At 60.1% G+C, this 57,078-nt stretch carries 51 protein-coding genes and 2 pseudogenes (2 of these 53 running past the window's edge); 24 read left to right on the top strand and 29 right to left on the bottom strand.

Going from position 1 to position 57,078, the window contains the following annotated elements; all coding sequences use genetic code 11:
* The 3 genes from choV to I8E17_RS10950 all read right to left on the bottom strand — a co-directional run.
* Nucleotides 1-189, bottom strand: partial view of a choline ABC transporter ATP-binding protein gene (gene choV, locus I8E17_RS10960; RefSeq protein WP_069612715.1) — the 5' end (the start) only. The gene continues 861 nt to the left of window position 1, outside the view; the window shows 189 of its 1,050 coding nt (coding positions 1-189); the start codon lies at nt 187-189; its stop codon lies beyond the left edge, outside the window.
* The gene (gene choW, locus I8E17_RS10955; protein ID WP_069612714.1) at nt 186-1,043 is read right to left on the bottom strand and encodes a choline ABC transporter permease subunit; all 858 of its coding nucleotides are present in this window, start codon (nt 1,041-1,043) and stop codon (nt 186-188) included. The genes choV and choW overlap by 4 nt, the downstream gene beginning before the upstream one ends.
* 170 nt (nt 1,044-1,213) lie before the next feature.
* On the bottom strand, nt 1,214-2,170 hold the full coding sequence (locus I8E17_RS10950; RefSeq protein WP_069612713.1) for a choline ABC transporter substrate-binding protein: 957 nt from the start codon (nt 2,168-2,170) through the stop codon (nt 1,214-1,216).
* 234 nt (nt 2,171-2,404) lie between these two features.
* On the opposite strand from I8E17_RS10950, the gene I8E17_RS10945 reads away from it, so the two are divergent.
* The 4 genes from I8E17_RS10945 to I8E17_RS10930 all read left to right on the top strand — a co-directional run bounded on the left by I8E17_RS10945 (nt 2,405) and on the right by I8E17_RS10930 (nt 5,888).
* Nucleotides 2,405-2,986 carry a thymidine kinase gene (locus tag I8E17_RS10945; protein ID WP_069612712.1) on the top strand — a complete coding sequence of 194 codons (582 nt, stop codon included), beginning with the start codon at nt 2,405-2,407 and terminating at the stop codon, nt 2,984-2,986.
* An 85-nt stretch (nt 2,987-3,071) separates the two neighbouring features.
* A complete protein-coding gene (locus I8E17_RS10940; protein ID WP_069612711.1) occupies nt 3,072-3,458 on the top strand; it encodes a cytochrome c family protein in 387 nt (128 codons plus the stop codon).
* Nucleotides 3,459-3,527: 69 nt separating this feature from the next.
* Nucleotides 3,528-4,550, top strand: a complete 1,023-nt coding sequence (locus I8E17_RS10935) for a hypothetical protein (protein WP_069612710.1) — start codon at nt 3,528-3,530, stop codon at nt 4,548-4,550.
* 198 nt (nt 4,551-4,748) lie between these two features.
* Nucleotides 4,749-5,888 (top strand): DUF2333 family protein, encoded by a 1,140-nt coding sequence (locus tag I8E17_RS10930; protein ID WP_069612709.1) that lies wholly within the window; start codon nt 4,749-4,751, stop codon nt 5,886-5,888.
* A gap of 99 nt (nt 5,889-5,987) precedes the next feature.
* Here I8E17_RS10930 and I8E17_RS10925 read toward each other — a convergent pair whose 3' ends face one another.
* The gene (locus I8E17_RS10925; RefSeq protein ID WP_069612708.1) at nt 5,988-6,719 is read right to left on the bottom strand and encodes a LuxR C-terminal-related transcriptional regulator; all 732 of its coding nucleotides are present in this window, start codon (nt 6,717-6,719) and stop codon (nt 5,988-5,990) included.
* Nucleotides 6,720-7,286: 567 nt separating this feature from the next.
* Between I8E17_RS10925 and I8E17_RS10920 the strand changes: the two genes are divergently transcribed.
* Entirely contained in the window at nt 7,287-8,252 is a 966-nt protein-coding gene (locus I8E17_RS10920; protein WP_113366429.1) for a hypothetical protein, read from the top strand.
* A 14-nt stretch (nt 8,253-8,266) separates the two neighbouring features.
* Here the strand turns inward: I8E17_RS10920 and I8E17_RS10915 are convergent, their stop codons facing one another.
* Nucleotides 8,267-8,776 carry a TIGR00645 family protein gene (locus I8E17_RS10915; protein ID WP_083258168.1) on the bottom strand — a complete coding sequence of 170 codons (510 nt, stop codon included), beginning with the start codon at nt 8,774-8,776 and terminating at the stop codon, nt 8,267-8,269.
* A 168-nt stretch (nt 8,777-8,944) separates the two neighbouring features.
* Between I8E17_RS10915 and I8E17_RS10910 the strand changes: the two genes are divergently transcribed.
* A complete protein-coding gene (locus I8E17_RS10910) occupies nt 8,945-10,627 on the top strand; it encodes a formate--tetrahydrofolate ligase (protein ID WP_069612706.1) in 1,683 nt (560 codons plus the stop codon).
* Between the two features lie 160 nt (nt 10,628-10,787).
* Nucleotides 10,788-11,633, top strand: a complete 846-nt coding sequence (locus tag I8E17_RS10905) for a protein-L-isoaspartate O-methyltransferase (protein WP_083258167.1) — start codon at nt 10,788-10,790, stop codon at nt 11,631-11,633.
* A 43-nt stretch (nt 11,634-11,676) separates the two neighbouring features.
* Here the strand turns inward: I8E17_RS10905 and I8E17_RS10900 are convergent, their stop codons facing one another.
* The gene (locus I8E17_RS10900; RefSeq protein ID WP_083258175.1) at nt 11,677-12,477 is read right to left on the bottom strand and encodes an extensin family protein; all 801 of its coding nucleotides are present in this window, start codon (nt 12,475-12,477) and stop codon (nt 11,677-11,679) included.
* 319 nt (nt 12,478-12,796) lie between these two features.
* Between I8E17_RS10900 and I8E17_RS10895 the strand changes: the two genes are divergently transcribed.
* The 4 genes from I8E17_RS10895 to I8E17_RS10880 all read left to right on the top strand — a co-directional run bounded on the left by I8E17_RS10895 (nt 12,797) and on the right by I8E17_RS10880 (nt 20,269).
* Nucleotides 12,797-15,052 (top strand): TonB-dependent hemoglobin/transferrin/lactoferrin family receptor, encoded by a 2,256-nt coding sequence (locus tag I8E17_RS10895; protein WP_069612704.1) that lies wholly within the window; start codon nt 12,797-12,799, stop codon nt 15,050-15,052.
* 419 nt (nt 15,053-15,471) lie between these two features.
* Nucleotides 15,472-16,995: an ABC-F family ATP-binding cassette domain-containing protein gene (locus I8E17_RS10890; RefSeq protein WP_069612703.1), complete on the top strand. Its 1,524-nt coding sequence runs from the start codon at nt 15,472-15,474 to the stop codon at nt 16,993-16,995.
* Between the two features lie 255 nt (nt 16,996-17,250).
* On the top strand, nt 17,251-19,440 hold the full coding sequence (locus I8E17_RS10885) for an anthranilate synthase (RefSeq protein ID WP_069612702.1): 2,190 nt from the start codon (nt 17,251-17,253) through the stop codon (nt 19,438-19,440).
* Nucleotides 19,441-19,573: 133 nt separating this feature from the next.
* Nucleotides 19,574-20,269, top strand: a complete 696-nt coding sequence (locus I8E17_RS10880) for a TIGR02117 family protein (RefSeq protein WP_069612859.1) — start codon at nt 19,574-19,576, stop codon at nt 20,267-20,269.
* Between the two features lie 43 nt (nt 20,270-20,312).
* On the opposite strand, the gene bluB is transcribed toward I8E17_RS10880, so the two are convergent.
* Nucleotides 20,313-21,053 (bottom strand): 5,6-dimethylbenzimidazole synthase, encoded by a 741-nt coding sequence (gene bluB, locus I8E17_RS10875; protein WP_069612701.1) that lies wholly within the window; start codon nt 21,051-21,053, stop codon nt 20,313-20,315.
* 502 nt (nt 21,054-21,555) lie between these two features.
* On the opposite strand from bluB, the gene I8E17_RS10870 reads away from it, so the two are divergent.
* Both I8E17_RS10870 and queF read left to right on the top strand, forming a co-directional pair.
* A complete protein-coding gene (locus I8E17_RS10870; RefSeq protein ID WP_069612700.1) occupies nt 21,556-22,470 on the top strand; it encodes a cation diffusion facilitator family transporter in 915 nt (304 codons plus the stop codon).
* A gap of 1 nt (nt 22,471) precedes the next feature.
* Nucleotides 22,472-22,936 carry a preQ(1) synthase gene (queF, locus tag I8E17_RS10865; protein WP_069612699.1) on the top strand — a complete coding sequence of 155 codons (465 nt, stop codon included), beginning with the start codon at nt 22,472-22,474 and terminating at the stop codon, nt 22,934-22,936.
* Nucleotides 22,937-22,997: 61 nt separating this feature from the next.
* On the opposite strand, the gene I8E17_RS10860 is transcribed toward queF, so the two are convergent.
* Entirely contained in the window at nt 22,998-23,810 is an 813-nt protein-coding gene (locus I8E17_RS10860) for a DUF2076 domain-containing protein (protein WP_069612698.1), read from the bottom strand.
* A gap of 231 nt (nt 23,811-24,041) precedes the next feature.
* On the opposite strand from I8E17_RS10860, the gene I8E17_RS10855 reads away from it, so the two are divergent.
* A complete protein-coding gene (locus tag I8E17_RS10855; RefSeq protein WP_047632158.1) occupies nt 24,042-24,629 on the top strand; it encodes an ATP-dependent Clp protease proteolytic subunit in 588 nt (195 codons plus the stop codon).
* Nucleotides 24,630-24,826: 197 nt separating this feature from the next.
* Here the strand turns inward: I8E17_RS10855 and I8E17_RS10850 are convergent, their stop codons facing one another.
* The 3 genes from I8E17_RS10850 to I8E17_RS10840 are packed head-to-tail and all read right to left on the bottom strand — an operon-like array spanning nt 24,827 to nt 27,174.
* A complete protein-coding gene (locus I8E17_RS10850; protein WP_069612696.1) occupies nt 24,827-25,210 on the bottom strand; it encodes a glyoxalase/bleomycin resistance/extradiol dioxygenase family protein in 384 nt (127 codons plus the stop codon).
* A complete protein-coding gene (locus tag I8E17_RS10845) occupies nt 25,176-26,366 on the bottom strand; it encodes an MFS transporter (RefSeq protein WP_069612858.1) in 1,191 nt (396 codons plus the stop codon). Before I8E17_RS10845 ends, I8E17_RS10850 begins: the two co-directional genes overlap by 35 nt.
* A 22-nt stretch (nt 26,367-26,388) precedes the next feature.
* Entirely contained in the window at nt 26,389-27,174 is a 786-nt protein-coding gene (locus I8E17_RS10840; RefSeq protein ID WP_113366427.1) for a DeoR/GlpR family DNA-binding transcription regulator, read from the bottom strand.
* A 198-nt stretch (nt 27,175-27,372) separates the two neighbouring features.
* On the opposite strand from I8E17_RS10840, the gene I8E17_RS10835 reads away from it, so the two are divergent.
* Both I8E17_RS10835 and leuA read left to right on the top strand, forming a co-directional pair.
* Nucleotides 27,373-28,557: a benzoate/H(+) symporter BenE family transporter gene (locus I8E17_RS10835; protein WP_069612694.1), complete on the top strand. Its 1,185-nt coding sequence runs from the start codon at nt 27,373-27,375 to the stop codon at nt 28,555-28,557.
* Between the two features lie 328 nt (nt 28,558-28,885).
* Entirely contained in the window at nt 28,886-30,592 is a 1,707-nt protein-coding gene (leuA, locus tag I8E17_RS10830; protein ID WP_069612693.1) for a 2-isopropylmalate synthase, read from the top strand.
* A 68-nt stretch (nt 30,593-30,660) separates the two neighbouring features.
* Here leuA and I8E17_RS10825 read toward each other — a convergent pair whose 3' ends face one another.
* From I8E17_RS10825 to I8E17_RS10805, 5 genes are all read right to left on the bottom strand, one after another.
* A complete protein-coding gene (locus I8E17_RS10825) occupies nt 30,661-32,505 on the bottom strand; it encodes an ABC transporter ATP-binding protein (RefSeq protein WP_069612692.1) in 1,845 nt (614 codons plus the stop codon).
* A 270-nt stretch (nt 32,506-32,775) separates the two neighbouring features.
* Entirely contained in the window at nt 32,776-32,979 is a 204-nt protein-coding gene (locus I8E17_RS10820; protein WP_069612691.1) for a hypothetical protein, read from the bottom strand.
* A gap of 100 nt (nt 32,980-33,079) precedes the next feature.
* Entirely contained in the window at nt 33,080-33,919 is an 840-nt protein-coding gene (locus I8E17_RS10815; protein WP_069612690.1) for an anti-sigma factor, read from the bottom strand.
* Between the two features lie 3 nt (nt 33,920-33,922).
* Nucleotides 33,923-34,435 (bottom strand): RNA polymerase sigma factor, encoded by a 513-nt coding sequence (locus I8E17_RS10810; protein ID WP_069612689.1) that lies wholly within the window; start codon nt 34,433-34,435, stop codon nt 33,923-33,925.
* Nucleotides 34,436-34,835: 400 nt separating this feature from the next.
* Nucleotides 34,836-35,774, bottom strand: coding sequence for a metallophosphoesterase (locus I8E17_RS10805; RefSeq protein ID WP_113366425.1), 939 nt, complete (start codon nt 35,772-35,774; stop codon nt 34,836-34,838).
* Between the two features lie 50 nt (nt 35,775-35,824).
* Here I8E17_RS10805 and I8E17_RS10800 point away from each other — a divergent pair, with 50 nt between their 5' ends.
* Entirely contained in the window at nt 35,825-36,316 is a 492-nt protein-coding gene (locus I8E17_RS10800; protein WP_069612687.1) for an NUDIX domain-containing protein, read from the top strand.
* 15 nt (nt 36,317-36,331) lie between these two features.
* Here I8E17_RS10800 and I8E17_RS10795 read toward each other — a convergent pair whose 3' ends face one another.
* Nucleotides 36,332-37,321, bottom strand: coding sequence for a glutathione S-transferase family protein (locus I8E17_RS10795; protein ID WP_069612686.1), 990 nt, complete (start codon nt 37,319-37,321; stop codon nt 36,332-36,334).
* Between the two features lie 349 nt (nt 37,322-37,670).
* Here I8E17_RS10795 and I8E17_RS10790 point away from each other — a divergent pair, with 349 nt between their 5' ends.
* Complete coding sequence (locus I8E17_RS10790; protein WP_069612685.1) at nt 37,671-38,243, top strand: N-acetyltransferase; 573 nt, start codon at nt 37,671-37,673, stop codon at nt 38,241-38,243.
* Nucleotides 38,244-38,276: 33 nt separating this feature from the next.
* Here the strand turns inward: I8E17_RS10790 and I8E17_RS10785 are convergent, their stop codons facing one another.
* From I8E17_RS10785 to I8E17_RS10765, 5 genes are read right to left on the bottom strand one after another with little or no spacing between them, the layout of a single operon-like run.
* Nucleotides 38,277-38,702, bottom strand: a complete 426-nt coding sequence (locus I8E17_RS10785) for a GNAT family N-acetyltransferase (protein ID WP_069612857.1) — start codon at nt 38,700-38,702, stop codon at nt 38,277-38,279.
* A 2-nt stretch (nt 38,703-38,704) separates the two neighbouring features.
* A complete protein-coding gene (locus tag I8E17_RS10780; protein ID WP_069612684.1) occupies nt 38,705-40,777 on the bottom strand; it encodes a hypothetical protein in 2,073 nt (690 codons plus the stop codon).
* A gap of 1 nt (nt 40,778) precedes the next feature.
* Nucleotides 40,779-43,604 (bottom strand): DUF4159 domain-containing protein, encoded by a 2,826-nt coding sequence (locus I8E17_RS10775; RefSeq protein WP_069612683.1) that lies wholly within the window; start codon nt 43,602-43,604, stop codon nt 40,779-40,781.
* The gene (locus I8E17_RS10770; RefSeq protein ID WP_069612682.1) at nt 43,601-44,521 is read right to left on the bottom strand and encodes a DUF58 domain-containing protein; all 921 of its coding nucleotides are present in this window, start codon (nt 44,519-44,521) and stop codon (nt 43,601-43,603) included. The genes I8E17_RS10775 and I8E17_RS10770 overlap by 4 nt, the downstream gene beginning before the upstream one ends.
* A gap of 26 nt (nt 44,522-44,547) precedes the next feature.
* Nucleotides 44,548-45,561, bottom strand: coding sequence for a MoxR family ATPase (locus I8E17_RS10765; protein WP_113366424.1), 1,014 nt, complete (start codon nt 45,559-45,561; stop codon nt 44,548-44,550).
* A 167-nt stretch (nt 45,562-45,728) separates the two neighbouring features.
* On the opposite strand from I8E17_RS10765, the gene I8E17_RS10760 reads away from it, so the two are divergent.
* From I8E17_RS10760 to I8E17_RS10750, 3 genes are read left to right on the top strand one after another with little or no spacing between them, the layout of a single operon-like run.
* A complete protein-coding gene (locus I8E17_RS10760) occupies nt 45,729-46,352 on the top strand; it encodes a DUF1285 domain-containing protein (RefSeq protein ID WP_069612680.1) in 624 nt (207 codons plus the stop codon).
* Nucleotides 46,349-46,984 carry a CoA pyrophosphatase gene (locus I8E17_RS10755; protein ID WP_069612679.1) on the top strand — a complete coding sequence of 212 codons (636 nt, stop codon included), beginning with the start codon at nt 46,349-46,351 and terminating at the stop codon, nt 46,982-46,984. Before I8E17_RS10760 ends, I8E17_RS10755 begins: the two co-directional genes overlap by 4 nt.
* Complete coding sequence (locus tag I8E17_RS10750; RefSeq protein ID WP_069612678.1) at nt 46,981-48,237, top strand: CCA tRNA nucleotidyltransferase; 1,257 nt, start codon at nt 46,981-46,983, stop codon at nt 48,235-48,237. The genes I8E17_RS10755 and I8E17_RS10750 overlap by 4 nt, the downstream gene beginning before the upstream one ends.
* Nucleotides 48,238-48,279: 42 nt before the next feature.
* On the opposite strand, the gene I8E17_RS10745 is transcribed toward I8E17_RS10750, so the two are convergent.
* From I8E17_RS10745 to hemF, 3 genes are all read right to left on the bottom strand, one after another.
* Entirely contained in the window at nt 48,280-48,465 is a 186-nt protein-coding gene (locus tag I8E17_RS10745) for a DUF1059 domain-containing protein (RefSeq protein WP_069612677.1), read from the bottom strand.
* A gap of 129 nt (nt 48,466-48,594) precedes the next feature.
* A complete protein-coding gene (locus tag I8E17_RS10740) occupies nt 48,595-48,873 on the bottom strand; it encodes a hypothetical protein (protein ID WP_069612676.1) in 279 nt (92 codons plus the stop codon).
* A 185-nt stretch (nt 48,874-49,058) separates the two neighbouring features.
* Nucleotides 49,059-49,970, bottom strand: a complete 912-nt coding sequence (gene hemF, locus I8E17_RS10735; RefSeq protein WP_069612675.1) for an oxygen-dependent coproporphyrinogen oxidase — start codon at nt 49,968-49,970, stop codon at nt 49,059-49,061.
* Nucleotides 49,971-50,141: 171 nt separating this feature from the next.
* Here hemF and I8E17_RS10730 point away from each other — a divergent pair, with 171 nt between their 5' ends.
* Nucleotides 50,142-50,402 (top strand): hypothetical protein, encoded by a 261-nt coding sequence (locus I8E17_RS10730; protein WP_041677939.1) that lies wholly within the window; start codon nt 50,142-50,144, stop codon nt 50,400-50,402.
* 89 nt (nt 50,403-50,491) lie between these two features.
* Here I8E17_RS10730 and I8E17_RS10725 read toward each other — a convergent pair whose 3' ends face one another.
* Together I8E17_RS10725 and I8E17_RS10720 are read right to left on the bottom strand one after the other, a co-directional pair.
* Nucleotides 50,492-51,643, bottom strand: a complete 1,152-nt coding sequence (locus tag I8E17_RS10725) for a hypothetical protein (RefSeq protein WP_069612674.1) — start codon at nt 51,641-51,643, stop codon at nt 50,492-50,494.
* A 51-nt stretch (nt 51,644-51,694) separates the two neighbouring features.
* Nucleotides 51,695-52,240 carry a tRNA (cytidine(34)-2'-O)-methyltransferase gene (locus I8E17_RS10720; RefSeq protein ID WP_083258165.1) on the bottom strand — a complete coding sequence of 182 codons (546 nt, stop codon included), beginning with the start codon at nt 52,238-52,240 and terminating at the stop codon, nt 51,695-51,697.
* Nucleotides 52,241-52,633: 393 nt separating this feature from the next.
* Here I8E17_RS10720 and I8E17_RS10715 point away from each other — a divergent pair, with 393 nt between their 5' ends.
* Complete coding sequence (locus tag I8E17_RS10715) at nt 52,634-54,487, top strand: ABC transporter ATP-binding protein (protein WP_069612673.1); 1,854 nt, start codon at nt 52,634-52,636, stop codon at nt 54,485-54,487.
* A gap of 40 nt (nt 54,488-54,527) precedes the next feature.
* Here the strand turns inward: I8E17_RS10715 and I8E17_RS10710 are convergent.
* Nucleotides 54,528-54,802 (bottom strand): annotated as a pseudogene (locus I8E17_RS10710) (type II toxin-antitoxin system RelE/ParE family toxin).
* Nucleotides 54,802-55,075, bottom strand: a pseudogene (locus I8E17_RS10705) (ribbon-helix-helix domain-containing protein). The pseudogenes I8E17_RS10710 and I8E17_RS10705 overlap by 1 nt, the downstream one beginning before the upstream one ends.
* A gap of 205 nt (nt 55,076-55,280) precedes the next feature.
* Here I8E17_RS10705 and I8E17_RS10700 point away from each other — a divergent pair.
* On the top strand, nt 55,281-57,078 hold the 5' portion of the coding sequence (locus I8E17_RS10700; protein ID WP_112720927.1) for an ABC transporter ATP-binding protein. 65 nt of this gene lie beyond the right edge of the window; only the first 1,798 of its 1,863 coding nucleotides appear in the window; the start codon lies at nt 55,281-55,283; the stop codon falls past the right edge of the window.

The following is a 57,078-nucleotide window of genomic DNA, read 5'->3' as shown; positions in this document are numbered from 1 at the left end:
GGACAGGCCCATGAGCACGAGGATTTCACCCTCTTCGATTTGCAGCGAGGCATTGGCGACACCGAGCACCATGCCCGTCGACTTGCCGATGTCGTCGCGCGACTTGCCTTCATCGACAAGTTTCAGCGCGGCATCGGGACGATCGCCGAAGATGATGCTGACATTTTTGAAATCAACGGCGACGGTCATGAGCGGTCTCCTTCGCCGGGCGCGCGGAACATACGGTCGAGAATGATCGCCAGGATGACGATGCAGGCGCCGGAATCGAAGCTCTTGGCGACGTTGACGCTATTCAGCGCGCGCAGAACCGGCACGCCGAGCCCGGGGGCGCCGACGAGGGCGGCGATCGAGACCATCGAGAGCGACAGCATGATGGTCTGCGTCAGGCCGGCCATGATCTGCGGCGTGGCAAAGGGAAGCTCGACCTTGCGCAGAACCTGGCGTGGCGTCGCGCCGAAAGATTCGGCCGCTTCCACCAGCGAAGGGGGAGTGGAAATGATGCCAAGGCGCGTCATGCGGATCGGTGCGGGAAGAGCAAAGACGACGGTGGCGACCAGACCGGGGACCATGCCGAGACCGAGCAGGATCATTGCCGGCACCAGATACACGAAGGTCGGGATGGTCTGCATCAGATCGAGGATCGGCCGCATGATGGCGTAGAGCCAGGGACGTCGGGCAGCCGCGATACCAAGGGGGACGCCGACCAGCATACAGACGAAGGTGGAGGCTAGCACCAGCGCCAGCGTCTCGGTCGTCTCTTTCCAGTAACCCTGGTTGATGGTGATCAGCAGGCCGATCAGGGTGAGAACCGTGATCGTGACGCTCCGGCGCATCCAGTAGGCGATTGCCGTGAAGACAACGACGACGATCAGCGGATGCGGTGCCTGCAAGACGAACAGCAGCCCGTTGATTCCATGCGCGACAACGAAGGAAAGGCCGTCGAAGAACCATGTGACATTGCTCGTCAGCCAGTCGACGACGGCTTTGGCCCATGGCCCGATGGGGATGCGGTAATCGGTTAACCAGTTCACGTCTTTGCCCATGATTGGGGGCGGCGTTTCCGATTGTTACGTATGAAGCCGGAGGTGCCGCCGAAGAATACGGTCTGTCACGCCAAGTGGACCATTGTCCGGGAATGGCGGGACGCGAAAGCAAGCAGTCCGTTCAAGGAAGAGAAAGGGGCGGTTTGGCCGCCCCTCCATCCGTCCTCGTATTACAGGCCGAGCTTGGCCTTGACCGCCGCCAGGCCGTCACCGCCATCCTTGGTGGTGACGCCCGCGAGCCAAGGCGTGATTGCTGCGGGGTTGGCCTTCAGCCATTCCGTCGCTGCGACTTCCGGATCCTTGCCGTCATTCAGGATCTTGCCCATGATTTCGTTTTCCATCGGCAGCGAGAAGACGAGATTTTTGACGAAGGTGCCGACATTCGGGCATTCCTGCAGGTAGCCGGCCCGGACGTTGGTGTAGACGGTCGCACCACCGAAGTTCGGGCCGAACACGTCGTCTCCGCCGGTGAGATAGGTCATCTTGTAGGTGGTGTTCATCGGATGCGGGGCCCAGCCGAGGAAGATGATCGGCTTGCCTTCCTTGTCGGCGCGGGAGACCTGAGCGAGCATGCCCTGCTCGGAGGATTCGACCACTTCGAAGCCCTTGAGGCCGAAGGTGTTCTTGTCGACCATGTCGATCACCAGACGGTTGCCGTCATTGCCCGGCTCGATGCCGTAGATCTTGCCGTCAAGCTCATCCTTGTGGGCGGCAATGTCCTTAAAGTCCTTGATGCCGAGCGCGGCACCCTTTTCATTGGTAGCGAGCGTGTATTTCGCGCCTTCCAGATTGGCGCGCACGGTTTCGACCGACTTGTCCGCAGCGAACGGCTTGATGTTCTCGGCCATGGAGGGCATCCAATTGCCGAGGAAGACATCGATGTCCTTGTTCTTCAACGACTGGTAGGTCACCGGCACGGCGAGCACCTTGACGTCGGTGTCGTAGCCAAGAGCCTTCAGGAGGATGGAGGCGGTGGCCGTGGTGGAAGTGATGTCGGTCCAGCCTACATCGGCGAAATGTACGGTGCTACAGCTTGCCGGCTCGGCTGCGGAGGCCGCGGTGGCGCCCAATGTCAGCGCGGAGAGAGTTGAGGCGAAAGCGAATGCAGTAAGGGTCATTTTTATCATTGCGTGACTCCCAGTCTAACGTTCCCAAGCAACCATCAATAACTGACATTTTCAAGCGACCACAGTGTATTTGCGGCGGTTTGAGGGGGCTGAATGCGACGCCCGCCTTTTTCTGTCCGCCTGTGACCAAGGCTTTTGCGCGCTAAGCGAAGCACGCCTGAATCCTGTGGTTTTCGCCGCGACCATCTTTCCTTATCGTCCCGCAGCACCCATGAAGCATTCAAGGAGAATGTCATGGCCAAGCTCTACTTCCATTATTCGACCATGAATGCCGGCAAATCGACGATGCTGCTGCAGGCCGCCTATAATTATCAGGAGCGCGGCATGCGTACCGCGGCCTTCATCGCAGCTCTCGACGATCGCGCCGGGCGTGGCACGATCGCCTCGCGCATCGGCCTGACCATGGATGCCCTGCCGTTCGAAACCGGCGACGATCTCTATGCAATGGTCGATGAAATGCATGCAAAGGAGCCGCTTGCCTGCGTCTTCGTCGATGAGGCGCAATTTCTGACGCGCGAGCAGGTCTGGCAGCTTGCCCATATCGTCGATCGCCTCAATCTTCCGGTCATGACTTACGGGCTGCGCACGGATTTCCATGGACATCTGTTTCCGGGATCGCAGGAGCTGCTGACCATCGCCGACGAATTGCGGGAGGTGCGCACCATCTGCCATTGCGGACGCAAGGCGACGATGGTGGTGCGGCTCGATGCCGCCGGCAAGGTCGTTCACGAAGGGGCGCAGATCGAGATCGGCGGCAGCGACAAATATGTCTCGCTTTGCCGCCGTCATTGGGAAGAAGCGATCACCTGCGAGTGAAGCGCCGCCCACGGGCTTTCAGTAGCGTTGCGGACTTTCCTCGGCATATGATCGTTGGTCGGGATTGAGCTGATCGAGAGGGATGATGAAACTTCTTTGTCTGCTGTCGGCCGCTATCGCGCTTGCCTCGACCTCTTGGGCGCTTGCAGACGGCGATGCGGTCGCTGGCGCCGTCGTTTTCAAGAAATGCGGTGCCTGTCATACGGCGACCGGGCCTGACAATCGGGTTGGCCCCTCGTTGATGGGGGTCGTCGGACGAGCCGTCGCAAGCAAGCCCGATTATGTCTACTCGCCGGCGATGCGGGCATTCGGCGCCGACGGCAAGGTCTGGGATGAAGCGTTGCTGCGGAAATATCTGCCGGCGCCGCAATTCCTCGTCAAAGGCACCCGGATGACGTTCCCGGGTCTGAAAAGCGACAAGGACCTCGACAACCTGATTGCCTATCTGAAGAATCCTGCCGCTGCCCAATAGTTTTCGAGCATTTCCTTCGCCTCAGGAAGCGGCTAGGCTCGCGCTAGAGGTAGGGGAGGGAATGCTTTCATGGTCAGGCTTCATTCCTTCGATGGCATGCTCGATAAGGCGCAAGCGACGCTCGATGACGCCATGAACGACGCGAATTCGGCCGTGGCGACGCTCGCCGGCCACGCGAGGGAAGGCGAGCGCGTCGAGGTCGTCAATTTTCCTGTCGAAGAAGCGACTGTCCGCGAAGCGGTCGAACTGCTCGATCGGTGGAAATCAACCGCCCTGTCGCTGGTCAAAGAGCTGGATCATGCGACCGAGGAGGCGGACTTGCAGCATCGCCGATTGTTCAACGAGAAGATTGGTCTTGAAAATGCAAGCCTGCTCAGCCGGACGCTGGCGCATGGACCGATGAAGCCGGAGGCTATCATCGCCGATCTCGATACGATCCTTAACGTATCGGCCGAACTCGACCTTCTTTTCAAGCAGGCAAGACCCGTATTCTCCCGATGCTTTCATGACTGCGAACTACAGCTGGAAGGCGTGATCGAACGCCGGCGGAAGCTCGATTTCGATATAGAGGAGATGCAACGCCGGGCCAATGCCTTGGCGGAAAAGCTCATGTATCAGCGGCGCAACCGCCCATCCTCGCGCCATGCCGATCTACAGTCCGAACTCGAAGGGGACTATCGCGCTCTGTTGCTGGAGCAGGATGATATTCGGCGGCAAGAACAGGAGCTTCAATCCCGCCGGACCGTGCGACAGCGTCTTATAGACATTTATGAAGGGCTGGCGGCTGCTCTGAATAGGCAGATCGCCGCCATCGGCGCTATGGCCGCTAAGCTGACTATCGATATCGAGCAACGGATTGCCTTGCTCAAGGCATTGGCGGCAGAAGCGGCGCCGGCATCGACCACGGTTTCGCGAACGGCAGCGGTTGAGAGCCTGATCCAGGCGTTCGAGGCGAATGTGCTGGCGGGGCATGACCTTGCCGTGCGCAAGGCTCATGTCGATGCCGTCTTCAAAAGACGGCTGGAGCCGCATCTGCTCCCCGCATCCGCTGACCCGAGCGGAGCGGCGGAAGAGGCGCAACCTGAGGGTTGATTGTCGTCCGTCACGGAAAATTCCATGCGGACGGTTGTTGTTTTTCCCAAGAACACATATTTGCTGGAACGTGAATGGCGATAAGGACTTAATGATCCGAGGGCCGCGGGGATTTTCGCGACGTCCATTGCGCAGGTTTGGTGTGGTGCGTCCTTTGCGTGTCGGGGGGATGCGCGGTACGGTTTAGGAGGCGTGTCCATGCTTGACTCGATCACGGCGTTCTTCAAGCGGATCTGGGCCGCTATTGCACGCTGGCTAGGATTGATTTTCGTCGGGCTTAGCTGGCCATTTCTTGCAGCGCATGGCTGGTATCGGCAGCGCAACTGGCTGATCAAGCTGCCGGTCGCCGCCTTCGTGACGCTGATGGCGCTGCTTTATATCTATTTCGTTTGGCAGACGCAGGTCTGGACAGGCTTCAATCCGGCCTATCCGGATGTCTACAAATTTTCAGAGCGCAAATATTCGGCAGGGCAGGAACTGCCTGCAACAGACGGCCAGCAGGCCGCGGCAACGGCGCCCAAGACCTGCCAAACCTCTGCTGTCGTCGATGTCGCCACCGATCTGATCGATCTCAACGTCAACCAGAATGCCTGGATTTCCTCGATGCTGCTCTACAAGCTCGGCTTCTTCGGCATTTCATGGGATGACACGCCATTCCTGGACAACAAGGCTTCCTTCCAGCGGGGCATCAATTCTGTCGTTCGCCGTACCTCGGCGGAGCTGGTCGACACACTCGGCCGCGTGCGCGGAACCTCCGGCATCAACAGCGATCTGCAGAAGGCGCGCGGCAACCTGCAGTTCGACGAGTCCAGCTGGTATTTCGGCCTGCATCCCTTCGGGCCAAAGACCCCAAGCCCAAGCTATTATCGCGCCGCAATGAGCAATCTGCGCAGCTTCAATAGCGACCTCGGCAACTGCAAGGCGATTTTCGACGGGCGCGCCGACAACCTCCTGCAGTTCGTCGACCACATTGCCAACGATCTCGGCAGCACGGCGGATATACTGGCCAAGAGAGCAGGGGATCACAGCTACGGCTGGCTGGATACGCGGGCTGACGACCGCTTCTGGTTTGCTTACGGGCAGCTTTACGCAAGCTACGGTATCCTGATGGCGGCTCGTTCGGATTTCCAGCAGGTGATCGCCGAGCGTAATGTCAGCGCGCTTTGGGCCGACGTCACGACGCAATTGCAGACTGCTTTGCGTATTCAGCCCTTCATCATTTCCAATGGACCCGAAGATAGCTCCTTCATGCCGAGCCATCTCGCGACCATGGGCTTCCATATTCTGCGGGTACGTTCGAGCCTCGTTGAAATCCGTACGGTTCTGGGTGGTCGCTGAAGAAGAAGTGGACTGCCATCCGTTCCTGCGCAGCAGGCGCGCATAGACGCTTGACCCGGTCGTCGGGCTCCGTCCGGAGGTGCTAGAGCGAGGGCTCGCCTAGCTGATCAGCTTCAGGCGGATGGCTTTTGCGACGAGCTGTGTGCGGTTGACGCAATCGAGCTTCTTGATCGCATTCATCATATAGGCGTTGACCGTATGGTCGGAGAGGGTGAGGATCTGGCCGATCTCCACTGAGGTCTTCCCCTGAGCGGTCCAGCGAACCACTTCCAGCTCACGTGCCGAAAGCGAGTGCGGCGCGGCACTGTCGTTGCGCTTGAGGCAGTTATAAGCATCGAGCGCCTGCAGCATGATCAGGGTGAGTTCGTTGATCTCGCTCTGGCCGAGACTGTTGCGATTGCCCATGAACCAGAAGACAAGGCGTTGACCATCCGGCGCGTTGACCGGAATGATGACGCTCATCGGACAATTGAAGTTTATCAGGAGCGTGCGAAGTTCGCGCGGCAGATCCGCGTCGGGTTCGGCGTCCTTTTCCAGCAGATGCCAGGAGCGCGGCATGACCGAATCGCGCGTGCGCAACAGCATTGGACAACGGCGAACGAGCTGATGGCGATCAAATTCACGTACGAACTGAGCCGGCACCGTGCCCTCGATGAGCAACGGCGTCATCATCGTGTCGTCGGGAACCGGGGCGTTCATGAGAGCCATATGGCTGAAGCCAAAAGCTGACCCGGTCCGTTCCAAGGCCAGTGCAAAGGCCGCTTGTGTCCGAGCAGCAGCCAACTCGGCAGAAAGCAGCAATTGTCTCTCGGCAGTAATGATATAGGACATATGAGTGAAGCGCCCAAAGCGTGTTATCGTTATCAAATACCGGATTTATGAGTGAATGCTAGACGCAAAAATACCACAGAACCAGAAATAATTTTATTTTCATATATTTTAATATTCAAGCATGCAAAACTACGAAAATTTTCGCCCAAAATGGTCATTAAGCGTAAAAATAGCGTTTTCGTTAGTCTAATTTCGACGGAGCCGTACATTTTGCGTCGACCTCGGCAGCTAGGGAGCAACACGGCGAAGCGCATTTACCAGGTCAAAAATTAGGTCAGAATGTGTGTTTTGGACAGGGCCGCCCGGAGCTGACAGAGAGACGCGACTTGATCCAAAACTGTTCCACGCTTCACGTTAGGATTAACCGTTTTGTCGCAACATCAGTTCGGTTCCATCTCTCGTTCCTGAGGCCCCGGCAGTGCTCATTTTCTCGTCGCCAGCTCTTGCATGGGTGCAAGCGGTCGAGAGTTTCATCAAATGATGCGTCGCCGCGTCGGCGCGCCTTGCGAAGGCCCAAAGCGGTTGCTATCCGTCTTGCCAAGGTAATCGCTTGCAGGCGTATGGCTCATGAATTCTCGCTTCTTCCCGCAGCTTGCGGCACGCTGCTGTCAAACGCTGTTGTGGTTCGTCACCGGCGTTTCGCTTCTGCTTGTTTCGCCTGCGCTTGCCGAAGCGGCTGGCGTTGCCGGCGGCACGCCGATGCGGTTCTTGCTCGTTCACGGCGAGATGGGCCAGTGCCGGGCCGATGATACATGTCCGGACTGGATCTCCGCCGAAGGGCAGATCATGGCGGACACGCCGCGGAAGCTGCAGAAAATCCTGAAACAGGTCGGCGATCGCAAGTTGTCCATCGTCGTCAGTTCGCCGGGCGGCGATGTCAAGGCGGCGATGGAGATGGCTCGCATCATTCGCAAGCAGAAGCTTTCGATCGCAGTCGGCCGCACCCGCTCGCGGGCATGCCCCTATGCCGAGCCGATCTGCTCGGCAGCCTTTGCAAAGGACGGCTCGATCACGGGACAGCCATTCTCGGATGGCGCAATCTGCTTTTCGGCCTGCCCGCTGTTTTTTGCAGGCGGTGTCCAGCGCGTTTCCAGCCCCTTCGCGCTGCTGGGCGTTCATCAGATCACAACGACTTACAGCGAGGTGCGCGTCCAGTACCGCACCGAATATGAGATGGTGGATGGCAAGCGTAAGATCATCTCCAAGAAAGAGATCGGCCGTAAATTCGTCGGCAAGTACGATACGACCAAGCTCGACAAGGCACAAAGGACCAGGCTGGTCAGCTTCCTCGACAAGATGGGCGTGGACCGGGGACTTGTCGATCTGATGCTTGGAACCGCCCCGAACGGCATTCATCTGATTTCGCAGATGGACGCGTTGAGGCTGAGGCTGACGACGGAGCTCGCCGATGCCGATGCGCTGGTCTCGGCGCGCAACTGCAGGGAAAATCAATCGATTTCCGATTGTGCCGCGCCGGCACCGTCGGCGACCGGTGCGCCGATGACCAGCGCATCGGCAATGGCCGGCAAGTAGCCGCGCGTCCGGCCTCAGCTATCCTTGGCTTTGGCTTTTGCCATGATCTTCTCCAGGAAGCCCAGCAATAGTGCCGAGACGACGAAGGCCAGATGGATGATGGTGAACCACATCAGCTTGGCGTTGTCGTATTGCGTGGCGTTCAGGAAGATCTGCAGCAGATGGATCGAGGAAATGGCGACTATCGACGATGCAACCTTGATCTTGAGGCTGCCTGAATCGAGCTTGCCGAGGAAAGAAACCTCGCCCTCCGCCTCGTCGAAGCGGCTGACGAAATTTTCATAGCCGGAAATCATTACCATGACGATGAGGCTCGCCACCAGGGCAGCGTCGATGAGGCCGAGTATGGCGAGGATCATGTCGGCTTCGTCATAGACTAAGACATTGATCGCCACCTTGTAGAACTTATAGGCGAACGAAACGGCATAGACGGCGAGCGAGGCGGCGAGACCGAGATAGAAGATCACCAGGAGCCAGCGACTGGAGAGGATAATGCGCTCGACCAGCAATTCCAGGGACTTCATATCTTTTCCTTCTTTCTCGGTTTGAATTGGACGCCGAAAATAGGCATGCCAGCCTCGTGAGACAAGGCGGTACGTTTCGACTAACAGAGTGCTTCGCCACTATTCACACCCGATACATATTGGTTTATCCCGACAGGGAAATGACCGTATGTTTGGGGGGCGAGACTTATGGCGACGACCGTGGCATCCGATATAGAGATTGCGCGCGCGGCGAAGAAGCTGCCGATTATGGAGATCGGCGCCAAGCTCGGCATTCCGGCGAAAGATCTCGCACCTTACGGTTATGACAAGGCAAAGATCGGTGCCACATTCATTGCAGCACAGGCCGGCAAGAAGGACGGCAAACTGATCCTCGTCACGGCGATCAACCCGACGCCCGCGGGTGAGGGCAAGACCACCACGACGGTTGGCCTCGGCGACGGCCTGAACCGCATCGGCAAGAAGGCGGTGGTCTGCGTACGCGAGGCGTCGCTCGGCCCATGCTTCGGCGTAAAGGGCGGGGCGGCCGGCGGCGGTTACGCGCAGGTCATCCCGATGGAAGACATCAACCTTCATTTCACCGGCGATTTCCATGCGATCACGTCGGCCCATAATCTGCTTGCCGCGCTGATCGACAATCACATCTACTGGGGCAACGAGCAGAATATCGATATCAGGCGCATCACCTGGCGGCGAGCAATGGACATGAACGACCGCGCATTGCGCGATATCGTCTCCTCGCTCGGCGGCGTTGCGAACGGCTTTCCGCGCGAAGGTGGCTTCGATATCACCGTCGCCTCCGAGGTGATGGCCATCCTCTGTCTGGCATCCGATCTCAAGGATCTGGAAAAGCGGCTGGGGAATATCATCATCGGCTATCGCCGCGACCGTACGCCCGTTTATGCCCGCGACCTGAAGGCTGACGGCGCCATGGCCGTGCTCCTGAAGGACGCCATGCAGCCGAACCTCGTGCAGACACTGGAGAACAATCCGGCACTGGTGCATGGCGGCCCCTTCGCCAATATCGCCCACGGCTGCAATTCGGTGATCGCGACGCGCACGGCACTGAAGCTTGCCGATTACGTCGTGACGGAAGCCGGCTTCGGCGCCGATCTGGGTGCCGAGAAATTCTTCGATATCAAATGCCGCAAGTCCGGGCTCTCGCCGGATGCCGCCGTCATCGTCGCGACCGTGCGGGCCTTGAAGATGAATGGCGGCGTCAAGAAGGACGATCTCGGCAGGGAGAACGTGGAAGCTCTGGTGAAGGGGTGTGCCAATCTCGGCCGGCATGTCGCCAATGTCCGCAAGTTCGGCGTGCCTGTCGTCGTCGCAATCAATCATTTCGTTTCGGACACGGAAGCCGAAATAGAGGCGCTGAAGAATTATGTCGCCCGTCTCGGCGCCGAGGCCATCCTTTGCCGGCACTGGGCGGAGGGCTCGGCCGGCATAACCGATCTCGCGCATAAGGTGGTCGAGCTTGCCGAATCCGGCCAGGCGAAATTCCAGCCGCTCTATCCCGATCATCTTCCTTTGCTGGAGAAGATCGAGATCGTGGCCTCGAAGATCTACCATGCCGGTGAGGTGACGGCCGACAAGGCCGTGCGAGATCAGCTCAGGTCCTGGGAGGATCAGGGTTACGGGCATCTGCCGGTCTGCATGGCGAAGACGCAATATTCCTTCTCGACCGATCCGAATGTTCGGGGAGCACCCGAAGGCCATATCGTACCCGTTCGCGAGGTGCGCCTTTCAGCCGGGGCCGGCTTCGTCGTCGTCATCACCGGCGAGATCATGACCATGCCCGGACTGCCGAAATCGCCGGCAGCCGAGAGGATTTTCCTCAATGATCAGGGCTACATCGAAGGACTGTTTTAAGTTCAGAATCCGATTCAACTTGTCAGTCGCGAGGCGCCGGTTCGCCGGCGGCACCGGTAGCTGTTGCCATGCGATCCGGCTACGATATCTAACGCATTGACCCTGGCGAAATCCGAAATAAATCGGCACGGTCCAAGCATCGCCAAGATGGAGACGGATTGTGACTGCTGATAGCCGCGCAAGTTTGGATGAGATACGGGATTTCCATGCGAAGATGATGGCCGGGGCCAGTAATTCTTCCGACGAAAGGCTGGAGCAGGCCTTTCGTCTCGTCAGGCGCGAGGCATTCATGGGGCCGGGGCCATGGCAGATCAGGGCCGGCCGCCGCTACCTGGAAACACCAAACGCCGATCCCACGTTCCTCTACCAGAATGTGCTCGTCGCCCTGGACAAATCCAAGGGCATCAACAATGGAGAGCCGTTTCTTCATGCCGCTTTCCTCGGCGCCGTGGCGCCGCAGCCTGGCGAGACGGTCATTCACATCGGTACGGGGACCGGATATTACACGGCCATTTTGTCGACGCTTGTCACGCCGGGTGGCCACGTTCATGCCGTCGAGATTGACGAGGCCTTGGCCGAGCGCACGCGTAACAATCTCATTTCGTTTGCCAATGTTTCCGTTACCTGCGCCGATGCGACGAAACTGGAGCTGCCGGAGGCCGATCTGATCTACGTGAATGCCGGTGTCGTGGCGCCGCCGACATCGTGGTTGCAGGCGCTGCGCCCTGGCGGCCGCATCATCATGCCGTGGCAGGCGAACGAAAAGGTCGGGCTTGCCGTGGTGATCACACGCCGGGAGCAGGGGTTCAGCGCTCGGGCCTTGATGCAAGCCTACTTCATCCCCTGCATCGGGGCTTCCGATCCCATGCAATCGGCGAAAATTCCGAATGGCGGCGAGGCTCGCTCCATTCAGTCGGTTTGGCTCACCCAGGAGCGAGCGCCGGATGAAACGGCGGTGGCGATCTATAGAGACCTATGGTTCTCGAATGCAGGCCTCGGGGTTTGACGAGGTTCAAAGATCACCGCGGGACCAGGCCCGCGACGCCTTTCTAGTGGCAGTAACGAAAGCCGCCGTTCCTTTCGATGACGTCGAGATGAAAATGTGTCTCGTGAGCAGCATCGCTTTCCGGGTCTAGAACGGTCGTGAAATAAAGGCAGGCAGACGCACTGGCTGCACGCTGGAATGCGCCTGTTAGCGTCGGATCTTCGCGGCGCGGCTCAATCGCGATAGTCTTGCCGTTTTCGAAGATGAAGCTCGCGACATCGATGGCGTTGCCGCGGGCATGTTCGGAGATCTTGCCGGTGGAAGCATTGTTGCGCAGCCGGCAGACATAGGTCGACGCCTGATTGATGGCGACGATCTTGCCATTGTCCAATGCCGCCGCTGATGGAATGACGCTTTCCCTCATCCATTGAGCCAAGGCGAGAGCGGCTTCGCAGCGCATCGTCCCTTCGGGTTTGAACTCGATGCCCGGCAGTGGAGAGCTAAGCGCGATCGGCTTGTCGATGCCGCAGCCATTGCCATCGTCGATGCGGGCGATCTCTTTGAAAGTCGCTCCAATGGCGGTCAGCGCCTTCAGGCAGGCCTGATGCTGATCATCCGGTTCGGAAGCGATGGTCAGGGGCGGACGGGGAGGGCCTTGCATCTGTTGGCCGTTTGTCTGTTCCTCCGGCAGTGGCGCCGGCTTTTCTTCCGGTTGAGCCGTCGGCTTTTCCGCCGGAACGACAGGGCTGTCCGGTGATGCAGAGGGTTTTTCTGCCGGGATCGGCGCTTTGCCGTCCGGCTGCACTTGTTCCTGATCCGGTTTTTGCTCGGGTATCGGGCCGGTCTGCGGGAGAGAAGGGGCCATGAAAAGGACGGCGGCGGAGACTAATGAAAGAATTCTAAACAGCATCAAGTAATTCAGCCAATTCTAATGATGGTGCCGATAGAACGCACGAGGCTGTCATTTCGTTGCAATTCAGCAACGTTCGCCTCTTGTCTTAAAAGGTGACAATTTTATTCATGATTAAATGCGCCGAATATATTGACAATAATACTCATGTTTTTTATGCGGCAGAAAGAGGGCGGAATATTTCCGCCCGTTAACAAGATAACCTAGCCAGCCCCTTGCCTGCTTTCGACGCAGCAACCAGCCAGCCCGGTGAAGCAATTCGAAAGGAATGGTTATGGTCGTCCGGCGCTCACGCTCGGCCCTCTTGGCATGCACCGCGTTTCTCGCTCTCGGGCTGGCGACGACGTCTTTTGCGCAAACAGCCGAAAATGAAGAGGCGACGGTCGAGGCCGCCGCCAAGGGCGATCGTGTTACCAATCTGAAACCGATCGTGGTGATTGGAAAGGGAAAGACAAACAAGGATGTACTTGCCGACTCTCCGACCGCAAGCGAGACGACGGCCAAGGACATCGACAACAAGCAGATCACGCGCATCGAGGATCTCGGCCGCAGCACGGAAGTCGGCGTCGGCTTCAACCGCGCTACCGGCGGCGTCAATATTCGCGGCCTTGGCGACGACCGTGTGTTGACCACCGTCGACGGTATCCAAATTCCTTTCCTTCTCGATGCTTCGCGCGGCAACGCTAGCGGCGCCAATAATGGTGGCAATGGTGGCGTCAACAGCTTCGATTTCAATGCGCTTTCCAGCGTCGATATCGTGCGCGGTGCAGATTCAAGCCGTGCCGGCTCGGGCGCTCTCGGTGGTGCCTTCGTGCTTCGCACTCTGGAGCCGGAAGATCTGATTGCGCCCGGCTCTACCTGGGGCGGCGTCTTCAAGTTCGGCTATAATGGCGACGACCGGAGCATTGGCGGTTCGGCCGCTGTTGCCAAGCGCATCGACAATACCGCCGTTCTCTTTCAGGGTGGCTACACCCACGGTCACGAGCTTGAGAACAATGGCGATATCGGCGGCTATTCGACCAAGCGTACAGAGGCCAACCCGGCTGACTACAATCAGAGAAGCGGCCTGTTCAAAATCCGTCAATATACCGACGTCGGTACCTTCGGCATCACGGCCGAGCACTACAACAAGGATAAAACCACCGATCTGATGACCCTGCAGAGCCCGACCGGAAACTTCCGGCCTGGCAATTACAATGGGACAGACAATGTCGAGCGCAATCGCGTGTCGCTCGATTACAAATATGAGGCCGAGAGTGCCGATTCGCTGCTTGATACCGCCAATGCCGTTTTCTATTGGCAGAATCTTCTGCGTGAAGGCGGTGTGGAAGGCTATCGCTATACATCCGTTATCGGCGACTATTGGCGCCGCAATGAAATGGAAGATCGCAGCATCGGCTTCGCCGGCAATGCATCGAAGTCTTTCGATACCGGCAGCCTGCATCATCAGGTCACTTTCGGTCTCGATGTCGCTTTCGACAAGGTTCACCAGTACTCGGCCGGCAAGGATAGCTGCGCACTTCCTCGCTGGCGCGCCTCATGCGCCTTCCTGCACACCAACCAGTCCGATATGCCCGATGTCGATGGCAAGCGCGTCGGCGTCTTCATCGACGACAAGATCGAATTGGGCTCCAGCAATTTCTATTTGACACCGGGTCTTCGCTTCGACTGGTATGATTATTCGCCGAAGAACACGGCCGCCTATCGCGACAGCGCCAACTATAATGGCCTGCCCTCCGGGCAATCCGACAGCCGCTTCTCGCCGAAGCTGCGCGCCTCCTATCAGCCGCAGGACAATGTCGAACTTTATGCACAGTGGGCGATGGCCTTCCGTGCGCCCAGTGTCAGCGAACTCTACGTCAACTACGGCGTGCCCGGTGGTTATGTCACCTACGGCAATCCCGACCTGAAGCCCGAAACCAGCAACGGCATCGAAATCGGCACCAACCTCGGCGATGACGATTTCGGCGGCCATATCGGCGCCTTCTATAACAAGTACAAGAACTTCATCGACACGCTGAATTATCGCGATCCCACAGGCACCTATCCGCTCGGGATCACTGAATACTTCAACCGCGCCAATGTCCGCATGTTCGGTATCGAGGTCAACGCGCACAAGTCGTTCGACAATGGCATCCACGTCAAGGGCTCGCTTGCCTATGTCAATGGTAAGGATTCCGATACCGGCCAGTGGATCAACTCCGTCGCTCCGGCCAAGGCGGCCTTTACCGTCGGCTATGCGACCGAAGTCTGGGGAACGGACCTGACTTTCATCACCGCGGCGCGCGAGGCGAAGAAGACAGGCGATACGCTGCAAACCCCTGCCTACGGTATCTTCGATCTCACAGCCTGGTGGGAACCGGAGCAGGTGAAGGGCCTTAGCATTCGCGGCGGCGTCTACAACATCTTCAACAAGACCTACTACGACGCTCTCAACGCACCGTCCTACAGCGGGACGCTGACCCAGCCTGCTTCCTATTATTCCGAACCCGGCCGGGCCTTCAAGCTGACGCTGACGCAACGGTTCTAAGCCGTTATATCGATGCAGCAAACTTGGGCGATGCTTCGGCATCGCCTCTTTTTGCTCTCCCGCGTGGCATCGGGCGATCTGCGCAATTGTAAATGGTAGCGTTCGATGCTATTCGAACAACGCAGTCTTTAACCGTCGAGAAAAGAAGAGAGGAGGACCGTATGACCAAGATAGTCTGGCATATTCGCCAGTTCGGTCCGACTCGTGCCCTGCAGATGCGTTTGCAGGGCTGATCAGAGGCTGTTTCTCACTCAATCCTTCTGGTCTGCCCTTTGGGCGACGTGAGCTCGCGCATCCGCGCGGCCGCGTCATGACATGTTTTCGGGCATTGGCCTGCTTGGGCCTTCGGCATCGGCATAACGCGGCAAAAGGAGCCGCCGGCGATGTCTTGAGATGCTCGATCGAGACCGGAAAAGACCATGACTCTGATCAATCTCCGCAATCTGGGCGTCACCATGAGTGCGCCGCTGTTTTCCAATCTTAACTTCACCGTCGATGCCGGCGATCGCGTCGGCATCGTCGCCGCGAATGGACGCGGGAAGACCACGCTGCTCAGCTGCATCACGGGCAGGCAAGAGCCGACCACGGGTGAGATCACCCGCGCCCGGGGCTTGCGCGTCGGCTATGTCGAACAGAACGTGCCGGCGAACCTGCTGGATGTCTCCTTCTATGAAGCCGTTATGCGCGCTTTGCCCCAGGAGCAAGTCGCGAGCGAGAGCTGGCGTGTCGACGTCACTCTCGATTCGCTTGATGTATCTGATGCGATGCGGGAGAGGACGTTGGCGCAGCTCAGCGGCGGCTGGCAGCGGCTTGCCATGCTTGCCCGCGTCTGGGTGACCGAGCCCGATGTGCTGCTGCTGGACGAGCCGACCAATCATCTCGATCTCGCGAAGATCGCGCTGCTGGAGGATTGGTTGAACGCTTTGCCGCGCGATGTGCCCGTTATCATCGCCAGCCACGACCGAGCCTTCCTCGATGCCATCTGCAATCGCACCCTATTCCTGCGCCAGGACCAGTCGCAAACCTATGCGCTGCCGTATAGCAGGGCGCGTGCGGCGCTGGACGAAGTCGATGCCTCGGACGAGCGGCGTTACCAGAAGGAAATGAAGACGGCGCAGCAGCTGCGCAAACAGGCAGCCAAGCTCTACAATCTGGGCGTTAATTCCGGCAGCGATCTCCTGACGGTGAAGACGAAGCAATTGAAGACGCGGGCCGAGAAGCTGGAGGACAGCGCCAGACCGGGGTACCGTGAGCGTTCCTCCGGCTCGATCAAGCTCGCCAATCGTGGCATCCAGGCCAAGGTGCTTCTGACTCTGGAGGATGCCTCGGTGACGACGCCTGATGATACGTTGTTATTCAAGACCGGTCAGCAGTGGATTTGTCAGGGCGACCGCATTGTGTTGCTCGGGCAGAATGGTGCCGGCAAGACGCGGTTCGTGGAGATGATCCGTAGGGCGATCGCCGATCCGTCTGCCGGCGGCCCAATCAAGCCGACGCCTTCGCTGGTGCTGGGTTATAGCGATCAGGCGCTCTCCCATCTCGGTGAAAAGGACACGCCGCTTGGCATGATCACGCGCTTGTTCGAGCTCGGCGAACAACGCGCCCGCACTCTACTGGTCGGTGTCGGCATCGGTATCGACATGCAGGGGAAGGAGATCGGCCGTCTGTCTGGCGGGCAGAAGGCGCGGCTCGCCATGCTGGCGCTGCGGCTGACCAATCCAAACTTCTACCTGCTGGACGAGCCGACAAACCATCTGGATATCGACGGCCAGGAGGCGCTGGAGGGCGAACTGACGGCAAATGAGGCGAGCTGCCTTCTCGTCTCGCACGATCGCAGTTTCGTGCGATCGATCGGCAATCGCTTCTGGCTGATCGACCGGAAGCGATTGATCGAAGTGGATGGGCCGGAGGAGTTCTTCGAAGCGGCGAGAGGGCAGGGGTAAGAGAAGGATGGGCGGAGACGAAAAATCGTTTCTGCCCATTCCCCAAGATTGCGGCTTGCGTATCCCCTCATCTCACGCTAACAATTTCCGCCATGAACACGTCCTTGAACAACATTGCGGTTTGGTGGTGGGCACGCTGAGGCGGCCTCGACCAATCGTGTTCAAAGACGACGAGTGAGCCGCCCGAGATTTCGAGGCGGCTTTTTTGTTATATTGGCCGCCTGTCATCCGGGCCCGACAACGGAGTGAGGAACAATGGTAACGATCCTTCGGGATGATGGTGCGGAAATTTACGAGACGAAGGGCGGTATCACCGTCACTCGGCAGCGCCGGCCGACGCCCTATGCGGATGCGGTTTCATCCTATATCGACAAGCTTGATGAGCGCCGCGGCGCCGTCTTCTCCTCCAACTACGAATATCCCGGCCGTTATACGCGTTGGGATACCGCCATCGTCGACCCGCCGCTCGGCCTGTCCTGCAACGGGCGCGATGTCTGGATCGAAGCCTATAACGAGCGCGGCGAAGTGATTCTCGGCTTTATCGCGGAGAAGCTGAAGACGGTTTCCGAAGTGGTACTCGGCGCCTCGACGCCGCGCCGGCTCGATCTCACGGTAAAGACGCCGGATCGTGTCTTTACCGAGGAGGAGCGCTCGAAGATGCCGACGGTCTTCACCGTGCTGCGCGCCGTGACCGATCTATTCTATTCCCAGGCCGATGCCAGCATCGGCTTTTATGGCGCCTTCGGCTACGATCTGGCGTTCCAGTTCGACGCGATCGATCTGAAGCTCAAGCGCCCGGACGACCAGCGCGACATGGTGCTCTACCTGCCGGACGAAATCCTGGTGGTGGATAACTATTCCGCCAAGGCCTGGATCGATCGCTACGACTTTGCCAAGGGCGGCGTATCGACGGAAGGCAAGTCCGGAGAGATCGCGCCCGAGCCGTTCCGTCACACCGATGCGATCCCGCCGAAGAGCGATCATCGCCCCGGCGAATATGCGGAGCTGGTGGTCAAGGCAAAGGAGAGCTTCCGCAAGGGCGATCTTTTCGAAGTCGTACCCGGCCAGAAGTTCATGGAGCGCTGCGAGAGCAAGCCGTCCGATATTTCCAAGCGTCTGAAGGCGATCAATCCGTCGCCCTATTCCTTCTTCATCAATCTCGGCAATCAGGAATATCTCGTCGGCGCTTCGCCCGAAATGTTCGTGCGCGTATCGGGCCGCCGCATTGAGACCTGCCCGATTTCGGGCACGATCAAGCGCGGCGACGATCCGATCGCCGACAGCGAGCAGATCCTGAAGCTTCTGAATTCCAAGAAAGACGAGTCGGAACTCACCATGTGCTCCGACGTCGACCGCAACGACAAGAGCCGCGTTTGCGAGCCGGGTTCTGTCAAGGTCATCGGCCGCCGGCAGATCGAGATGTATTCGCGCCTGATCCACACGGTCGACCATATCGAGGGACGCCTGCGCGACGACATGGACGCTTTCGACGGCTTCCTGAGTCATGCCTGGGCCGTCACCGTCACCGGCGCGCCGAAGCTCTGGGCCATGCGCTTCATCGAGAATCATGAGAAGAGCCCGCGTGCCTGGTATGGCGGCGCGATCGGCATGGTCGGCTTCAATGGCGACATGAACACCGGCCTGACGCTGCGGACCGTCCGTATCAAGGACGGCATTGCCGAGGTGCGCGCCGGCGCGACGCTGCTGAATGACTCGATCCCCGAGGAAGAAGAAGCCGAAACCGAACTGAAGGCCTCCGCCATGCTTTCTGCCATCCGTGATGCCAAGACCGGCAATTCCGGCAAACAGCAACGCGACGTCGCCTCCGTGGGCAAGGGCGTGAAGATCCTGCTCGTCGACCACGAGGACAGCTTCGTCCACACGCTTGCCAATTACTTCCGCCAGACGGGCGCGACGGTGTCCACCGTGCGTACGCCGGTGCCGGAAGAGGTCTTCGACCGGCTCGATCCGGATCTCGTCGTGTTGTCGCCGGGTCCCGGCAATCCGAAGGATTTCGATTGCAAGGCGACGATCAAGAAGGCGAGGGCGCGCAATCTGCCGATCTTCGGCGTCTGCCTGGGTCTGCAGGCGCTGGCCGAAGCCTATGGCGGCGAGCTGCGCCACCTGGCGATCCCGATGCATGGCAAGCCGTCGCGCATCCGCGTGCTGGAGCCCGGCCTCGTCTTTTCCGGTCTCGGTCGCGAAGTGACCGTTGGCCGCTACCACTCGATCTTTGCCGATCCGTCGAGCCTGCCGCGGGACTTCACGATCACGGCCGAGAGCGAAGATGGCACGATCATGGGCATCGAGCATGTGAAGGAGCCAATCGCGGCCGTGCAGTTCCACCCGGAATCGATTATGACGCTCGGCGGCGATGCCGGCATGCGGATGATCGAGAATGTCGTGGCGCATCTCGCACGGCGGGTGAAGACGAAGGCGGCCTGAGGCGAGAGTTTTTAGTTCTGCAAGTTTGATAGCCCCATGCACTCGGAAAAAGTGCATGGGGCTATTTTTATGCCTTGAAAGGGCCGACAAACCGCTGAAGAGATTGATTTGTGGTGGGGGCTTTCAGTCGGTGATCCCAAGAATATTCAAGGGCGTTTTCTACGCCGTCCTTGCCGTCGTGCTCCTCGTCGGCCTCGGCATCGTCGTGCCACGTCCGCTGTGGCAGGAGGCACAGGCTGCGCGCAGCGAGCGTTCACAACAAATCCTCGTGCTCAGCAATCCCATCCATACGGATATTGCCATTCCCGTCGATGGCGATCTCCTCACGCGTTTCGCCTTCCTGCGGACGGCCGGGCTCGATCTCGACAATCCCAACCTGCGCTATCTCATTTTCGGCTGGGGCGGTCGCAGCTTCTATACGGAAACGCGGACATGGGCCGATTTGAAGGCGGGTCCCGTCTTGAAGAGCTTTGCGCTCGATCGTTCCGTCATTCATGCGGAGCTCGCGGGCGATATTCCGCTGGACGCGCCTGCGGTGACGGTTATCGACATCGATACCGAAGGTCTTGAGCGGCTCAAGCAATTCGTTCTCGCCAGCTTTGATCGCTTCGACAGCGGTCCGATATCCCTGCCTGGCAGCAACTACGGGCCGAACGACGCGTTCTTCGAAGCGCGGGGTTACTTCAACGCGCTGATGGGCTGCAATACCTGGACGGCAGCTGCGTTGAGGCAGGCGGGATTGACTTCCGGCCTGTGGACGTCGTTACCGTGGATGCTGTGGCTGTCCTTGCGCCTGCACAATGACGATGAACGCTTTGCGGCAAGATAGGCTATGTCCTGATCTGTCGAGTTCTGCCGCATAGATGAGCTCCTCACATATCCTCACAATCCTGCCAGGCTTCCTCGAAAACGAGCTTGTCGAGCGGCAGTCGCTCGCGCCATCCCTTCACGGCGAGCTCCGGCATGTCGTAGAGCTCGTCGACATAGCCGACGCAGAGCCAGGCGACGATCTTCACATGCTCGGGTATGCCAAGGATCGCCTTGATGGCATCCTCGTGGAAGATGCTGACCCAGCCGATGCCGACGCCTTCGGCCCTTGCCGCAAGCCAGAGGTTCTGCACGGCGCAGACGGTCGAGTAGACATCGGTATCCGGATTGTGCGTGCGGCCGAGCACGACCGGTCCGCCACGCTTTGTGTCGCAGGTGATGCAGATGCTGAGCGGCGCCTTGCGGATGCCTTCCAGTTTCAGCCGCTGGTACTGCGTGCGGCGATCACCCTCGAACATCGCGCAGGCTTCCTCATTGGCCTGATGGAAGGCCTGCCACACGCGCTCGCGTGTTTCTGGCTGACGGATCAGGATGAAGTTCCATGGCTGCATGAATCCGACCGACGGTGCCGAATGGGCCGCCTCGAGCAAGCGCCTGATGAGATCGTCGGGGAGAGGATCGGGCCGGAACTGGTCGCGCACGTCGCGCCGGGTCTCGATGGCGCGATAGACGGCGCTGCGTTCCAGCTCCGAAAATGCGCCGGCTGCGACCAGATGATCCGACACATCCGCGCGGGCGTCGGCGATGGAAGGTGTAGCATCGGCAGTCTTTTCAGGAGCGGGCATGTTCAACCATAATTTTCATTAGGAGGCGGCGGCGCGTCGGCCGGTATCGCCGACCCTTGCACATCAGGCTGAAGCACAGCTTAGTGCTGGATGGCAAGCCAAACTACCAGCACGATTTTCCACAGGCGAGCGACAATCCCGCCACTGGATGGCGAATACACGGCGATAATTTGGTGCTAAGAGCGATGATCGACCTATAAACAGTCGACATGCCCAACTAAGTTTTAAAAAATGGTGTTTCTATCATGGTGTGCCTCAGTGGCCGGACGGCGCTGACTGAAACTGAATGGGCGATCCAGTCACGTTTTGCTCGTTCTGTTCAGCAACGGCCATTTTTGATGTGAGAGCGAAACATCGCCTTTGACAAACTTGGCATCGTGATCCATATGAGCCGTTAAGGAACCGCCTGCGCGAAAATTCGCGCGGGCGGTTTTGCATTTCAACGGCGCCTTTTTTGCAATTCATTCGCATAAGCAGGCGTGGGGGATATTTGGAGACAGGCATGAACGGTCAAGGAAACGATACGATCAGGCGGCTCGCCCTTTGGGGCATTCCGCTCTCGCTCGGCGTCATGGGGCTGAAGATGCTGGCCTGGTGGCTGACGGGCTCCGTGGCGCTTCTGTCCGACGGGCTGGAATCGCTCGTCAATGTCGTTGCTGCCTTCATCGCTTTCTTCGTCATCCGTTACGCGCAGAAGCCGGCCGATCACGATCATCCCTTCGGTCATCACAAGGCGGAATATCTTTCCGCCGTTACCGAAGGCGTGATGATCGTCGTTGCAGCGCTGATGATCGTGCAGGAGGCGATCGGCCATCTCGCCGATCCGCAGCCCATGCAGGCGCCGGTGCTCGGTCTCGCGATCAACTTTGTCGCCGGCGTCATCAACGGTATCTGGGCTCTGACGCTGATCCGGGCCGGCCGGACATATCGCTCGCCGGCATTGATGGCGGATGGCCAGCATATCATGTCGGATGTCTATACCTCGATCGGCGTCCTTATCGGGCTGTTGCTGGCGCTTGGCACCGGCCATCCGATCTTCGACCCCGTGCTTGCCATTCTCGTTGCCATCAACATTCTCTACCAGGGCTGGAAGGTCATCTCCACTTCGATCGACGGGCTTATGGATAAGGCCGTTCTGCCGGAAGAGGAGAATATCATCAAGGATGCGATCGCCAGGAATGCCGAGGGTTCGCTCGGCGTGCATGATCTGAAGACGCGCAGGGCAGGGGCCGTGACCTTCGTCGATTTCCATATGGTCGTACCCGCCGCCATGCCGGTGCGGGAGGCACATCGAATCTGCGACCGCCTTGAAGATGCCATACGGGCGATCCATGCGGGCGCCGAAATAACCATTCATGTGGAGCCGGAGGGCGAAAAAGCCCATGGTATCCGCGTCAAAGTGATCAAGGAGACCTGAGATGCCAAAGACCGATGTGTCCGGCCTGTCGATGCTCGGCAACCAGACGGAAACCGCCGGCAATCCGGAAGAGGCCGTTCTGGAGAAGGTGCCATCCGGCCATGCCGGCACCGATTACGTCGTGCGCTTCACCGCGCCCGAATTCACCTCGCTGTGCCCGATGACGGGACAGCCGGATTTCGCCCATATCGTCATCGACTACATTCCCAATGAATGGCTGGTGGAATCGAAGTCGCTGAAGCTCTTCCTGCATTCCTTTCGCAATCATGGCGCATTCCACGAGGATTGCTCGATCTATATCGCCAAGCGCCTGGTGGACCTGCTGCAGCCGAAGTGGCTGCGAATCGGCGCTTATTGGTATCCGCGCGGCGGCATTCCGATCGACGTCTTCTGGCAGACCGGCAAGCCGCCGGAAGGTGTTTGGCTGCCGGATCAGGGCGTGCAGCCCTATCGCGGCCGAGGCTGAATGAAGATAAGCCGCCATCCGGGGATGGCGGCTTATCTGTTCGATTCAATGCGGCTGCGGCTCAGGCGAATGAGTTGTCGTCGCCATCGTCATAGGACGAGTCGTCATAATCATCGTCCTGAGCGTCTTGGGCAGCGTCCTGGGCATAATCGGCCGCGCGCTGGTCATTTTGATCGCTATTGTCGTCGTTGCCGAAATAGTTGTTGTTGATGATCGTTTCCTGTACCGGCTGTTCGGCCGCGTTGGCCGCCGTGCCTCCGAAGAGGCCACTGCCGGCATTGCCGCCGAAGAGGCCGCCGCCGGTTCCGCCCAGATGCGGGCTGAAGAGGCTGGAGAGCGATTCCGCCAGCATCACGCCACCGGCAACGCCAGCGGCCGTGCCGAGGGCGCCGCGCAGAAAACTGCCGCCGGCCGAAGGCGCTGCCGCCTGTTGGCTCCAGGGGCCTGACGGCTGGGGTTGCGGCTGGCCGGCCCAAGGGCCGGACTGAGGCGCATTGCGGGCATAGTCGTCATAGAGGCGGCCCTGCTGCTGCGGGCTGGTCGCCTGCGGCGCCGGCACACGCTGCTGCTGGCCGCCGCCGAAGAGCGAGCCGATCCCGCCGAGGAAACCGCCGCTCTGGCCCTGCGGGTGATTGTCGGCGCCCTGCTGCTCGAGCTCGTGCACACGGGCTTCGAGCTGCTGAATGCGGTCAGCTGCAGCCTTCATGCCCTGTTCCTGCATGATGACGGCCTGCGCCAGGAAATAGGGCGCATAGGGCTGGTCGCGGACTGCCTGGTTGATGAAGGCCTCCGCGTCGGCGTCGCGCTGCGTGCTGGCCGCACCGCGCACGCGATCGAAGAGAGAGGCAAGCAATTGACGTTCTTCTGGCGACATGATGGCCTCCTTGGCTATCCGTGCTGCAAATTCGGGGCGCGATCTCTAACCGCGCTGGCCTGACGTAGGATCAAATCTCGGCTTTTCAAAGCCATTCAAGTTACATTTCGGTAATCCGCAACCATAACCCCATGTTGTCAGTCGCTATTCCCGCCTTGTCTTTTTCCGGCATTGTTTTACGCATTGAGTCGCACTATGTGCGGTGAACGACGCATCATGCTGGAGAGTTGAATGAACGACGAAGACGAACAGGAAGACAAGAAGACCGAGCAGCCCTTGGGCAAGGACGCGGAGGCGAATCTTTTCAAGTCGCGTTCGATCTTCATCTATGGCGGCATCACGCAGGAACTGGCGCAGAAGGTCTGCTCCCAACTCGTGGCGCTTTCCGCCGCCAGCGACGATGATATCCGCATCTATGTGAATTCGCCCGGCGGTCACGTCGAGTCAGGCGATTCCATCCACGACATGATCAAGTTCATCAAGCCGAAGGTCTGGATGATCGGCACAGGCTGGGTTGCCTCCGCCGGAGCGCTGATTTACGTCTCCGCTCCCAAGGAGCGCCGTATCTGCCTGCCCAACACGCGCTTCCTGCTGCACCAACCGTCGGGCGGCACGCGCGGCATGGCCTCCGACATCGAGATCCAGGCACGCGAAATCATCAAGATGAACGAACGCCTGAACAAGATCTTTTCGGAAGCCACCGGCCAGCCGGTCGAGCGCATCGCCAAGGATACTGACCGTGATTACTGGCTCTCCGCCGAGGAAGCCAAGGCTTATGGTCTGGTCTCGCGTATCGTGACCTCGCAGGCGGAAATCTGATCTAGCGGGTTTTTCCGATTGAATTGAGCGCCCTCGCTTGCCGGAAGGCTGGCGGGGGCGTTTTGCGATGAATAAGCTTTAATCGAAAGCCAAAAGCTGGCGGCAGAAATCTCCGCCGCCAGCCTTCGCCACTCGGAGGTTGCAACGTTTCCGGGAGCGGCGAACTCGAAGGTGCAAGTTACAGGCCGAGCGTGTCCCTATGTGGTAATCTCCACCGGCGTTCCGTCCGGCATGGTGATGACAGCCTCATAGAAGCCGTCGCCGGTGGTGCGAGGTGCGGATTTCAGGCAATCATCCGCCTTGCATCGTTCAGCCAGCGCATCGACGGCAGCTTTGCTGCCGAGCGATATGGCAATGTGATCCCAGCCGATGCGTTCACCGTGCGGGTCGGGAGAAAGCCAGGGACCGGTCATCAGTTCGATCTGATCGTCGCTTTCCGACAAGGAAATGAAGCGAGAGACGAAGCCAGGCCGTCGCTGACTTCGATAGGGTTCACCGACGGTTGCGCCGAAATAAGTCTCCCAGAAATTCGCGGCGGCATCGAGATCATGCGTCCAAAGAGCGGTATGAGCGATCCGCATCTGTCTCTCCCTGTGCTTGTTCGTGATTGCGGGTAACGATGCCGGCGCAAAGCGGGGCGACGCAGAGGAGTGCGGCGAGCACCCAGAAGGCGCCGGGCAGGCCGAGATGATCCGCCGCGAAACCGACGCCGGCGGGGCCGACGAGTACGCCCGCATATCCGGTCATGGTGATGGCCGCGACGGCCAGGCCAGCCGGCATGACCTTCTGCGCGCCGCCCTTGCGAAACAGCACCGGCACAATGTTGGAGGCGCCAAGGCCGATCAGGAGGAAACCGCTCATGGCGAGGATCGCGATCGGACTGATGAGGAGGACGCCAAAGCCCACGACCGCAATCACGCCGCCCCATAGCATGATTGCCTTGTCACCGACCCTTGCGTTAATGGCGTCGCCGCTCAGGCGGCCCACCGTCATTGCAATGGCAAACAGCATGTAGCCGAGGCCGCCATGGCTTGCATCGACCCGGCCTTGCGTTGTCAGCAGCAGAGCACTCCAATCGAGGATCGCGCCTTCGACGAGGAAGGTGATTGCTGCCAGCGCGGCCAGCAGCAACACGACGCCGCGTGGCAGGACGAAAAGCGGCGCGTCCTCCGCGGGGACGGTTCGAAGCAACCGCGGCCATGCAATGATCATGGCGATCACCATCACGGCCGAGCTTAGAAGCGTTGCGGCAAGGGGACCGGCCTTGACGGATAGAAGCAGGGTGACAAGCAGGGAGCCGATGAACCCGCCTATGCTGAACAGCGCATGGAAGCCGGACATCAGTGGCCGATCCGCGCCTTTCTCCACTTCGACGGCATGAATGTTCATGGCGACATCGAGCGATCCAAGGCAGGCGCCGAACGCCGCCAGCGCAAGGCCGAGTGTGAAGGGCGTGCTGGCCACGGCCAAGGTCGGCAAGAGAAATGCGAGGCCGAGACCACCCGCGATGATGATCGGCTTGCTGCCATATCGCGCGCTCAACATGCCGGTCGCCAGCATTGCCGCCACCGAACCGAGGCCAAGGCAAAGCAATAGCATGCCCAGTACGCCATCATCGACGCCAAGGCGATCCTTGGCAAAGGGGACGAGGGGAGCCCAGCAGGCAAGGGCAAAACCTCCAACCAGAAAAGCAAGTCGTGTTGCCAGCCGGGTTTCCGGCCGATCCGTGGATTGCATGGTCATTTCTTATCTTTCGAAATCAGGAGGATGACGTGATGTCGCTTGCCTTCACCAGTGAGAAGCCGGCGTCGGCGACCGCCTTTCCGTCAGTGGCAGGCAGGTCATCCTCGACAACGAGCCAATCGATATCGCCAGCGCCGCCGATCCGGTGCGGCGCGCGTTCGTGAAACTTCTCCGAGGTAATCAACGCGATACGTGCCGCGCTTCTCTTGAGCAGCGTTCGTTTGAAAATCGCGTCCGCATGTTCGTATACGCTGATGCCGTTTCTTGCCGCAACGGCGCAGACGCCCAGGAAGCAGCGATCGATGTTCATGGCTTCGATGGCCGCAACGGCCGACGCATCGACGCTGCCGCCGACGACGGGATCAACCGCGCCACCGATCAGGACGAGCGGAATATCGCCGCGCTTCATGACCGCACTGGCGATATCAATGGAGTTTGTCGCGATCGTCACGTCCAGGTTCTTCGGCAGAAGATCGATCATTGCGAGATTGGTGCTGCCGCTGTCGAAAAACAGGAATTCGCCCGGCTCGATCATTGCGACGGCGGCTTTGGCCAGGGCTCTCTTGCGGCCGGATTCCTGGCCGACACGTAGGGCCATCGGCTGCGACGGCGTCAGGAGAGGGAGAGCGCCGCCATAGACGCGGCGGCACTTGCCCTCTGCCGCAAGTGCCCGCAGATCGCGGCGCACGGCATCTTCCGACACGTTGAATTCGGCGGCCAGAGATGCGGCAACGATCTGCCGGCCCTCTGCAAGCCGCGCTTCGATGACGTCCCGGCGGGACAATGGGAGTGAATTGCTCATGAATTTGCATTAACGTGCATAAATAAGAGAGTCAACATGCACGTTTGTACACGATATGACTCGACCACGATATATTCCGCGAGTGATTTGCTGAGCGACACTGTCATTTCGCGCGAAAACAGCACTTGCACGCTCGATGCTTGTAATGCTCCATGCGCGTTCCATCGATCCTCATGCGCTCTTCGAGTCTCCATCGCCATGCTCAAAGATTTCTCCGTTCAAAGCCTGTTCATGGGTTGCCTCACGGCCTTCGTCGGCTTTGCCAGTTCCTTCGCCGTCGTCTTTCATGGCCTGCAGGTGGTCGGCGCCTCCGATGCGCAGGCGGCGTCCGGTCTGACGGCGCTTTCGGTTGCGATGGGTCTCTGCGCGATCGTGCTCAGCATGGTGACGAGACTGCCGATAAGCATTGCCTGGTCGACGCCGGGAGCCGCGCTGCTGGCGAGCGCCGGAGCGATCGAAGGCGGCTTCCCGGTGGCTGTCGGTGCATTTTTCATTTGCGGCATATTGATCGTCATTGCCGGGCTTTTTCGGCCTTTTGGCCGGGCGGTCGCATCCATCCCGGCGCCGCTCGCCAATGCCATGCTCGCCGGCGTGCTGCTCGGCCTCTGCTTTGCGCCCGTCAAGGCGATCGCCTTCAATCCTGCCTTCGGTTTGCCGATCATCCTTGCCTGGATCGTCGTTGGGTCGTTCAAGCGGCTATGGGCGGTACCGGCGGCGCTTGCGGCCTTTGCCCTGGTGCTGGCCTTCGGCGTGAAGATGCCGGATGGTGCCTTTGCCTCGCTGGAACATTCGCTGTTGCCTACCGTCGAATTTGTGAAGCCGGTCTTTACGCTTGCCGGTATCGTGTCCATCGCGCTGCCGCTGTTCATCGTGACGATGGCATCGCAGAACATTCCCGGTATCGCCGTGCTGAAGGTGCATGATTACGAGCCGAAACCGGGTCCGCTGTTTGCTGTGACCGGCGTGTTCTCGCTGCTTGCCGTTCCTTTCGGCGGCCATGCCGTCAATCTTGCGGCAATCACCGCGGCGATGTGTGCCGGGCAGGACGCTCATGCTGATCCCGGGCGGCGCTACTGGGCGGCGATTGTCGCCGGGATCGGCTACGTGATCCTCGGATTGCTGGCGAGTGCCGTGACGGCTTTCGTGGCGCTAGCGCCGCCGATTCTGATCGAGGCGGTGGCCGGCTTGGCGCTGGTCGGCGCGCTCTCCAATTCCGCCTTGAACGCCTTCCTGCAGTCGGAATCGCGCGAGGCGGCCGCCATCACGTTTCTTGTGACGGCATCGGGTGTTTCCTTCGGCGGCATTTCCGGCGCCTTCTGGGGACTCATCGCCGGCGGGCTGATGCTGGCGCTGTCGCGCGGCGTGCAAATGCTGAAGAAGTAGGCGAGGGCTTGCTTCTTTTTGATCCGGCGGTTATAAGCGCGGCCATGAAGCTGACTGGGGCAAAGATTTCCGAACAGATTGCACGTGGGCGCGTTGCTCTGCGTGACAATACGCGCGCCCTTACCTCGCTTCTCCTCCTCGGCCTTACGCGCGGTTGCCGGGTCCTTTGAGGAGCGCCCGGCGGCCGAAAAGCCCGCTGGCCATCGCTCCTCGCGACTTACCCTAAAATCGACAGCTTACCCGCAAAGGGTCCGCATTTATCATCGCCAAGCCGCGTCCGATCGGCTAAGAGGCGGGATAAAATGACGGGAAAGGAAGAGACGAGACCATGGACGCGAACAGCCATTCCCCCAAAGGCATGCCCGAAGCAGCGGTGAAATACCGCGCCTATCCCCAGATCAACATTCCCGACCGGACCTGGCCGTCCAAGGTGATCACCAAGGCGCCGATCTGGTGCTCGGTCGATCTGCGCGATGGTAATCAGGCGCTTGTCGATCCGATGGGTCACGACCGCAAGGCGCGCATGTTCCAACTGTTGCTGGATATGGGCTTCAAGGAAATCGAGATCGGCTTCCCCTCGGCTTCGCAGACCGACTTCGACTTTGCCCGCTGGTGCATCGAGCACGGCAATGTGCCAGCCGACATATCGCTGCAGGTTCTCGTCCAGTGCCGCCCGGAACTGATCACGCGCACCTTCGAGGCGCTGGAAGGCGCTAACAAGCCGATCGTGCATTTCTACAATTCCACCAGCGAATTGCAGCGCCGCGTGGTGTTTGCCAAGGACGTGCGGGGCATCAAGCAGATCGCCGTCGATGCGGCTAAGATGATCACCGACATGGCGGCCAAGGCCGGCGGCGGCTATCGCTTCGAATATTCGCCGGAGAGCTTCACCGGCACCGAGCTGGATGTGGCGTTGGAAATCTGCAACGCCGTTATCGACGTCGTGAAGCCGACGCCTGATAACAAGCTGATCATCAATCTGCCGTCGACCGTCGAAATGGCGACGCCGAACATCTATGCAGACCAGATCGAATGGATGTGCCGCAATCTCGATAACAGAGAAAACCTGATCATTTCGCTGCATCCCCATAATGACCGCGGGACGGGCATCGCTGCCGCCGAGCTGGCGCTGATGGCCGGCGCCGACCGCGTCGAAGGTACGCTCTTCGGCAATGGCGAACGCACCGGCAATGTCGATGTCGTGACCATGGCGTTGAACATGTTCACGCAGGGCGTCGATCCGGAGCTGGATTGCTCCAACATCGAGCGCATGAAGGAAGTTTACGAATATTCCAATCAGATGGCGATCGGCGAGCGTCATCCTTATGTCGGCGAGCTGGTCTATACTGCCTTCTCCGGTTCGCATCAGGATGCGATCAACAAGGGCATGAAGGCCGCCAAGGTCGCCAACGATCCGGTTTGGGAAGTGCCCTATCTGCCGATCGATCCGCAGGATGTCGGCCGTACCTATGAGGCGATCATCCGCATCAACTCGCAGTCCGGCAAGGGCGGCATCGCCTATATCATGCAGCAGGATTACGGGCTGAATCTGCCGCGCAATCTGCAGGTGGAATATCGCGAGGAAATTCAGCGCATCACCGACGAGGAAGGCAAGGAATTGCCGTCCAAGCGCATCTACGAGCATTTTATCGAACGCTATGTGACGCAGCCCGAAGCACGGCTCCGCTTCGTCGATCACCACACCTTCGCCGATCCCGAGCATAAGGGACAGCGCATCGTCGCGGCCGAAATCACCGACAAGGGCGAGGTGAAGCGTATCGAAGGGCGCGGCAACGGCCCGATCGATGGCTTCATCAACGCGCTTTCCATCTATCTCGGCATTCCGATGTCGGTCGAGGATTATTCCGAGCATTCGCTCCAGCACGGCTCGAACGCCTCGGCGATCTCCTATGTCGAGGTCTCCTATCCAGGCGGCAAGCTCTTCGGCGCCGGCATCAACACCAATATTGTCGCCGCGTCCCTCGAGGCGATCGTCTCGGCGGCGAACCGCGTGCTCGCCATCAAGGCGGCGTAAGGCTCCCGCTTGGTTGCAGCTCTGATTTGACAAGCCCCTCGATTGTAGAGGGGACTTTTTGTTGCGTATCAGTTGGCAACCGGCTCGTCGTCTTCGATGAAGCCGCCGGATTGGTGCGACCATAGCGTTGCATAGATGCCATTTTGGGCGATCAGCTCCGCATGCGTGCCATCCTCGATGATGCGGCCGTGGTCGAGCACGACGATGCGGTCCATGCGCGCGATGGTCGACAGGCGATGCGCGATGGCGATGACGGTCTTGTCTTCCATGATACCGTAAAGCGTATCCTGGATTTCGGCTTCGACTTCCGAATCGAGGGCAGATGTTGCCTCGTCGAGCACGAGGATCGGGGCATCCTTCAGGATAGCGCGCGCAATCGCGACGCGCTGCCGCTGACCGCCGGAAAGCTGGACGCCACGTTCGCCCGCATGCGCATCGAAGCCGGTTCTTCCTTCCTGGTCCCTGAGGCCCGCGATGAAATCGCTGGCCGCAGCCTTCTCTGCCGCGGCGAGAACCGCATCCTCCGAAAAGCGGGGATTGCCATGGGCGATGTTATCACGGATGGAGCGGTGAAGGAGCGACGCTTCCTGGCCGACCACCGCAATCTGCCGGCGCAAGCTATCTTGCGTCACCTGTCGAATATCCTGGCCATCGATTTCGATGATGCCGGCTTCCGGATCGAAGAAGCGCAGCAGCAGGTTGACCAGGGTCGATTTGCCGGTGCCCGAGCGGCCGACGAGGCCGACTTTCTGGCCTGCCTCAATTCGAAGCGAGATGGCGTCGAGCCCGCCATCTTCCTTGCCGTAGTGATGGGTGACCTCCCTGAAGGCGATCTCGCCCTTGGTGACGGCAAGCTGCTTGGCGTCCAGGGCATCGGTAATTGCAAGCGGCTGCGAGACGGTCAGCAGCGATTGCCGCATGGCGCCGAGATGGGCAAAAAGCGACGATACCGCGTCCAGCATCCATTCGGCCATGCCGGTTATGCGGAAGCTCAGCGCCAGGGATGCCGTGATCAACCCGAGTGGTGCGCCGCCGGATTGCCAGAGGACGACCGCGTAGCCAACGAGCGCGACAATGAGGAAGCTGCCAAGGAACAGCATGCTCGAATTGACCAGCACCTCGAGCCTCTGCACCTGGACGAATGTTTCGCGCGTTTGAGCGAAACGACGACGGGCTTCCTTGTCTTCCGCCTTTGCATCGGCAAACAGCTTGATGAGGTCGATATTGGCATAGCTGTCCACCAGCATGCCCGTCAGCTCGGCATAGGCTCCCTGGTATTGCGCGGAGGCTTTCTGCAGGCGAGGGATGACATAGGCCATCAGTGCGAGATAGCAAAACAGCCACACCGCCAGGGGCCAGATGAGGCGCGGGTCGATCGAGGCCATCAGCCAGAGCGAGCCGGCCACATAGATCGTGACAAAGGAGAGCGTATGCAGGACCTGATAGGCCGCACCCGTTGCTGCCGTGCCAATGTCGCGCACCTGGCTGGCGATTCGACCGGAAAAGTCCTGACGGAACCAGCCGACCGATTGCCGAAGGACATGGCCGTGAGCCCGCCAGCGGAACAGCGTCTCGGCATTCGGCCGGAACGCGATGTCATCCAGGCTTTCGCGGAGATAGCCGGCAAGAGGCCGTCCGATCAGGACGAGGGCGGCCGCGGCGAGCAGGCCGAATCCTTCGGACGCCCAGAAATCCTCGCGCCGGGCGGCAGCGAGATCGTCCACCAGCCGGCTCGAATAGCCGATGAGCCAGATCTCGATGATGGCGCCGATCACGGTCAGACCGAGGCTGATTGCCATGACCGTGCGAAACGGGCGAAGATTGGTTAGGAGATAGCGCCAGGCGTTGGGTGATGGCTGCGGCTCGTCATGATTCTGAAACGGATCGACAAGCTCTTCGAAGCGACGAAACATGAGCGCCCTCCACGGGCGAAAGATAACAATCTGATGGTGGGGCCGATAAAGCAGCCCTTCACGGCACTGCCTTTCAGCGGTGGTTTCCTGTGCCGTGATTTTTCATCAGAGTGCTCTCCTCATTGGTCGCTGCAACCTCTATAGCGTGTATCAGCGCCGATGTCAGCAGCAATTGTATCGTGATCGTTCGACATAGAAGGGCGAGTGCCGTTCTTTCCACGGCTCGCGTCGAACTCGTCCGAGCATATGTGCTTCAATGGTGAGTTTTGCTCAGGCCTTGCCCTTGGCAAGCTCATCGCGCTGCTTCGTCAGACGCTCGAGCTCTTCTTCCTGCTCGGCTATCCGCTCAGACGTCCGTTCTTCGTCGGCGGCGCCGGAAAAGGCTGCTGCCTGCTCGATCAGTTCGCGAAGGTTTTCCTTTATCGCCGCGATACGCCTGTCGATTTCAGGAATGGTCAGCAGAATGTCGGACATGTCGGAACTCCAGCAAGACTATCGGGCTCATGCGGTTGTCGCCGCCTATTATCCATCGGCCGGCCGGCAGCCGCAAGGCGCAAAACGGATGGGATATCAGTCAGATTTCCGAGGATACCCGATTGGCGATCTGATCGAGCATCGCATCCGAGGAGGGGCCGACGATCGCATAGGTGGTGCCGTTGCGGTGCCAGGACACGATGCTGATATCGTCCTTGATGGTTTCGCTGAAATCGTCGTCGGCAACGCCGTCCGTCTTGGTAAAGCAGATGGCGACGACATCACCGTCGAGGTTCTTGTAGATCAGCTGGCCGACTGGCTTGCCGGCTGCGATGGACATGCGCGCGCCTTGGAAGACGAGACCATCGGCAGCAAGGTCCGGAAAATTGAATTTGACGCCGACCGTGCTCGCCAACCACTTGGCGATCTCGTCCAGCTGGCTTGCCTGCAGCTCGACCATACGCTGCGGCTGGCGCGAATAGATGCGGTGATAGGCGGCGATATCATCCAGCCAGTTGCGTGTCATAGCCTGTGTCGGGGTCGGCGGAGGACTCGCCGGGACGTCAGCTGGCTGCATGCCGAAAAGATAACCGATGCCGCCGCCGACGGCGAACAGGATGAGAGCTGCGGCCAGCGATTGCTTGCCCGTGGGCGCCAATTTCAACGATTGCCGGGTGAGGCGGGGAGAGGGATCTCGGGTCTTCGGAGGCTGGGCGCTTTTGATGGAGCGAACGAGCGCCAGCGGCACCGGCTCCTTCAAAACCTCGTCAAAAGCCTTGCGGCCAACATCGGAGCCATGCTTCAGCTCATCGAAAATACGCCGCGCGTTCGGATCCGAGGCGATGAGCTTTTCCAACTCTTCTTTTTCTTCGCGGCTCATCTCGCCATCCATGAAGGCGGACAAGCGGATTTCGAGCGGCGTTTTCTTCATGTCCTGCAATGCTTAAAACCTTCGAGGCGAGCGACTATGACCCTGGGAGGCAAGGTAAAGGCGTGCGCTGGAGAGCCTTGACATCACTGCCGACAAAGGGATGCCGAGGACGTCGGCAGCCTGCTTGTAGCTGTGCCCTTCGACGTCGACCAGCAGGAAGACACTGGCAAGTCCTTCTGGCAAAGATGTGACGAGACGATGTGCTTCGCCGGCTTCTACGAGATTTAAATGGGTGCCGGATATCGGCTCGCCCTGTTCCAGTGCACTGCCCTTCGCGGCGGGGCGCAGTTTGTGGCGTCGCGCTTCATCGACCCATTGATGCCGGGCCATAGTATAGAGCCAGCTTTCCAGCTTGCCGCCGCTGTTCCAGAGATGGAACTTGGCTATGCCGCGCTGACAGACGTTTTGAACAAGCTCGTCCGCCTCGGCGAGATCGCCGGTCAGCGTCACCGCAAAGCGGCGAAGCTTCGGAAGAAGGCCGACCAGATCGCGTCTGATATCAGTGGCTACTACCGGCGTTGGCATGATCGTTCCAGGAAGGCGTTGGAGGTTGTTACATCGACAATCTGCTTCCGCGATGCACAGCCTTCCCCGTAAGAAAGGTGATGCGAGCGGAATAATTGTCCTGTGCTGGTATGAACCATTTCCGTGCCGTTTCGCAAGTCTTCAAAAGCACCCGCGCGTTTGACTGTCATTCTTACCGCAGTAATCCCACAATGTGTCAGCCGGTCTTGTCCCGGCGCTGGTCCGAGCCCTACAAGAAGCCGCAACCGGCCGGATACAGGCTCCGAAAACCGGCATGCGGTGCTCCTTTGTCATGACCTCAAAATCCATGCCGCATTTCGGGATTCCAATGCTTCGATTGTAGCCCCGTATCTTAGAAAACGCTACCAAAACGATGCGCACGACGACGCTAAAAGGCTCATCATGTCGCCAGAATATCGAAGCCTTCGGGGTCGACGCCGCTGCCGTCGTCGCTGAGGCTGTAACGCTCCGCCTTCAGTTCCCAGGCGCCCGGCCGGCCGGCGATGGTGAAGAGATTATAGGCCGCGCGCGGCTTCAACCCGCCGACCCCTTGCGATGCTGAGGCGATCCCGACGACCGGGACCGGGCCCATGTGGCCGCGCAGCCAATGCAAGGTGTTGAGATGTGTGTGGCCATGCAGGACAAGTTCGGCGCCGCCGGTCGAGATGACGGCGGCAAAACGGCGAATGCCGATCATCCGCTTGTAGAAACTGGTTGCACCGCGAATGGGCGGGTGATGGATCATGACGACGCGAAAGAGCCCGGCATCTCCCGCTGCGCGCAGAATATTGACCGTCTCGCGCGCCTGGCGTGAGGAGTAGAAGCCGCTTGCGGCAAAGGGCGGGGTGGCGACGGCTGTAGAGCAGCCAACAAGCGCGACCTGACCGCGGATACGCAGATAGGGGAAAATGTGCTGGTCTTCCTGCCATTCGGCAGGAGCATCGTCGCCGCGGACATAGGGATACCAGGAGCGCATGGCCCTTTCGTAGGCGCCGGGCACATAGGCATCGTGATTGCCGGGAACGACTGAGGTGTGGAGAGGATCGCCGACGGTCTTCAGCCACGCGGCTGCTGTCTGGATCTCCATGCCGCTCGCAAGGTTGACGAGATCGCCGGTTACGGCGAGATGATCGGCCTGCCTCGCCTTGATGTCGTCAAGAAGGAGATCGAGCGTATCGCCAAAAAGATGCTTGCGCCGGTTCCGGTGCCAGTTCACAAATCCGGTAATGCGTTTGGAGGCGAGTTCTCTGATCGAAAGACGTGGCAGTGGACCAAGGTGAACATCGGAAATATGCGCGAGCTTGAACATGGGATGAGACATAGCCCACTCTATTGTCAAAACAAATACATCCCCAATCCAATTGTAGATCGCGACGCCGGGGTTCAGGCATGAGCGAAGACAATCGACGCGACGAAAGGCAGAGTTTGGCTGTGCGTCTGTTAGGCCGGGCGCTGCATGTCTATTTCGTGCTGACCCGCAGCATGACCATCGGCGTGCGTGCGGCCTGCTTCGATCGCGAAGGGCGGATCTTTCTGGTTCGGCATTCCTATATCGCCGGATGGCATATGCCCGGCGGCGGCGTCGAACGCCATGAGACAGTGGAGCAGGCGCTTGAGAAGGAGCTGCGCGAGGAAGGCAATCTGGCGATCTCAGGCAAGCCGCAGCTCTTCCACGTCTATTTCAACAATCACACCAGCAAGCGCGACCACGTCGTCTTCTATCGCGTCGAGGTTACCCAGACCTCGCCGCGCAAGCCGGATCGCGAGATCGTCGAAAGCGGCTTCTTTCCCATCGATGCGCTGCCGCCAGGCACGACCAGGGCCACCTATCGCCGGCTGAGAGAGTTGGAGGGGGTATCGGCTCCCTCCAGCTATTGGTAGTCTCCGACGCTTGGATCAGGCAGCCTTTGCCAGCCGCTCGCGCCCATGCGGGCGATCGAAATCCAGTTCCGGCCCGATCGGCACAATGCCTGTCGGATTGATGGTCTTGTGGCTGCGATAATAGTGGTTCTTGATGTGCCTGATGTTCACCGTCTCGGCAACGCCGCCGATCTGATAGAGATCCCGGAGATAAGCCGAGAGGTTGGCATAATCCGCAATGCGCCGGATGTTGCATTTGAAATGTCCGACATAGACGGCGTCGAAACGAACCAGCGTCGTGAACAGCCGCCAATCGGCCTCCGTCACGCGATCGCCGAATAGATACCGCTGCGGCGCCAGTCGCTCATCGAGCATATCGAGGGTTTCGAAAAGGCGGAGTGCGTTTTCCTGATAGGCTTCCTGCGTCGTCGCAAAGCCGGCCTTGTAGACGCCGTTGTTGACCGTATCGTAGACGCGCTCGTTCAATGCATCGATATCGGCCTGCAGATCGGTGGGATAGAAATCCGCCGTGGAGCCGGTCAGGCCATCGAAGGCCGTATTGAACATGCGGATGATTTCCGCGGACTCATTGTTGACGATCGTGCCGGTCTGCTTGTCCCAGAGAACGGGGACGGTCACGCGGCCGGAATAATGCGGATCGGCCTTGACATAGACCTCCCAGAGCTTCGTCGCGCCGAAGAGATGGTCGACAGTGCCGCCATCCTGTCCTTTGAATTCCCAGCCGTTTTCCAGCATCAGCGGATCGACGATCGAGACGGAAATCAGCTCCTCCAGCTTTTTCAGCTTGCGGAAGATCAGGGTTCGATGCGCCCAGGGGCAGGCAAGTGAGACGTAGAGATGATAGCGTCCGGCCTCTGCCTTGAAGCCGCCGGTGCCGGTGGGGCCGGCGCTGCCGTCCACGGTGATCCAGTTTCGAAACTGCGACGCGGCGCGCTTGAAATGGCCTTTCGTCTCCTTGGTATCGTACCAGACGTCATGCCAGACGCCGTCCACCAACATGCCCATTGCTTGATCCTTTCGGGAAACTGCCGAAACTATATATCTAGAGATACGGCATGCGCGCCGGATTTCGAGACGGCAAATGATGAACACTGCGTCATAGGTGCTGTCGGCGAGCTCATGTGGCGGCGTGAAGCTTCAGAAAAGACACGATGCCAGCACGATCCTGCATGAATGAACGGCAGGATGCATTTTGCATTGGACGCGCCGAATATTTCCTGCTATCCGGCTTTTCACAGTTTAAGGACCCCTTGTCATGAAAGTAACCAGAAGCCTGCGACGACGCCGATGATCTTGAACGCTCCATGAGCGCTTTCGGGAACAATATCGTCCGTCTATCTGGTTTTCTGGGCTAATGTACAAGCACGATCTGGTCTACCTCACTGAGGATGCGTCGCACGACGCTGCTATCGAACTCATCAACGAAGAAGCTTTCGGTCCGGGCCGGTTTACCCGTGCTGCTGCTCGCATTCGCGAGCAGGGGCCTCATGACCGGTTGCTGTCCTTCATCTGCGCCGATGATGGCGAGACAATCGCTTCCGTGCGGATGACGCCGGTGCTGGCCGGATCGGTTAAGGGACACCTGCTCGGCCCACTTGCCGTGCGTCCGTCCCACAAGAACAAGGGGATCGGCCGCGAGCTCGTGCGGATCGCGGTGGCGGCCGCTCGGCGCAAGGGATCGGAAGCCGTCATCCTGATCGGCGATCCGCCCTATTATTGCCCGCTCGGTTTCGAGAAGGTCGCCTACAACGCACTGACCTTCCCGGGGCCTGTCGACCCAAACCGGGTGCTGGTCGTGCCGATTGCCGGGGATACGCATGCGCGGCTGCATGGCTTAATCGCGTGGCGCGATGATTCCGCTACTGCCATGGAAGCCGAAGACGACGATCTGGATGATGTCGTACAGTTCACTGCGATCGCTGTCTGAGGCGCCATCAACGAAAAATCGCCCTGCTTGATGTCAGCGGGGCGACAACGTCTTCCTCAGAAAGAATCGGCTGCGACCGGCCGGGAAATCCGGCAGTTCGCCGAAGATGGCATAGCCCTGCCGTTGATAGGCTTTCAGCGCCTGCGGATTGAAGGTATCGATCCATGCGCCGAAACAGCCCCGCGCGCTCGCCTCCGCTTCCGCCGCGTCCAGCAGCTTGCCGGCCATGCCCTGGCCGCGCAGGCTTTCCGGTACGAAAAGCCATTGGGTGAACAGCCATCCCCAGGCGGTATAGCCGGATATGCCGCCGATGGTCTTGCCGGCATCGTCGCGGATCAGAACGGCCAGGGATTGCCGGCCGGACGGGCCGACGTCGATGGTGTTGAACGCCGTCAATCCCTCGCTGATGGCCGCGAGCTCGCCTTCGGATGGCGTATCGGTCACTTCGATCTTCATCACATTCATCGTCCTTCGCGCCACCATGTGGCGGAGAAAGCAAAGAGAAGGGCGGCAAGGCCGGCAAAGCCTGCAAAGAGCGGCAGGGTATTGATCCCCTTCAGCACGGTTTCGTCGGTCATGCGGATGGTCAGGCGCTGATCGTCGGCGACGCGAACGGCGCCGCGCACCGGCAGAACCTGCGGCACCGTCACGCCACCATTTGCGGCGGCAACGCGGGTGACGAGGCCCTTCGTTTTTTGTGCCAGCGGTTTCAGTGTCTCGGTGGTCGAGATCATCGCCTTGAATTCCGGAGCATCGATTGCGCCGATATGAACGAGTGTCGACAGATTGCCGCTGGCGATCTGGTAGAGCCCGATTTCGTTCATATGCTTCTCGGCTTGATAGAGACCCGGTTGGGTCTGCCTCAGCGGCACGGTTTCCGTCTGGCCGGAAGGCAATTTGATCGTAGCGGGGCCGGGATCGTTGCCGATCGTCTGGCGCGTTACCTGCAGCGTGCGCCCGGCGGCATTGGCCGTCAGGGCCTCTTCTTCCAGTGCCGGCTCTTTCAGCAGCCAATGGGCGATGCGGCGGTAGAGCGAGACATGTGGGCCGCCGCCTTCGAAGCCGCGTGCCCAGAGCCAGCCCTCGTCGGAGAGCAGCATGGCGACACGCCCCTGGCCGACGCGGTTCAGCACCAGCAAGGGACTATCGTCAGCGCCGACCATCACGGTCTGGCCTTGCGGCCTTTCCACGTCGACGCTGCGGAACCAGCGGCCCCAACGTGGCGGCTCGGTTTCCGAGCCATCCAGCCCGCGCGTGACGGGGTGTTTCTTGCCTTGGTCGGACAGGCGCGGATAGAAGGCTTTTTCGATCATCTGACCTGTCGGCTCGGCCGGCAGCACCGAGGCAAGCGGCGTCAGCGCGATCGAACTGCCTCCGGCATGTTCGGGGCCGGCCGCGACCAGCAAGGCGCCGCCGTTTTCGACATATTGCGCCATGTAATCATAATAGATCGTGGGCAGGACGTTTTGGCGATCCTGATAGCGGTCAAAGATGATCAGGTCGAAAGAGCTGATCTTGTCGACGAAAAGCTCGCGGGTCGGGAAGGCGATCAGCGACAACTCGTTGATCGGCGTGCCGTCCTGCTTATCCGGCGGGCGCAGGATGGTGAAGTGCACGAGATCGACCGAGGCGTCCGATTTCAACAGGTTGCGCCAGGCGCGCTCGCCGGCATGCGGCTCGCCCGAGACGAGCAGGACGCGCATGTTCTGGCGGATGCCTTCGATCAGCTGGACTGTCTGATTATTGATGCCGGTGACTTCGCCAGGCACTTCGGCGACTGCGAATTCGAGGACATTGTTGCCGGCGCGCGGCACCTTGAAGCTGAAGGGCGTGTCCTGGCCGGGCGTCGCCTGCAGGGTGGCGATCTCGTCGCCATTCATCTTGACCGTCACCGCTGCCGTGCCGCCGGGGCTCTTGCCATCGTCGACGACACGGAAGACGAGCTGCTGCTCTTCGTTGACAAGACCGAAGCGAGGTGCACGCACGATCTCGATGCGGCGATCGAATTCGTCCGGTTTGCCGGTGATCAGCCCGTGGACAGGCCCGTCAAAGCCGAGCTGCTGATTGACGCCGGGGATGTCGTGGATCTGGCCGTCGGTCAGGAAGATGGCACCGCCGATACGCGCGGGCGGGACGTCGGCGATTGCCGAGGAGAGAGCGGAGAAAAGCCGTGTCGACGGAGATTCCGATTCCGCCGGATCGCGGAATTCCACGATCCTGGGCTCGATGCGGGGGAATTGCGCCAGCCGATCCTTGAGCATCGCCAGGGCTTCGTCCGTCATCTTCGCACGTTCCGGCGTCTGCTGGCTGAGGCTGCGGTCGACGACGACGGGCACGACCGTCGTCAGCTGATCGCGATCCTCCTGCATCAGCACCGGGTTGGCGAGTGCCGCCAGCAGGGCGATGCCCGCCAGAGCGCGTATCCAACCGCCGCGCAAACGCCTGTAGATCGCCAGCGCCGCGATGGCGAGCGTCAGCACCGCCAAAGCGGCAAGCACTGGCCAGGGGAGGAAGGGGGCAAAACCGATATTCATATTATTGCCCCAAGCGTTGCAGGATATCGGGAACGTGAACCTGATCGGACTTATAATTTCCGGTCAGCATGTACATCATGATATTGACGCCGGTGCGGTAGGCATATTCCCGCTGCGTTTCGTCGGGAGGCACGGTCGGCAGCAGCGGCGAGCCGTTATCGCCGACGGCCCAAGCGCCGGCGAAATCATTGCCCGTGATCATGATCGGCGTCACCCCGTCGGAGGTGGCGACCGCGTTTGCGTCGCGTCGGGCATCCTGACGCGCTTCCACCCAGAGCGGGCTGTCTGCATAGCGGCCGGGGAAGCTCGACAGGAGGTAGAAGGATTTGGTCAGCACATGGCCGGCAGGCACCGGCTCCAGGGGAGGGATGTCGAGATTGGCAAGGATCTGCTGCAGTCGCTGGCCGTTGGGGCTCGGCGACGAAGTGTCGCCCATCGTGTCGATGGCGTCACGCGTATCGAAGAGCACGGTTCCGCCGTTGCGCATATAGGCGTCGATGCGGTTGATGGCGTCGTTGGACGGCATTGGCGCGGTTGCTGAAATCGGCCAGTAGATCAGCGGGTAAAAGGCGAGTTCATCCTTGGCAGGATCCACCCCTACCGGCGGGCCTGGTTCGAGCGTCGTACGATAGGTGAGATAGTCGGAGAGGCCGGCAAGCCCGCGCTCCGAAATGTGATCCACGTCCGTTTCGCCTGTCACGACATAGGCGAGATGCGTCTTGTCGAGCCGCGAGAAGATGGCATCGTCGCCAGGTTTGGAATCGTCGGCGAGTGCATGTGCCGGATGAAGGAACATGGCGAGCGAGGCAGCCAGCAGTAGCATTGCCGTGCCGCCCGCAATCGTCTTGGCCGATCTGCCCAGGCGTGGAAAGGCACCGTTCATGAACAGTACGATGATGCTGTCGGCGAGCAGCAGGAGGAAGGCGAGGGTAAAGAGGATCGGCTTTGCCGACCAGGCCTCGCCCCCGATAAGGCCTTCGCGCGCGACAGCACCGGCCGCCGAGGTATCCAGCGGCTTGAGCACTGCGCCGCTCGGCAGGGTGTTGAGCGCGCTGAAGCCCTCTTCGGAACCATAGAGGCCGGGCGGGTTGTCGAAACTTGCGACTGCGGCTCCCTTGTTGCTTGGTTCCAGCGGGCGGGCGCTGCCGATCTCGCTGGTCAACACGCCCTTGGCGGACAGGAGTCGATAGGGTGGCATTGCTTCGCTTGTCTTCGAGGCAGCCGCTTGCCCCGGAGCCACGCCACCGGCACGTGACAATTGTACGATACGGCGCAGCATCTCGACGAAATCGCCTGATATCGGCAGATCCGACCATTGTGGCTCGGCGCTGACGTGGAAGAGCACGATACGGCCGGCCTGCATCTGCTTTTCGGTCACCAGCGGCGTGCCGTCGGCAAGGCTTGCCCAGGTGCGCTCGGCGAGATCCGGTGTCGGCTCGGCCAGAACCTGCCGTTTGATCAGGACATCATCCGGCTTCGGCATGCCGGCGAAGGGGCCGAAAGAGGGGAAATCGGCAAGCGGCTGCGGCTCGGCCCAGGAAAGAGCGCCGCCGAAGGTGCGCTCGCCCTGCCGCAATGTGACCGGGACTAAAGGATCGTCGGCGGGGGCTGCGGCAAGGCGCGGCCCGGCGAAGCGGACGAGCGTACCGCCATTCTCGATCCACTTCTGCAGCGGTGCGTAGGTTTCCTGCGGCAGGCGGCCGACATCAGCCATGATGATGACGGAGGGATTGCCCGCGAGCAATTGGGGGATCGATTTTGCCAGATCGGCGCTGTTGGGCTGAGTGAGATCGGCATAGGGCTGAAGGGCGCGCTGGATATAATAGAGCGGCGACAGGATCGGCTGGAATTCGTCGGCGGCCTGTCCGGAGAGGAGCGCCACGCGGCGACGGCGAAAACCATCGTCCAGCAGATAGACGCTGCCGGCGCTTGCCTGGCGGTCGATGCTGATGCGGGCGAAATCGTTGCGCATTTCGAAGGGCGCTGCAATGGAGCCGGTCGCAACCGTCTGCCCGCCCGCGAAGTCAAGCGAACCGGCGGCGATTGGCCGTCCCTGATTGTCTTGCGCCGTCAGGCCGAGGCGCATCGAGCCATTGCCGTTCAGCCGTGTGGCTGTGACGGTCATGTTGCTGGCGGTATTGGCTGCGCCAGTGAGCGCGACTATATCGCGGCCGTCGCCCTCGATCAGCCGCAGCTCGCTCGGCTGCAGCGCGGCAAGGCGGCTGACGATATCGTCCCTGTCCCTGCTCTCGATGCCATCGGAGATGAAGGCGATAGTACCGGGCTTCATGCCGTTGAGCGCCGCCTTGACGGCGTCGGCGGCGCGCCGGCGATCCGGCACCAACGGCTGCGGGTTCATGGCATGCAGCTTGTCGCGAGCTGATGTCGCCGCACCGGGTGTTGCATCGTTACTCTGTTCGGCAGTGAAGGCGATCGAAACGGGAATGCCCTTGGCGTCGGCATCGTCGATCAGCGCGTCGGCCGTGCGCACGCGGCGTTCCCAGTCGGAGACGCTTGCCCAGCTATTGTCGATCATCAGCACCAATGGGCCACCGCTCGACAGCGTGTTGGTGCGCGGATTAAACATGGGATTGGCGATGGCAAGAATGACCAGGGCGGCAAGCAGCATGCGCAGCAGCGTCAGCCACCACGGGCTGCGCGCCGGGGTTTCCTCGCGCTTGAGGACAGCAGCCAGAATGCGCTGCGGCGGGAATACTTCGGTGCGCGGCTGCGGCGGTGTCAGGCGCAGCAGCCACCAGATCGCAGGAAGCAGAATGAGCGCTGCCAAGATGGCCGGCGATGCGAATGCGAAGGAGAGACCGCTCATGGCTGGCCTCCAGACGCGACCCTCGCGGGCATGCCTGAGAGATACATGTGCACGGCGACCAGCGCTTCGGAAGCCGGGCGGTCGGTGCGGTGGCTGACGAAGGTCCAGCCGAGATGGCGCAGCGATTGGCCGAGATTTTCGCGCCGCGCCAGATAGGCGCGCTGATAATCGTCACGCAGGTTTTCCGCGCGGCCGGCGATCAGCTTCGAGCCCGTTTCGGGATCGCTGAATTCGGTGCGCCCGCTGTAGGGAAAGAGTTCTTCGGCGGGATCGGCAACCTCGATCACATGACCGCGCAGACCGCGGCGGGCCAAAGGTCCAATCCTGCCCATGACGCTATCGGCGTCGTCGAGAAAATCGCCGATCAGCACGATATCGCTCCAGCCACGGATCATCGCTGTCTGCGGAAGGCCGCCTTCGAGCGGCGTATGCATCAGAGCCGCAGCCAGACGCTCGGCAGCGTTGCGGGTCGAAACCGGCTCCATAATGCCCGGGCAGCCGATGCGCTCGCCAGAGCGAGACAGGATTTCCGCCAGCGCCAGCATCAGGACGAGCGCGCGGCCCTCCTTGGACACATGGCCATAGGTCGATTTATACATCATGGATGGGGAGAGATCGGCCCAGAGCCAGATCGTATGCGCTGCCTCCCATTCATGATCACGGATATAGGTATGATCGTCGCGCGCCGAGCGCCGCCAGTCGATGCGCGACAGGCTTTCGCCTTCGGTATAAGGGCGGAACTGCCAAAAATTCTCGCCGATGCCGCGCTTGCGCCGGCCATGCCATCCGGCGATGACCGTGTTGGCAATGCGCTTGGCTTCGACCAGGCAATCCGGCACGAGGGCGGCGCGGCTGCGGGCTCGGGAGAGGGCATCATTGCCTGAGGTCGGTCTGATGATCTGTCCGATGGATGCCACGCGCTATACTCTCCTCGACATCCGGGTTACGACTTCGACTGCTTGACCAGCCCTGAAATGACATCGCGTACGGACATGCCTTCGGCGCGGGCTGCGAAAGTCAGCGCCATGCGGTGTTCCAATACTGGCTCGGCGAGTGCATGAATGTCGTCGATCGACGGTGCAAGCCGGCCCTCGTAAAGAGCGCGGGCGCGGGCGCAAAGCATCATCGCCTGGCCGGCGCGGGGGCCAGGACCCCAGGCGACGTGCTTGTCCGTCGAGGCATTGCCCTGGCCCGGGCGGACCGAACGCACGAGCGACAGGATTGCATCGACGACGCCGTCGCTGACGGGCATCTGGCGGATGAGCTGCTGAATTTCGAGCAAGCGTTCGGCATCGATGACCGCCTGCGGCGTTGCCTCGCTCAAGCCAGTGGTTTCGAGCAGGATGCGGCGCTCGTCGGCAAGCTCGGGATAATCGACATCGACCTGCAGTAGGAAACGGTCGAGCTGGGCTTCCGGCAGCGGATAGGTGCCTTCCTGCTCCAGCGGGTTCTGCGTTGCAAGAACGTGGAACGGAGCGGGCAGATCGTATCGCTGGCCGGCGATGGTGACGTGATATTCCTGCATGGACTGCAGCAGAGCAGACTGCGTGCGCGGCGAGGCGCGATTGATTTCGTCGGCCATCAGCAATTGCGCGAAGACCGGACCCTTGACGAAACGGAAGGAACGGCGGCCGGTTTCGTCCTGGTCCATGACTTCGGAACCGAGAATATCCGAGGGCATGAGGTCCGGCGTGAACTGCACGCGGTTGGAGGCGAGGCCGAGAACGGCGCCGAGTGTCGTCACGAGCTTCGTCTTGGCGAGACCCGGTACGCCCACAAGCAAGGCATGACCGCCGGCGAGCACGGCCAGAAGCGTGTTTTCCACGACGCTTTCCTGACCGAAAATGACCTTCGACACCTCTTCGCGGACGCGGGCGATATCGCCCAGTGCCTTTTCGGCTGAGGCGATAATGGCCTGCTCGTCGAGGCTCGTTTCGGTCGATTTGATCATGCCCATTTGCGTCTCCAATGGCAGAAAAACGGTGCGCGCGATTCGCAGACGTTACACATTTGCCTCATAATCAATACAACTTATCGCCAGCAAGACCGCTGACAAGCACGTTTCAAATGACTATCTCGTGAGAACTGTCATATTCCTGACTAACGACCAACCGGGACAGAAGAATGGCAACCGAGGAAATCAGGACAACGGGCGATGCCGCAAGCCTCGCGGCGCTGATTTCGCGTGCGGCTGGCGATAGCGGCGGCTCCAAGAAGGGTTTGCCGCCCGTCGATCGCTGGAATCCGCCGTTCTGCGGCGATATCGACATGGAGATCCGCGCCGACGGCACCTGGTTCTATCTCGGCACGCCGATCGGTCGCGCGCCGTTGGTGCGGCTGTTTTCCACAGTTCTGCGCAAGGACGAGGACGGGAAGACCTATCTTGTGACGCCTGTGGAAAAGGTCGGCATCCGCGTTGTTGATGCGCCGTTCGTGGCCGTCGAGATGAGCGTGACGGAGCGTGAGGGCAGACGGGTGCTGACCTTCCGCACCAATGTCGGCGATGTCGTTGAGGCGGGCAGGGATCATCCGATCCGTTTCGTCATCAGCGGTGAGAACGATGAATTGAAGCCTTATCTGCATGTCCGCGGGCGGCTTGAGGCTCTGGTGACGCGTGCGGTCATGTATGATCTCATCGAGCTTGGTGAGCCCGTCGTGATTGCCGGGCGAGAGATCTTCTGCGTGCGTTCCGGCAGCTCCATATTTCCCGTCATGCCGGTTGCCGAACTGGATGCACTGACTCGATGAATGAATTTCCCCTTTATTCCGCGGATGAATTCCGCCGTCGCGCCCTCCACCAGAGTGGTGGGCCGGTGGAGCTTGCGTGGCGTGATCACGGCGATCATCTTCTCAATCCCGAGACCATTTCACAGGTCGCGGATCTGAAGCTCAAGGACGCCGCCGTGCTGGTGCCTGTCGTCGACAGCGGCGACGATGCCAAGGTGATCTTCACGCTTAGAACTTCGACGCTGCGCAAGCATTCCGGTCAGATCGCCTTTCCGGGTGGTGCCATCGATCCGGAGGACGCCTCGCCGGAAATGGCGGCGGTGCGCGAAGCCGGCGAGGAAATCGGGCTGGCCGACATCTTCATCGAGCCAGTGGCGCGGCTGCCGCATTATCTCGCAGCGACCGGCTTTCGCATCACGCCCATTCTCGCCGTGGTGAAGCCGGGCTTTCATCTGGCTCTCAATCCGACCGAAGTGGAGGATGCCTTCGAGGTGCCGCTCTCCTTCCTGATGGACCCCGGCCACCACGTGACCGATACGATGCTTTGGCAGGGGACTGAACGCCATTTCTACCGCATGCCCTATGGGCAGCGCATGATCTGGGGCATTACCGCGGGCATCGTTCGCACGCTTTATGAAAGGCTTTATACATGACGTCCGTTGCCGATGAGGCCTGGTTTCGCGATGAGGCATTGCAGCGGGTGCTGGCGCTGCTCGATGCCGATGGCGGCGAGGGGCGCGTGGTCGGCGGTGCCGTCCGCAACAGCCTGATGGGGCTGCCCGTCGCCGATATCGATATAGCCACAACTCTTTTGCCGGAAACGGTTGTGGAACGAGCAGAGGCGGCCGGAATCAAGGCGGTACCAACAGGCATTGCGCATGGTACGGTCACTCTGGTCATCGACGGAAAGCCGTTCGAAATCACCACCTTGCGACGCGATGTGGAGACGGATGGGCGGCGCGCCGTAGTGGCCTTCAGCCAGGATTGGCAGGCCGACGCCGAGCGGCGGGACCTGACGATCAATGCGCTCTATGCATCCGCCGATGGCGAGGTCGTGGATCTCGTCGGCGGGCTTGCCGATCTGGAACGCCGCAATATCAGGTTCATCGGCGATGCTGCGACGCGGATTGCCGAGGATCACTTGCGCATCCTGCGCTTCTTCCGCTTCTTCGCCTATTATGGCAGCGGCCGTCCCGATGCCGATGGCTTGCGCGCCTGTGCCGCCGCAAAGTCGAAGATATCAACACTCTCGGCCGAGCGTGTCTGGTCCGAGATGAAGAAGCTGCTGGCAGCCCTGGACCCGGGCAGGGCGCTGCTCTGGATGCGCCAGATCGGCATTTTGACCGAAGTGCTGCCGGAAACCGAAAAATGGGGCATCGACGCCATTCCTGGGCTGATCGCCGCCGAACAGGCTCTCGGCTGGCCGCCGGAGGCTCTGCTTCGTCTTGCAGCCATTTTGCCGCCCGATGCGGCAAGGCTTGCCAAGCTTGCCGAGCGGCTGCGCCTCTCGAAAGCGGAAGGCGCCTATCTGCAGGCTTGGGCGAATGCGCCTATCGTCAAGGACGATATTTCGGAAGCGGCCTTCTATCGCCTGCTTTATCGCCACGATCCAGCGGGGATTGTGGTTCGCCTTAAGCTGGCGCTTGCTGTTGCGCGGAGCAAGGCGGAAGGCGATTTCGAGGAAATGGCCCGCGTGGCGCGGCTCGGAAAATTGCTGGAACGGGCGGCAAAATGGAAGAAACCCACTTTCCCGCTCAATGGCGCGGATGCGCTCGCGGCGGGCGTCAGTGCCGGGCCGCGCGTGGGCGAGCTTTTGACCAAGCTCGAGCAAGAATGGCTCGACGGGAATTTTACGATAAACCGGGCGAGTCTTCTCGCCCGATTGAAGGATTTGGCCAATGCCTGATAATGAGGCCTGATTGGCGGCGCTGGCTGGCCGGCCCGCCAATCAGGCCGCGTTGGCCTCGTCGCGAATCCTTGCTTTGATATTGTCGACCATGTTTTCGCGGATGATGGTTTCGCCATGCGCCTCGCGCAAGTGCTCGACGGCGCGACGAACCACTTCGGCGTCATCCTTGGCGCGGGTGTGCCAGGCACAGCCGGGCACGAGCGTACCACATTCGAACAGTCGCATATCTTCCTCCTTTATCTTTCAGTCGTTTTCGTCACTTCACGCGAAGGGCATGAAGGCCTAAACGTGATGGGTGAGAAAAGGTTTCTGCCCTCCGGTAGGCCTATCGTTCGCCGGCATCGGTTTCAGAATTCAATCCGGCATTGCCCAGGATTTGAAGCAGTCCGACGACTGATACCTGGTAATCGGCGCCTGTCTTGCCGAACGATCAGCTGCAAAGCGGGCAATATCCTTCGGGGACTTGCCTGCCAATTGCATTCTTACCTGCTCGATGAAGCAGGAAAGGGGCAGATCGGAACCGCTGCGGATCCGCATATCCTCCGCCAGTCGAATGATGAATTCCGGACTGTCGACTGCGCGAGACAGTTTCTTTTCTTTCGAAGCTTCCGTGACTTGTTTCTCTGCTGCCATTACAACCTCCTCCGATTGAACGAGCATTAGGTCACTTAGGCATCCCTCCCGCTGATTTCAGAGCGTTGTCCGATCATTTGATATTGAGCGCTTCAAGCGCATGCCGATCTTTCAATCGTTTGCTGCGCTTGAGGTTTTCAGCATGTCGCGATGACAAAATCGCCGCCCAGCTTACACGACATGTTTCACGGCCAACGCACCACAGGCGGTAGAGACGATAGGATCGACTCGACGTTGCCGCCTGTCTTCAATCCGAATATTGTACCCCTATCGTAGAGCAAATTGAACTCCACATAACGTCCGCGGCGAATTAATTGCTCGTCACGGTCTTCTTCCGTCCATGTTTCATTGAAATTCGAGCGGACGAGGCGCGGGTAGACCATCGCGAAGGCACGGCCGACATCGCGGGTAAAGGCGAAATCCGCGTTCCAGCCGCCGGCTTCCTCCGTCGAATGCAGCCAGTCGAAGAAGATGCCGCCGATGCCGCGCGGCTCGTTGCGGTGCTTCAGGAAGAAATATTCGTCGCACCAGCTCTTGTAGCGTTGGTAGTCGGCGACGGCATGGCGGTCGCAGACGATCTGCATGGCGCGGTGGAAGAGGGCGCTGTCGGGATCTTCCTGGGTGCGTCGGCGATCGAGTACCGGCGTCAGGTCGGCGCCGCCGCCGAACCATTGGCTCGTCGTCACCACCATGCGAGTGTTCATATGCACGGCCGGCACATTCGGGTTCACGGGGTGGGCGATCAGCGACAGGCCGGAAGCCCAAAAGCGGGGATCTTCCTCCGCGCCAGGAATCTGGCTGCGAAAGTCGGGAGAGAATTCGCCATAGACGGTCGAGGTGTGGACGCCGACCTTTTCGAAGACGCGGCCCTCCATCAGCGACATGCGGCCGCCGCCACCCTGGCCCTTGTCCCTCTGCCAGTCCTTGGCCACGAAGCGGCCTGGTTCCTGGTCGGAAAGGGGGCCGGTCAGCTCGTTCTCCAGCTGCTCGAACTCAGCGCAGATCGTGTCGCGCAGGCCCTCGAACCAATGTCGCGCTGCCTCTTTCTTTTCTTCAATATCCTCGGGTAATCCCTTGGGAAGATTGGGTCGTTCCATTCACGCTCTCCGACGGTGCGAGCAGCCGGCGGCCCGCGATTCGCACCGTATGTATCGTGAGTTGGAATATCAGCAAGATTGCGGCGCAGCCAGTGCAGCAACGTCGCAGGAGAATCGACTCGCAAATTTCACAATGCGGTATTATGTTCCCTCTCTCAAAGGCGAGGTTTTATCATGAAGATACCTGGACCGCCGCCCCTGGATGGGTTGAGAAACAGAATATTCCGCTACCGGCAGGACCATCCCGCCGGTGGAAAGAGCGAATTCGTTCGCGAGACCTTTTGTCTCAGTCGCCCGGAAGCGCGCGAAAAGGCGCGTGAATGGTTCAACGAGTTCCCGAAAGCCGCCTATTGGACCGAAGTCGAAAGCTGGCGTCAGGTCGACGGCGATCGCATCGAATTCACCATGCGGCGCTTGCCATCGGCGGACTGAACCGGACGATACGGCGCTCGCATCGACGGGTGATGGCTCTTGAAGTGTGTTCCCGTTTCTCCGAGGCGGGCTGGCGATTGGTTGTCAGCTCAATGCGGCATGGTCGGTGGCGGATCATCCGACGGGCCGAACGCGGGCGGCTGAGCGCTTGGCATGGGCCTCGGGGAGAAAGCTTTCATGACCTTCTCGATCGCAGTCGTATTACCCCCGGCCGAAGGCGAGGGAGACTTTGTCTCTGGTATTGCCGCCCGCTCGGTCGCGGCACCGAGCTTTGCAGCTTGGTGTTCTCCAGCTTTCTGATCTTCGGCAATGGGTGATGCCGCGAGAATCTCCATCAGCGTGATGGTCACCGGCAGGTGGCCGCCTAAATCGGTGTTCGTGTGATGCCATGCATGCGCGACGCGCTGATCGGCGTGGATGAACCGTCGGGAATTGATCTCGCCAAACCAGTCCCACTCGCCCATGACATCGATGACATCGTTGAATACCGGAGGCATCGCGATGCGCGCGCCGATCGTCACGATCTTCGTATGCCGCGCCAGCTCAGCAACTCGTCCTTCATCCTGCTTCGAGAGGTTATGCAGAGCGGCAGAAAGGACGAGATTGCCTTTGGAGTGGCCCGCCAGCAGAGGGAAGGAGAGTCGGGCATCGGCAAGAAGCGCCTGTACCGTTCTGGTGTCCAGGCTGGTGCGGGCAGCCGTTTCATTGCGCTGGGCTCCAACCTTCGGCCGGCCGGCAAGATCATCCAGGCTTTCAAGCAGCGGCCGGAGCCCCCTCAAATGACCGAAGAAAAACGATCCGCCGAAGACTTCAGTGATGGCGTCGGCGATACCGTAGCCTGAGACGACGACCGCGACCGGCGCGTCGATCGCATCGGCCACGTTGCGGGCAAAGGCGGCGGCACCGAGCGCGGAACCGCCGATGCCGGCGACTGCGAGCGCCCGGGCATTGCCGCCGCCGCGCAAGACGAATTCATCGATGGTTTCGCAGAGGGTGAGCGCCCCAAGGCCGCTCGGCGGCACGATCAGGATCGCGCCTTCGGCGGCGAGCGAGTCACTGATGTAGAAGGCTTCCTCGGGTGTGATGACCTTGACGTCGTAGAAGAGGGCGTCGAGGGCGAGATTGCGCTGGCGCAGGCCCTCGAGCGCAAGGTTGCGCAAAGGGGAGTGCTGGAGCCGTTCGGGGAGGCTCAATGTACGTGCAAACTGCGTGAGGGAAAGCGTGAATGCCGTCTGGAACATGGGTCACCTCGCCAAGGCTGCCTGAGTTAGAGCATTCCAGAGCCAAGCTTCTCACACTTTATCCGGCGTGCCAACGCCTATTCGGGTGCGACATTCAGGCCCGGTGCGGCCCCGGTGCGGCCCCGGTGCGGTAAGCGGCGGCCATTGCGTTTGCCGCAAGGCTTCCCCCGATATCATGGCGGCCGACATCGCAACATTGATGGAGCGTTGGCCCTCGACCATGGGGATCAGCACGCGGCCATCGGCCTTTTCATGCACATGCTCCGGCACGCCGGCGCTTTCGCGGCCGAAGAGGAGGATATCGTCGTCGCGGTAAGCAAAATCCGTGTACCGCTGGGCCGCCTTCGTTGAAGCCAGCACCAGCCGCCGCCCGCTTTCCTGCCTCCATGCCTCGAAGCGCTCCCAATTGACGTGCCTGGTCAGGGTGACGGCAGCAAGATAATCCATGCCGGCGCGCTTCAGATTGCGGTCCGATATGTCGAAGCCGGCCGGCTCGATAATGTCGACGCCGAGGCCGAGGCAGGCGGCGAGTCGCAGGATCGTGCCGGTGTTGCCGGGAATGTCGGGTTGGTAAAGGGCGATGCGCAGTTTTGTCATATGCTGCAACTAGCGAAATCGCCTCGATTTGTCTCAGATTTTTCGCGTGCCCCTCGTTTCTGTGATGTCTCCCATAAAGAGAATTGAAGGATTCAGCCCATTTTTCAGGCATATTTCGCTTTTCAAACAGAAAAAGTCGCGCTAAAAGACGGGCGCTCTACAACTTGCGAAAGAAGGAGGCACAGATGGATATCTTGTTTGTGATAATGCGCCTCCAGGCCGTGAACTCACGGATTTGACTGGCGCTACAAGGCGCGTATTCGCAAGTACCCCCTTCTTTTAAGTCATTGCGCGGCCGGCATGGCCTCGTTGTTTTATCACCCGGCCACCATATGAGTCTGCGATCTTTCAGCGCAGTGGGTGGTCGAAGGGTCGAGTCTTTGGAGCATTTCAATGTTTAGCTGGTTCGAACGCCGACTAAATCCATTTCCGAGCGAGGTGCCGGATACGCCGCCGCGCGGCCTTTTCGCCTTCTGCTGGCATTATTCCAAGCCGGCTCTGCCATGGCTGATCGCCATGAGCATCCTCACCATGTCGATCGCGATCGGTGAGGTGGCGCTGTTCCAGTTCCTCGGCGATATCGTCGACTGGCTGACACATGCGGATAAGGCGACCTTCCTGCAGACGGAATGGCACAAGCTGTTCTGGATGGGCGCGATGGTGCTGATCGGCTTGCCGGCTGCGGCGATCCTCGACAGCTTCATCATGCACCAGGTGCTGCTCGGCAACTATCCAATGATCGCGCGCTGGCAGATGCACCGCTTCCTGCTGCGCCACAGCATGACCTTTTTCGCCAATGAGTTCGCCGGTCGCGTCGCCACCAAGGTGATGCAGACCTCGCTTGCCGTGCGCGAGACGGTCATGAAGATCCTCGACGTCTTCGTCTACGTGTTCACGTACTTCCTGTCGATGATCCTCGTCATCGCGGCGGCTGACTGGCGGCTGATGATTCCGATCCTGGTCTGGCTTGGCGTCTATGTCGCCATCGTCGCCTACTTCGTGCCGGTGCTGCGCAAGATCGCCGCGCAGCAGGCCGATGCGCGTTCTATGATGACGGGCCGTGTGGTCGACAGCTATACCAACATCGCTACAGTGAAGCTGTTCTCCCATGCCGGCCGCGAAGAGAAGTATGCGAGGGCCGGCATGGAGGAATTCCTCGATACCGTGCACAAGCAGATGCGCAAGGTGACGCTGTTCCACGCATCGGTCTATTTCAACAACTGCGCGGCGCTGTTCATCGTCTCGTCTCTGTCGATCTGGTTCTGGCTCAGCGGCTCGATCTCCGTCGGCTCCATCGCCATTGCCATCGGGCTTGCCATGCGCGTCAACGGCATGTCGCAATGGGTGATGTGGGAAGTCTCGGCGCTCTTCGAAAACATCGGCACCGTCTACGACGGCATGGAGATGATGACGAAGCCGCACGATATCGTCGACAAGCCGGCAGCATCGCCGATCGTGGCCAAGCAGGGTGCGATCCGCTTCGACCACATTCGCTTCCATTACGGCAAGGCGAAGGGTGTCATGGAGGATCTGACCCTCGATATCCGCGCCGGCGAAAAGGTCGGCCTTGTCGGCCGCTCCGGTGCCGGCAAGACGACACTGATGAACCTGCTGCTGCGCTTTTACGATCTGGAGGGCGGCCGCATCACCATCGACGGCCACGATATCGCGGGCGTCACGCAGGACAGCCTTCGCTCGATGATCGGTGTGGTGACGCAGGACACGTCGCTGCTGCACCGATCCATCCGCGACAACATCGCCTACGGCCGTCCGGACGCGACCGACGAGGAAATCATCCAGGCGGCCAAGCGCGCCAATGCCTGGGACTTCATCGAGGGGCTGGTGGATATGCATGGCCGCACCGGGCTCGACGCGCAGGTCGGCGAGCGGGGTGTCAAACTGTCAGGCGGCCAGCGCCAGCGTATTGCGATCGCCCGCGTCTTCCTGAAGGACGCGCCGATCCTGGTGCTCGACGAGGCAACCTCGGCGCTCGATTCCGAAGTGGAAGCGGCAATCCAGGAAAACCTCTTCGCGCTGATGCACGGCAAGACGGTGATTGCCATTGCCCATCGCCTGTCGACGCTGACCGAGATGGACCGCCTCGTCGTTCTCGACAAGGGTCGGATCATCGAGATGGGCACACATCAGGAACTGGTCCAGGAGGGCGGCATTTATGCCGAACTCTGGAGCCGGCAATCGGGTGGGTTTTTGGCGGATCACGAGGAGGCTGAGGCGGCGGCGGAGTGATGAAGGGAACATTGGGGTGCTTCGGCACCCCATCATTGTTTCAGCGATCTTCTTGTCCGTGCCATATGCGCAGAATGAAAACAGTCGAGCCTGCAATTTCGTAGCGCATTTCATAAGCGCCTACCAGGATGCGCCTGACGTCGCGAGGCTCGATTCTTCAAGTCTTTCCCCGATGCGCGGATGCTGAAGGAGCTGCAGCGGAGCGGATGAAAGAGTTTGTGCGGCTCTGATTGCCGCAGGCCTGTTGACTGGTGCCAGAAAGTCGTAGACGCGGATCAAATCGGATTGTGCTTTCGCAGTCCACTTGATTTCGATCAACGGGATTGAGCCTCGTCTTCCGACGTGCCCAAGCCGCGCACCCAATCCCAAATAAGCTGATGGTCGACAACATTCCCGGCATCCACATCGGCCAGTGCTTCAAGTGTCAGCCTGTGACGCTCTTCCTGCAGAGCGACCCAATCATTGAGTGCTTGCTTCACGATCCATCCCCGGGAGCGCCAGCCGAGCGGCTATCTGGTCAACTTTTTCCGCCAACGACAGCGGAACATGTGTCGTCAGAACTTTCGTGTCGGCCGTCTTGTTGTTCATTTCGATCGCGTCCTATTCCTTGCTATAAAATAGGCGAATGATGGATTTTGTATAGATTTATCGGATTCAATCTTTCTGATTAAGTTTGATTAAATCACCGATGAGGAACGGAACTCAAGTGCGCGGCTGAACATGAAGAAAATATAACCCTTTCTGCGGCAGGCCGTGAGTTTGCGCGTGTCTCAAAATTCCCTATATCGCTGGCATGTTCATCCGTTCCGTGTTCCGTCTGTTCGAGACCTGGATTGATCCTTACTATCGCAGCGGCGATCTTCGGCCGCCGCGGTCGCTTGGTGCCTTCATCTGGTACTATGTCGGTCAGGCCAAGGGGCCTTTCCTGGCGATGGCGGCACTCGGCGGTGCCGTCGCGATGCTCGAGGCGGCGCTGTTCTGGTTCGTCGGACATCTCGTCGATATCCTTGACAAGGTGAAGCCGGGCGAGGGGTGGTCGGGGCTGCTTGCCGGCCATGGTGCGGCGCTGCTCGGCATGGTTTTCGTCGTGCTCGTGGTGCGCTTCGTTGTCGTCAGCCTCGGCGCATTGGTCGAGGAACAGGTGGTCGTGCCAGGGTTTCTCAATCTCGTGCGCTGGCAGGCTTATCGCCATGTGGCGAGGCAGTCCGTCGAATTCTTCCAGAACGATTTTTCCGGCCGTGTCGTCACCAAGGTCTGGTCGGCGGGGCAGGCGACGGGCGATCTCGTTGTGTCGCTGCTGCAGGTCGTTTGGTTCATCATCATCTATGCCGCATCGACCATCGCGCTGGTCGGCGGGCTGGACTGGCGGCTGGCGCTGGTCATCGCGGTCTGGATCGGCGTCTTCTCCCTGCTTGCGCGATATTTCGTGCCACGCATCCGCCGGCATGCCCGCAACGCGGCCGAAGCGTCCTCGATGCTGAACGGCCGCATGGTCGATGCCTACGCCAATATTCAGACGTTGAAGCTCTTTGGCCGGGAGGAGCAGAACGACCACTACATCCGCAATGGTTTCGACCGCTTCCAGGCGGCCGTCATGCCGTTCACACGATTGTTGACCGGCGTGCGCTCATCGCTGGCGCTGCTGTCAGGCGTCATGATCACCACGATCGGCGCGCTCGCCGTCCATCTCTGGCTGGCGGGTGAAATCTCGACCGGAGGCGTCGCCTTCACACTCAGCATGGTGCTGCGCCTGAACATGCTCTTCGGCCGGATGATGTCGCAGTTCAATGCCATCATGCGTAATCTCGGCACCATTCAAAATTCGGCCGAGATGATCTCCGAGCCCATCGGTCTGGTCGATCGGCCTGATGCCAAGGATCTGGTCGTCACCGGGCCGGAAATTCGTTTCGACGATGTGACGTTTCACTATGGGCGTGGCGGCGGCATCATCGACAATTTCTCTCTCAACGTGCGCGCGGGGGAAAAGGTCGGCATCGTCGGCCGCTCGGGAGCGGGCAAGACGACGCTCGTCAATCTGCTGTTGCGTTTCTACGATCTCGAGGGCGGGCGTATCCTGATCGACGGACAGGATATTGCCGCCGTCAGGCAGGAGTCGCTGCGTAGCGCGATCGGCATGGTGACGCAGGACACCGCTCTCCTCAACCGCTCCATCCGCGACAATATCCTCTTCGGTCGGCCCGACGCTAGCGACGAGCAGATGGTGGAGGCGGCCCAGCGGGCGGAGGCGGATCGCTTCATCACCGCTCTTGAGGATCAGAAGGGGCGCACTGCTTATGCCGCCCATGTCGGCGAGCGCGGTGTCAAGCTTTCAGGCGGCCAACGCCAGCGCATTGCGATCGCGCGCGTCATGCTGAAGGACGCTCCCATTCTCGTGCTCGACGAGGCGACGTCCGCGCTGGATTCGGAAGCCGAGGCCGTGCTGCAGTCCAATCTGGATGGTCTGATGAGGGGCAAGACCGTGCTTGCGATCGCGCATAGGCTGTCGACCATAGCCAAGCTCGACCGGCTAATCGTCATCGACAAGGGCGAGATCATCGAGGAGGGGACGCATGGCGAGCTGATCGCTCGCG

Origin of the sequence: Rhizobium sp. AB2/73 (assembly GCF_020871915.1) — a bacterium.
Taxonomy (GTDB): domain Bacteria; phylum Pseudomonadota; class Alphaproteobacteria; order Rhizobiales; family Rhizobiaceae; genus Rhizobium; species Rhizobium dioscoreae.
Note: the sequence above shows the minus strand (reverse complement) of the source record. Positions and strands in the feature narration are given on the sequence as shown.

Coding starts and splice junctions, on each gene's coding strand:
- choW (WP_069612714.1), bottom strand. CDS start 1,043: ATGGGCAAAGACGTGAACTGGTTAACCGATTACCGCATCCCCATCGGG.
- I8E17_RS10950 (WP_069612713.1), bottom strand. CDS start 2,170: ATGATAAAAATGACCCTTACTGCATTCGCTTTCGCCTCAACTCTCTCC.
- I8E17_RS10945 (WP_069612712.1), top strand. CDS start 2,405: ATGGCCAAGCTCTACTTCCATTATTCGACCATGAATGCCGGCAAATCG.
- I8E17_RS10940 (WP_069612711.1), top strand. CDS start 3,072: ATGAAACTTCTTTGTCTGCTGTCGGCCGCTATCGCGCTTGCCTCGACC.
- I8E17_RS10935 (WP_069612710.1), top strand. CDS start 3,528: ATGGTCAGGCTTCATTCCTTCGATGGCATGCTCGATAAGGCGCAAGCG.
- I8E17_RS10930 (WP_069612709.1), top strand. CDS start 4,749: ATGCTTGACTCGATCACGGCGTTCTTCAAGCGGATCTGGGCCGCTATT.
- I8E17_RS10925 (WP_069612708.1), bottom strand. CDS start 6,719: ATGTCCTATATCATTACTGCCGAGAGACAATTGCTGCTTTCTGCCGAG.
- I8E17_RS10920 (WP_113366429.1), top strand. CDS start 7,287: ATGAATTCTCGCTTCTTCCCGCAGCTTGCGGCACGCTGCTGTCAAACG.
- I8E17_RS10915 (WP_083258168.1), bottom strand. CDS start 8,776: ATGAAGTCCCTGGAATTGCTGGTCGAGCGCATTATCCTCTCCAGTCGC.
- I8E17_RS10910 (WP_069612706.1), top strand. CDS start 8,945: ATGGCGACGACCGTGGCATCCGATATAGAGATTGCGCGCGCGGCGAAG.
- I8E17_RS10900 (WP_083258175.1), bottom strand. CDS start 12,477: ATGGCCCCTTCTCTCCCGCAGACCGGCCCGATACCCGAGCAAAAACCG.
- I8E17_RS10895 (WP_069612704.1), top strand. CDS start 12,797: ATGGTCGTCCGGCGCTCACGCTCGGCCCTCTTGGCATGCACCGCGTTT.
- I8E17_RS10890 (WP_069612703.1), top strand. CDS start 15,472: ATGACTCTGATCAATCTCCGCAATCTGGGCGTCACCATGAGTGCGCCG.
- I8E17_RS10885 (WP_069612702.1), top strand. CDS start 17,251: ATGGTAACGATCCTTCGGGATGATGGTGCGGAAATTTACGAGACGAAG.
- bluB (WP_069612701.1), bottom strand. CDS start 21,053: ATGCCCGCTCCTGAAAAGACTGCCGATGCTACACCTTCCATCGCCGAC.
- I8E17_RS10870 (WP_069612700.1), top strand. CDS start 21,556: ATGAACGGTCAAGGAAACGATACGATCAGGCGGCTCGCCCTTTGGGGC.
- queF (WP_069612699.1), top strand. CDS start 22,472: ATGCCAAAGACCGATGTGTCCGGCCTGTCGATGCTCGGCAACCAGACG.
- I8E17_RS10860 (WP_069612698.1), bottom strand. CDS start 23,810: ATGTCGCCAGAAGAACGTCAATTGCTTGCCTCTCTCTTCGATCGCGTG.
- I8E17_RS10855 (WP_047632158.1), top strand. CDS start 24,042: ATGAACGACGAAGACGAACAGGAAGACAAGAAGACCGAGCAGCCCTTG.
- I8E17_RS10850 (WP_069612696.1), bottom strand. CDS start 25,210: ATGCGGATCGCTCATACCGCTCTTTGGACGCATGATCTCGATGCCGCC.
- I8E17_RS10845 (WP_069612858.1), bottom strand. CDS start 26,366: ATGCAATCCACGGATCGGCCGGAAACCCGGCTGGCAACACGACTTGCT.
- I8E17_RS10840 (WP_113366427.1), bottom strand. CDS start 27,174: ATGAGCAATTCACTCCCATTGTCCCGCCGGGACGTCATCGAAGCGCGG.
- I8E17_RS10835 (WP_069612694.1), top strand. CDS start 27,373: ATGCTCAAAGATTTCTCCGTTCAAAGCCTGTTCATGGGTTGCCTCACG.
- leuA (WP_069612693.1), top strand. CDS start 28,886: ATGGACGCGAACAGCCATTCCCCCAAAGGCATGCCCGAAGCAGCGGTG.
- I8E17_RS10825 (WP_069612692.1), bottom strand. CDS start 32,505: ATGTTTCGTCGCTTCGAAGAGCTTGTCGATCCGTTTCAGAATCATGAC.
- I8E17_RS10820 (WP_069612691.1), bottom strand. CDS start 32,979: ATGTCCGACATTCTGCTGACCATTCCTGAAATCGACAGGCGTATCGCG.
- I8E17_RS10810 (WP_069612689.1), bottom strand. CDS start 34,435: ATGCCAACGCCGGTAGTAGCCACTGATATCAGACGCGATCTGGTCGGC.
- I8E17_RS10800 (WP_069612687.1), top strand. CDS start 35,825: ATGAGCGAAGACAATCGACGCGACGAAAGGCAGAGTTTGGCTGTGCGT.
- I8E17_RS10795 (WP_069612686.1), bottom strand. CDS start 37,321: ATGGGCATGTTGGTGGACGGCGTCTGGCATGACGTCTGGTACGATACC.
- I8E17_RS10790 (WP_069612685.1), top strand. CDS start 37,671: ATGTACAAGCACGATCTGGTCTACCTCACTGAGGATGCGTCGCACGAC.
- I8E17_RS10780 (WP_069612684.1), bottom strand. CDS start 40,777: ATGAATATCGGTTTTGCCCCCTTCCTCCCCTGGCCAGTGCTTGCCGCT.
- I8E17_RS10775 (WP_069612683.1), bottom strand. CDS start 43,604: ATGAGCGGTCTCTCCTTCGCATTCGCATCGCCGGCCATCTTGGCAGCG.
- I8E17_RS10765 (WP_113366424.1), bottom strand. CDS start 45,561: ATGGGCATGATCAAATCGACCGAAACGAGCCTCGACGAGCAGGCCATT.
- I8E17_RS10760 (WP_069612680.1), top strand. CDS start 45,729: ATGGCAACCGAGGAAATCAGGACAACGGGCGATGCCGCAAGCCTCGCG.
- I8E17_RS10755 (WP_069612679.1), top strand. CDS start 46,349: ATGAATGAATTTCCCCTTTATTCCGCGGATGAATTCCGCCGTCGCGCC.
- I8E17_RS10750 (WP_069612678.1), top strand. CDS start 46,981: ATGACGTCCGTTGCCGATGAGGCCTGGTTTCGCGATGAGGCATTGCAG.
- I8E17_RS10745 (WP_069612677.1), bottom strand. CDS start 48,465: ATGCGACTGTTCGAATGTGGTACGCTCGTGCCCGGCTGTGCCTGGCAC.
- I8E17_RS10740 (WP_069612676.1), bottom strand. CDS start 48,873: ATGGCAGCAGAGAAACAAGTCACGGAAGCTTCGAAAGAAAAGAAACTG.
- hemF (WP_069612675.1), bottom strand. CDS start 49,970: ATGGAACGACCCAATCTTCCCAAGGGATTACCCGAGGATATTGAAGAA.
- I8E17_RS10725 (WP_069612674.1), bottom strand. CDS start 51,643: ATGTTCCAGACGGCATTCACGCTTTCCCTCACGCAGTTTGCACGTACA.
- I8E17_RS10720 (WP_083258165.1), bottom strand. CDS start 52,240: ATGACAAAACTGCGCATCGCCCTTTACCAACCCGACATTCCCGGCAAC.
- I8E17_RS10715 (WP_069612673.1), top strand. CDS start 52,634: ATGTTTAGCTGGTTCGAACGCCGACTAAATCCATTTCCGAGCGAGGTG.